The 54,960-nt window shown below is 73.8% G+C and carries 54 protein-coding genes and 2 pseudogenes (1 of these 56 only partly in view); 32 read left to right on the top strand and 24 right to left on the bottom strand.

The window, feature by feature from the left end; genetic code table 11:
• A protein-coding gene (locus ACWFQ8_RS26545) for a glutamate-cysteine ligase family protein (protein WP_453788793.1) crosses the window boundary here: on the top strand, positions 1-685 show its final stretch. 851 nt of this gene lie to the left of the window's left edge; 685 of the gene's 1,536 nt are visible here — the last part of the coding sequence; its start codon lies beyond the left edge, outside the window; it ends in the stop codon at positions 683-685.
• A 100-nt stretch (positions 686-785) separates the two neighbouring features.
• Positions 786-1,595: a CPBP family intramembrane glutamic endopeptidase gene (locus ACWFQ8_RS26540; RefSeq protein WP_453788792.1), complete on the top strand. Its 810-nt coding sequence runs from the start codon at positions 786-788 to the stop codon at positions 1,593-1,595.
• A gap of 18 nt (positions 1,596-1,613) precedes the next feature.
• Here ACWFQ8_RS26540 and ACWFQ8_RS26535 read toward each other — a convergent pair whose 3' ends face one another.
• A complete protein-coding gene (locus tag ACWFQ8_RS26535) occupies positions 1,614-2,450 on the bottom strand; it encodes a PhzF family phenazine biosynthesis protein (protein ID WP_453788791.1) in 837 nt (278 codons plus the stop codon).
• 110 nt (positions 2,451-2,560) lie between these two features.
• Between ACWFQ8_RS26535 and ACWFQ8_RS26530 the strand changes: the two are divergent.
• A pseudogene (locus tag ACWFQ8_RS26530) lies at positions 2,561-2,656 on the top strand (PadR family transcriptional regulator); the annotation flags it as partial.
• A gap of 85 nt (positions 2,657-2,741) precedes the next feature.
• Here ACWFQ8_RS26530 and ACWFQ8_RS26525 read toward each other — a convergent pair.
• A complete protein-coding gene (locus ACWFQ8_RS26525) occupies positions 2,742-3,170 on the bottom strand; it encodes a type II toxin-antitoxin system Rv0910 family toxin (RefSeq protein WP_453788790.1) in 429 nt (142 codons plus the stop codon).
• Positions 3,171-3,353: 183 nt separating this feature from the next.
• Between ACWFQ8_RS26525 and ACWFQ8_RS26520 the strand changes: the two genes are divergently transcribed.
• The gene (locus ACWFQ8_RS26520) at positions 3,354-4,364 is read left to right on the top strand and encodes an EamA family transporter (protein WP_453788789.1); all 1,011 of its coding nucleotides are present in this window, start codon (positions 3,354-3,356) and stop codon (positions 4,362-4,364) included.
• Positions 4,365-4,535: 171 nt separating this feature from the next.
• Complete coding sequence (locus ACWFQ8_RS26515) at positions 4,536-5,540, top strand: DMT family transporter (RefSeq protein WP_453788788.1); 1,005 nt, start codon at positions 4,536-4,538, stop codon at positions 5,538-5,540.
• On the opposite strand, the gene ACWFQ8_RS26510 is transcribed toward ACWFQ8_RS26515, so the two are convergent.
• Positions 5,522-6,256, bottom strand: coding sequence for a pyridoxamine 5'-phosphate oxidase family protein (locus ACWFQ8_RS26510; protein WP_453788787.1), 735 nt, complete (start codon positions 6,254-6,256; stop codon positions 5,522-5,524). The two genes, ACWFQ8_RS26515 and ACWFQ8_RS26510, sit on opposite strands and share 19 nt — an antisense overlap.
• 36 nt (positions 6,257-6,292) lie before the next feature.
• Between ACWFQ8_RS26510 and ACWFQ8_RS26505 the strand changes: the two genes are divergently transcribed.
• Complete coding sequence (locus ACWFQ8_RS26505; protein ID WP_453788786.1) at positions 6,293-7,627, top strand: aminotransferase class I/II-fold pyridoxal phosphate-dependent enzyme; 1,335 nt, start codon at positions 6,293-6,295, stop codon at positions 7,625-7,627.
• Here the strand turns inward: ACWFQ8_RS26505 and ACWFQ8_RS26500 are convergent.
• Entirely contained in the window at positions 7,593-8,606 is a 1,014-nt protein-coding gene (locus tag ACWFQ8_RS26500; protein ID WP_453788785.1) for a DMT family transporter, read from the bottom strand. The genes ACWFQ8_RS26505 and ACWFQ8_RS26500 overlap by 35 nt on opposite strands.
• Before the next feature lie 74 nt (positions 8,607-8,680).
• Here ACWFQ8_RS26500 and ACWFQ8_RS26495 point away from each other — a divergent pair, with 74 nt between their 5' ends.
• On the top strand, positions 8,681-9,601 hold the full coding sequence (locus tag ACWFQ8_RS26495) for a LysR family transcriptional regulator (RefSeq protein WP_453788784.1): 921 nt from the start codon (positions 8,681-8,683) through the stop codon (positions 9,599-9,601).
• Here the strand turns inward: ACWFQ8_RS26495 and ACWFQ8_RS26490 are convergent.
• Complete coding sequence (locus ACWFQ8_RS26490; RefSeq protein WP_453788783.1) at positions 9,598-10,056, bottom strand: pyridoxamine 5'-phosphate oxidase family protein; 459 nt, start codon at positions 10,054-10,056, stop codon at positions 9,598-9,600. The two genes, ACWFQ8_RS26495 and ACWFQ8_RS26490, sit on opposite strands and share 4 nt — an antisense overlap.
• Before the next feature lie 76 nt (positions 10,057-10,132).
• Between ACWFQ8_RS26490 and ACWFQ8_RS26485 the strand changes: the two genes are divergently transcribed.
• The 8 genes from ACWFQ8_RS26485 to ACWFQ8_RS26450 all read left to right on the top strand — a co-directional run bounded on the left by ACWFQ8_RS26485 (position 10,133) and on the right by ACWFQ8_RS26450 (position 17,069).
• Complete coding sequence (locus ACWFQ8_RS26485; protein WP_453788782.1) at positions 10,133-10,747, top strand: cysteine hydrolase; 615 nt, start codon at positions 10,133-10,135, stop codon at positions 10,745-10,747.
• 158 nt (positions 10,748-10,905) lie between these two features.
• A complete protein-coding gene (locus tag ACWFQ8_RS26480; protein ID WP_453788781.1) occupies positions 10,906-11,751 on the top strand; it encodes a HipA family kinase in 846 nt (281 codons plus the stop codon).
• On the top strand, positions 11,748-12,131 hold the full coding sequence (locus ACWFQ8_RS26475; RefSeq protein ID WP_453788780.1) for a DUF3037 domain-containing protein: 384 nt from the start codon (positions 11,748-11,750) through the stop codon (positions 12,129-12,131). Before ACWFQ8_RS26480 ends, ACWFQ8_RS26475 begins: the two co-directional genes overlap by 4 nt.
• A 141-nt stretch (positions 12,132-12,272) precedes the next feature.
• Entirely contained in the window at positions 12,273-13,034 is a 762-nt protein-coding gene (fabG, locus tag ACWFQ8_RS26470; RefSeq protein ID WP_453788779.1) for a 3-oxoacyl-ACP reductase FabG, read from the top strand.
• An 80-nt stretch (positions 13,035-13,114) separates the two neighbouring features.
• Positions 13,115-13,879, top strand: coding sequence for an SDR family oxidoreductase (locus tag ACWFQ8_RS26465; RefSeq protein ID WP_453788778.1), 765 nt, complete (start codon positions 13,115-13,117; stop codon positions 13,877-13,879).
• Positions 13,880-14,032: 153 nt separating this feature from the next.
• On the top strand, positions 14,033-15,616 hold the full coding sequence (locus tag ACWFQ8_RS26460; RefSeq protein ID WP_453788777.1) for an ABC transporter substrate-binding protein: 1,584 nt from the start codon (positions 14,033-14,035) through the stop codon (positions 15,614-15,616).
• Between the two features lie 101 nt (positions 15,617-15,717).
• A complete protein-coding gene (ung, locus tag ACWFQ8_RS26455) occupies positions 15,718-16,386 on the top strand; it encodes a uracil-DNA glycosylase (protein WP_453788808.1) in 669 nt (222 codons plus the stop codon).
• Between the two features lie 95 nt (positions 16,387-16,481).
• Positions 16,482-17,069 (top strand): hypothetical protein, encoded by a 588-nt coding sequence (locus tag ACWFQ8_RS26450; RefSeq protein WP_453788776.1) that lies wholly within the window; start codon positions 16,482-16,484, stop codon positions 17,067-17,069.
• A gap of 67 nt (positions 17,070-17,136) precedes the next feature.
• On the opposite strand, the gene ACWFQ8_RS26445 is transcribed toward ACWFQ8_RS26450, so the two are convergent.
• Together ACWFQ8_RS26445 and ACWFQ8_RS26440 are read right to left on the bottom strand one after the other, a co-directional pair.
• On the bottom strand, positions 17,137-17,664 hold the full coding sequence (locus tag ACWFQ8_RS26445; RefSeq protein WP_453788775.1) for a hypothetical protein: 528 nt from the start codon (positions 17,662-17,664) through the stop codon (positions 17,137-17,139).
• A gap of 97 nt (positions 17,665-17,761) precedes the next feature.
• The gene (locus ACWFQ8_RS26440; RefSeq protein WP_453788774.1) at positions 17,762-18,283 is read right to left on the bottom strand and encodes a DinB family protein; all 522 of its coding nucleotides are present in this window, start codon (positions 18,281-18,283) and stop codon (positions 17,762-17,764) included.
• 85 nt (positions 18,284-18,368) lie between these two features.
• Between ACWFQ8_RS26440 and ACWFQ8_RS26435 the strand changes: the two genes are divergently transcribed.
• Positions 18,369-19,274, top strand: a complete 906-nt coding sequence (locus ACWFQ8_RS26435; RefSeq protein WP_453788773.1) for a Gfo/Idh/MocA family protein — start codon at positions 18,369-18,371, stop codon at positions 19,272-19,274.
• Here ACWFQ8_RS26435 and lnt read toward each other — a convergent pair.
• From lnt to ACWFQ8_RS26410, 5 genes are all read right to left on the bottom strand, one after another.
• On the bottom strand, positions 19,219-20,826 hold the full coding sequence (lnt, locus tag ACWFQ8_RS26430; protein WP_453788772.1) for an apolipoprotein N-acyltransferase: 1,608 nt from the start codon (positions 20,824-20,826) through the stop codon (positions 19,219-19,221). The two genes, ACWFQ8_RS26435 and lnt, sit on opposite strands and share 56 nt — an antisense overlap.
• A 59-nt stretch (positions 20,827-20,885) precedes the next feature.
• Positions 20,886-21,353, bottom strand: a complete 468-nt coding sequence (locus tag ACWFQ8_RS26425; protein ID WP_453788771.1) for a nuclear transport factor 2 family protein — start codon at positions 21,351-21,353, stop codon at positions 20,886-20,888.
• A gap of 69 nt (positions 21,354-21,422) precedes the next feature.
• Complete coding sequence (locus ACWFQ8_RS26420; RefSeq protein WP_453788770.1) at positions 21,423-21,599, bottom strand: hypothetical protein; 177 nt, start codon at positions 21,597-21,599, stop codon at positions 21,423-21,425.
• Between the two features lie 164 nt (positions 21,600-21,763).
• Entirely contained in the window at positions 21,764-22,642 is an 879-nt protein-coding gene (locus tag ACWFQ8_RS26415) for an undecaprenyl-diphosphate phosphatase (RefSeq protein ID WP_453788769.1), read from the bottom strand.
• A 47-nt stretch (positions 22,643-22,689) separates the two neighbouring features.
• A complete protein-coding gene (locus tag ACWFQ8_RS26410; RefSeq protein WP_453788768.1) occupies positions 22,690-23,430 on the bottom strand; it encodes a TVP38/TMEM64 family protein in 741 nt (246 codons plus the stop codon).
• A 49-nt stretch (positions 23,431-23,479) separates the two neighbouring features.
• Here ACWFQ8_RS26410 and ACWFQ8_RS26405 point away from each other — a divergent pair, with 49 nt between their 5' ends.
• From ACWFQ8_RS26405 to ACWFQ8_RS26390, 4 genes are all read left to right on the top strand, one after another.
• Positions 23,480-24,205, top strand: coding sequence for a DNA alkylation repair protein (locus tag ACWFQ8_RS26405; protein ID WP_453788767.1), 726 nt, complete (start codon positions 23,480-23,482; stop codon positions 24,203-24,205).
• A 287-nt stretch (positions 24,206-24,492) separates the two neighbouring features.
• Positions 24,493-25,674: an elongation factor Tu gene (gene tuf, locus ACWFQ8_RS26400; RefSeq protein WP_453788766.1), complete on the top strand. Its 1,182-nt coding sequence runs from the start codon at positions 24,493-24,495 to the stop codon at positions 25,672-25,674.
• Positions 25,675-25,902: 228 nt separating this feature from the next.
• Positions 25,903-26,748 (top strand): patatin-like phospholipase family protein, encoded by an 846-nt coding sequence (locus tag ACWFQ8_RS26395; RefSeq protein WP_453788765.1) that lies wholly within the window; start codon positions 25,903-25,905, stop codon positions 26,746-26,748.
• 78 nt (positions 26,749-26,826) lie between these two features.
• Complete coding sequence (locus ACWFQ8_RS26390) at positions 26,827-27,618, top strand: spermidine synthase (protein WP_453788807.1); 792 nt, start codon at positions 26,827-26,829, stop codon at positions 27,616-27,618.
• Here ACWFQ8_RS26390 and ACWFQ8_RS26385 read toward each other — a convergent pair.
• The gene (locus ACWFQ8_RS26385; protein ID WP_453788764.1) at positions 27,605-29,014 is read right to left on the bottom strand and encodes an MFS transporter; all 1,410 of its coding nucleotides are present in this window, start codon (positions 29,012-29,014) and stop codon (positions 27,605-27,607) included. The two genes, ACWFQ8_RS26390 and ACWFQ8_RS26385, sit on opposite strands and share 14 nt — an antisense overlap.
• A 71-nt stretch (positions 29,015-29,085) precedes the next feature.
• A complete protein-coding gene (locus ACWFQ8_RS26380) occupies positions 29,086-30,114 on the bottom strand; it encodes a hypothetical protein (RefSeq protein ID WP_453788763.1) in 1,029 nt (342 codons plus the stop codon).
• A 96-nt stretch (positions 30,115-30,210) separates the two neighbouring features.
• Between ACWFQ8_RS26380 and ACWFQ8_RS26375 the strand changes: the two genes are divergently transcribed.
• The 5 genes from ACWFQ8_RS26375 to ACWFQ8_RS26355 all read left to right on the top strand — a co-directional run bounded on the left by ACWFQ8_RS26375 (position 30,211) and on the right by ACWFQ8_RS26355 (position 34,970).
• Positions 30,211-30,669, top strand: coding sequence for a DUF4442 domain-containing protein (locus ACWFQ8_RS26375; protein ID WP_453788762.1), 459 nt, complete (start codon positions 30,211-30,213; stop codon positions 30,667-30,669).
• Positions 30,670-30,720: 51 nt separating this feature from the next.
• Positions 30,721-30,921 carry a type II toxin-antitoxin system VapB family antitoxin gene (locus ACWFQ8_RS26370; RefSeq protein WP_031157306.1) on the top strand — a complete coding sequence of 67 codons (201 nt, stop codon included), beginning with the start codon at positions 30,721-30,723 and terminating at the stop codon, positions 30,919-30,921.
• A gap of 115 nt (positions 30,922-31,036) precedes the next feature.
• A complete protein-coding gene (locus ACWFQ8_RS26365; RefSeq protein WP_453788761.1) occupies positions 31,037-33,541 on the top strand; it encodes a beta-glucosidase in 2,505 nt (834 codons plus the stop codon).
• 56 nt (positions 33,542-33,597) lie between these two features.
• On the top strand, positions 33,598-34,359 hold the full coding sequence (locus tag ACWFQ8_RS26360) for a DedA family protein (RefSeq protein WP_453788760.1): 762 nt from the start codon (positions 33,598-33,600) through the stop codon (positions 34,357-34,359).
• The gene (locus tag ACWFQ8_RS26355) at positions 34,356-34,970 is read left to right on the top strand and encodes an ankyrin repeat domain-containing protein (protein ID WP_453788759.1); all 615 of its coding nucleotides are present in this window, start codon (positions 34,356-34,358) and stop codon (positions 34,968-34,970) included. The genes ACWFQ8_RS26360 and ACWFQ8_RS26355 overlap by 4 nt, the downstream gene beginning before the upstream one ends.
• Here ACWFQ8_RS26355 and ACWFQ8_RS26350 read toward each other — a convergent pair.
• A complete protein-coding gene (locus ACWFQ8_RS26350) occupies positions 34,954-35,511 on the bottom strand; it encodes a gamma carbonic anhydrase family protein (RefSeq protein WP_453788758.1) in 558 nt (185 codons plus the stop codon). The two genes, ACWFQ8_RS26355 and ACWFQ8_RS26350, sit on opposite strands and share 17 nt — an antisense overlap.
• 166 nt (positions 35,512-35,677) lie before the next feature.
• Between ACWFQ8_RS26350 and ACWFQ8_RS26345 the strand changes: the two genes are divergently transcribed.
• Positions 35,678-36,463, top strand: a complete 786-nt coding sequence (locus tag ACWFQ8_RS26345) for an acyltransferase (RefSeq protein WP_453788757.1) — start codon at positions 35,678-35,680, stop codon at positions 36,461-36,463.
• Here the strand turns inward: ACWFQ8_RS26345 and ACWFQ8_RS26340 are convergent.
• A complete protein-coding gene (locus ACWFQ8_RS26340; protein WP_453788756.1) occupies positions 36,460-36,864 on the bottom strand; it encodes a CoA-binding protein in 405 nt (134 codons plus the stop codon). The genes ACWFQ8_RS26345 and ACWFQ8_RS26340 overlap by 4 nt on opposite strands.
• Positions 36,865-36,976: 112 nt before the next feature.
• Between ACWFQ8_RS26340 and ACWFQ8_RS26335 the strand changes: the two genes are divergently transcribed.
• The 3 genes from ACWFQ8_RS26335 (at position 36,977) to ACWFQ8_RS26325 (ending at position 41,911) form a co-directional block, all read left to right on the top strand.
• Complete coding sequence (locus ACWFQ8_RS26335; protein ID WP_453788755.1) at positions 36,977-37,603, top strand: YigZ family protein; 627 nt, start codon at positions 36,977-36,979, stop codon at positions 37,601-37,603.
• Positions 37,604-37,736: 133 nt separating this feature from the next.
• The gene (locus ACWFQ8_RS26330; RefSeq protein WP_453788754.1) at positions 37,737-38,903 is read left to right on the top strand and encodes an exonuclease SbcCD subunit D; all 1,167 of its coding nucleotides are present in this window, start codon (positions 37,737-37,739) and stop codon (positions 38,901-38,903) included.
• Positions 38,900-41,911: an AAA family ATPase gene (locus ACWFQ8_RS26325; protein WP_453788753.1), complete on the top strand. Its 3,012-nt coding sequence runs from the start codon at positions 38,900-38,902 to the stop codon at positions 41,909-41,911. The genes ACWFQ8_RS26330 and ACWFQ8_RS26325 overlap by 4 nt, the downstream gene beginning before the upstream one ends.
• Here ACWFQ8_RS26325 and ACWFQ8_RS26320 read toward each other — a convergent pair.
• A complete protein-coding gene (locus tag ACWFQ8_RS26320; protein WP_453788752.1) occupies positions 41,901-42,347 on the bottom strand; it encodes an Lrp/AsnC family transcriptional regulator in 447 nt (148 codons plus the stop codon). The genes ACWFQ8_RS26325 and ACWFQ8_RS26320 overlap by 11 nt on opposite strands.
• Positions 42,348-42,441: 94 nt before the next feature.
• On the opposite strand from ACWFQ8_RS26320, the gene ACWFQ8_RS26315 reads away from it, so the two are divergent.
• Positions 42,442-42,957 carry a rhodanese-like domain-containing protein gene (locus tag ACWFQ8_RS26315; RefSeq protein WP_453788751.1) on the top strand — a complete coding sequence of 172 codons (516 nt, stop codon included), beginning with the start codon at positions 42,442-42,444 and terminating at the stop codon, positions 42,955-42,957.
• Positions 42,958-43,044: 87 nt separating this feature from the next.
• Here ACWFQ8_RS26315 and ACWFQ8_RS26310 read toward each other — a convergent pair whose 3' ends face one another.
• From ACWFQ8_RS26310 to ACWFQ8_RS26295, 4 genes are all read right to left on the bottom strand, one after another.
• The gene (locus ACWFQ8_RS26310) at positions 43,045-44,754 is read right to left on the bottom strand and encodes a DUF885 domain-containing protein (protein WP_453788750.1); all 1,710 of its coding nucleotides are present in this window, start codon (positions 44,752-44,754) and stop codon (positions 43,045-43,047) included.
• A gap of 224 nt (positions 44,755-44,978) precedes the next feature.
• On the bottom strand, positions 44,979-46,388 hold the full coding sequence (locus ACWFQ8_RS26305) for a GNAT family N-acetyltransferase (RefSeq protein ID WP_453788749.1): 1,410 nt from the start codon (positions 46,386-46,388) through the stop codon (positions 44,979-44,981).
• 157 nt (positions 46,389-46,545) lie between these two features.
• Complete coding sequence (locus ACWFQ8_RS26300) at positions 46,546-48,114, bottom strand: alkaline phosphatase D family protein (protein WP_453788748.1); 1,569 nt, start codon at positions 48,112-48,114, stop codon at positions 46,546-46,548.
• 1,318 nt (positions 48,115-49,432) lie between these two features.
• Entirely contained in the window at positions 49,433-50,284 is an 852-nt protein-coding gene (locus ACWFQ8_RS26295; protein ID WP_453788747.1) for an alpha/beta fold hydrolase, read from the bottom strand.
• Between the two features lie 286 nt (positions 50,285-50,570).
• On the opposite strand from ACWFQ8_RS26295, the gene ACWFQ8_RS26290 reads away from it, so the two are divergent.
• Positions 50,571-51,344: a GntR family transcriptional regulator gene (locus ACWFQ8_RS26290; protein WP_453788746.1), complete on the top strand. Its 774-nt coding sequence runs from the start codon at positions 50,571-50,573 to the stop codon at positions 51,342-51,344.
• A gap of 76 nt (positions 51,345-51,420) precedes the next feature.
• Here ACWFQ8_RS26290 and ACWFQ8_RS26285 read toward each other — a convergent pair whose 3' ends face one another.
• The 3 genes from ACWFQ8_RS26285 to ACWFQ8_RS26275 form a co-directional block, all read right to left on the bottom strand.
• On the bottom strand, positions 51,421-52,578 hold the full coding sequence (locus ACWFQ8_RS26285; RefSeq protein WP_453788745.1) for an ROK family transcriptional regulator: 1,158 nt from the start codon (positions 52,576-52,578) through the stop codon (positions 51,421-51,423).
• A gap of 104 nt (positions 52,579-52,682) precedes the next feature.
• On the bottom strand, positions 52,683-53,333 hold the full coding sequence (locus tag ACWFQ8_RS26280; RefSeq protein ID WP_453788744.1) for a response regulator: 651 nt from the start codon (positions 53,331-53,333) through the stop codon (positions 52,683-52,685).
• A 4-nt stretch (positions 53,334-53,337) separates the two neighbouring features.
• Positions 53,338-54,513, bottom strand: a complete 1,176-nt coding sequence (locus tag ACWFQ8_RS26275; RefSeq protein WP_453788743.1) for a sensor histidine kinase — start codon at positions 54,511-54,513, stop codon at positions 53,338-53,340.
• Between the two features lie 108 nt (positions 54,514-54,621).
• Here ACWFQ8_RS26275 and ACWFQ8_RS26270 point away from each other — a divergent pair.
• A pseudogene (locus tag ACWFQ8_RS26270) lies at positions 54,622-54,870 on the top strand (ATP-binding cassette domain-containing protein); the annotation flags it as partial.
• Positions 54,871-54,960: the final 90 nt, after the last annotated feature.

Genomic DNA, 54,960 nt, shown 5'->3' with positions numbered 1-54,960 from the left:
GCCGATCTGCGACGAGGAGGAGCCGCTGCGGGTGCTCGCCGAGGGCGGCGTGCCGACCCTGCACGAGCTGGCCCTGCACAACGGCACCGTCTACCGCTGGAACCGCCCGGTGTACGGGCTGGCCGACGGAGTGCCGCACCTGCGCGTGGAGAACCGGGTGCTGCCGGCCGGCCCCACCGTCGCCGACGTCGTCGCCAACGCCGCCTTCTACTACGGGCTCGTACGGACCCTCGCCGACGAGCCGCGCCCGGTGTGGACCCGGCTGCCCTTCGCGGAGGCGGAGGCAAACTTCGACGCGGCCTGCCGGTACGGGATCGACGCGCGGCTGCGCTGGCCGCGCCGGGGCCGTGCCGGGGGCCTGGCCGGCGTGCCGGCGGTGCGGTTGGTACTGGACGAGCTGCTGCCGATGGCGGCGGCCGGGCTGGACGCCTGGGGCATAGAGCCGGCCGACCGGGACCACTACCTCGGCATCATCGAGGAGCGCTGCCGGCGGCGGGTGAACGGGGCCACCTGGCAGGTCGACACCTACCACCAGGCGGTCGCGGGCGGCCTGGACCGGGACGAGGCGCTGGCCGCGACGACCCGTCGCTACAGCGAGCTGATGCACCGGGGCGACCCCGTGCACACCTGGCCGGTGGGGCTCGCGGAGCGGGAGGTGCGGGCACCCGTGCCGGTCCGTCGCTGAGCCGGTGATCCCGGCCGTCGTCGTCCCCCGCGCGCGCCGACGAGCAGGACGAGGAGGCACTATGGGGCTGTCGTATCAGTAGGGCGGAACGGGAGCGGGCGTGCGGGCGGAGCCGGAACCGGTGGTCTTGGAGCTGGGCGCGGACGGGCGGCGTCCCGGGCGGGCGGTCCTGCGGACCGAGACGCTCCTCGTCCTCGCGCTGTCGCTGGGCGCCAGCGGCGTCTCGGCGCTGATCAGCTTCATCGGCTCGCTCACCAAGCCGGGCGGGCTGAAGGACCAGGCCGCCACGCTGAACGGCTCCTACGCCCCCGGCCGGCCGTGGCTGGACCTGGCCTGGCAGCTCTTCGGCATCGCGTCCGCACTGGTGCCCGTCCTGCTGGTGGCGCACCTGCTGACCCGCGAGGGCGCGCCGGGACTGCGGGTGCTCGGCTTCGACCGCACCCGGCCACTGGGGGACCTGGGACGGGGCGCGGTGGTCGCCGCCGGTATCGGGAGCGCCGGGCTGGCCTTCTACCTCGGCGCGCGGGCCGCCGGCTTCAACCTCACCGTGGTGCCGGAGGCCCTGCCCGACGTGTGGTGGAAGTTCCCCGTGCTGATCCTCTCCGCGGTGCAGAACTCCCTGGTGGAGGAGGTCATCGTGCTGGCCTACCTGCTGCGCAGGCTCGACCAGCTGGGCTGGTCGCCGTTGGCCGCGCTGCTGGCCAGCTCGCTGCTGCGCGGCTCGTACCACCTCTACCAGGGCATCGGCGGCTTCATCGGCAACGTGGTGATGGGCGTCGTCTTCGTACTGGCCTACCGGCGCTGGGGACGGGTCGGTCCGCTCGTCGTCGCGCACGCCCTCCTGGACATCGTGGCCTTCGGCGGGTACGCGCTGCTCGCGGGCGAGGTGGGCTGGCTGCCGACGCCGTGACGCCTCGTACGCGGCGGTTCAGGGGGCGGTGAGGAGCTCCCCGTCGAGCACCGTGACCGCGCGGCCGGTCAGCAGGGTGCGCTCGCCCGCCAGGGTGACGCGTACCAGGCCCCGGCGGGCCCCGCCCTGCAGGCCGGTCAGCTCCTCGCGGCCCAGGCGCCGCGCCCAGAACGGGGCGAGCGCGGTGTGCGCGCTGCCGGTGACCGGGTCCTCGTCGATTCCGAAGGCCGGGAAGAAGCCGCGCGAGACGAAGTCGTACCCGAGCGAGGGATCCTCGGCAGGCGCGGTGACGATCACCCCCCGCTTGGCGAACGAGCGCAGTGCGGCGTGGTCCGGCACCAGTTCGCGGACGGTCCGCTCGTCGGCCAGCTCGACCAGGAGGTCGCCGATGTGGGCCGAGGTGTCGTGCACGGAGAGGATCGGGGCGCCGCCCAGGGCGTGGGCCACGGCGCCCGGCGCCTGCGCCGGGGTCAGCGAGGACGTGGGGAAGTCCATGGTGATCGTGGCGTCGGTGCCCGCCTCGGTCGTCAGGACGCCGCAGCGCGCGGCGAAGCGGACCCGGCCGGCGGGCCGGCCGTGCTCCGCCAGGCTGCGCTCGTTCAGAACGTGGGCGGTGGCGAGCGTGGCGTGCCCGCACATGTCGACCTCGGCCACCGGAGTGAACCAGCGCAGCGCCCAGTCGGCTTCGCCGCCGGGCGGCAGCGGGCGGGCGAAGGCCGTCTCCGAGAGGTTGACCTCGGCCGCGACCTGCTGGAGCCAGGTGTCCGAGGGGAACTCTCCGTCGAGGAGCAGGACTCCGGCGGGGTTTCCGTGGAAGGGGCGGTCGGTGAAGGCGTCGACGATTCGGATGCGCATGCCCCGACGGTAGGGCGGTCCCCGATCGCCGACAAAGGCCAATCCCGGCTCACTGGACTTGTCGGCTACGAGATGATCCAGGAGATCAGCGAGCGCAGCGGCGGGGCCGGTGGAAGACCGGCTCGCCCGAGCAGCGGCAGAAGGCGGTCGCGGTCATCGACGACGCCCGCGGGAAGCTCTGCTTGATCCTGGCGGGCGGGCACTGAGCCGCCGGTGCGCTCATCGGGCGGTGCGCCCGGCGGATGCTTTCACCGGGCGCGCCGCCGTACCCGTCGAAGGGGCCGGGGGCGGTCAGGTGACCAGCCCGGCGAGCTTGCGCAGCGACTCGTTCAGCGCGGCGGTGGCCGAGTCCTTGAGCTTGCCCGCCATCAGCGAGACGGCGGCGCCGGTGAACTCGCCGTCGATGCGGACCGTGGTGGCCCCGCCGTCCGGAACGAGCGTGTAGCGGGTCAGCACGGCCACGCCCATCGGTCCCTTGCCCGTGATCGCGAAGAGGCGCTCGTCCTCCAGCTCCGAGACGGTCCACAGGACCTCGGCCGGGAAGCCCATCATCTTCATGTTCTCCGCGAAGGTGGATCCGACCGCGAGGGTCTCGGGGCCGCCCTTGGGGAAGTCGGTGTGGGTCGTGCTCCACCGGCCGTACGCGTCCCAGTCCGTCAGCTGGGACCAGAGCTTCGCGGCGGACGCCTCAATGCGTGATTCCGCGGTGACTTCGGCCACGCGACCACCCCTTCTCGTCGGGTACGTGCGGCGGAACGTAGCCCCGGGGGGCGGAACATTCAATACTGACGACCTGTCAGATATCGAGGGTCCCGATCTCACCCGCCGGAGTGCGTGTCACGTCCCCGTCTCAACAGGCGTCTCCCCCGTGACGGTGCTGACGGCCCCTGTCATGATGGCCGGATGCAAGCGTCAGGGAGAAATGCCGGACTGGGCCTCGCCCTCGTCTCGGCATTCGCGTTCGGTGGTTCCGGAGTGGCGGCGAAGCCGCTGATCGAGGCGGGTCTGGACCCCCTCCACGTGGTCTGGCTGCGGGTGGCCGGGGCGGCCCTCGTGCTGTCCCCGCTGGCCTGGCGCCACCGTGACCTGCTGCGCCGCAGGCCGGCGCTGCTCGCCGGATTCGGCCTCGTGGCCGTCGCCGGTGTGCAGGCCTTCTACTTCGCCTCCCTGTCCCGGATCCCGGTGGGCGTGGCCCTGCTCCTGGAGTACCTGGGCCCCGCGCTGCTGCTCGGCTGGATCCGCTTCGTGCAGCGCAAGCCGGTCACCCGGGCGGCCGCCACCGGCGCGGCCGTCGCCGTGGTGGGTCTTGCCTGCGTGGTCGAGATCTGGGCCGGACTGAGCCTGGACCTCGTCGGGGTGCTGCTCGGCCTCGCCGCGGCCTGCTGCCAGGCCTTCTACTTCGTCTTCGCCGACCAGGGCTCGGACGGGGACGACGTGCCCGACCCGCTCGGGGTGATCGCGTACGGCATGCTCATCGGCGCCCTGGTGATGACCGTGATCGCCCGGCCCTGGGGGATGGACTGGCAGGTGCTGGGCGGCCAGGCCGCCCTGGGCGAGGCGATGGTGCCCGCTGCGGTGCTGCTCGGCTGGGTGGTGCTGATCGCCACGGTCTTCGCGTACCTCACCGGCGTGGTCTCGGTGCGCAGGCTGTCGCCGCAGGTCGCCGGTGTGGTGGCCTGCCTGGAGGCGGTCATCGCCACCGTGCTGGCCTGGGTACTGCTCGGCGAGCACCTCTCGACGTGGCAGATCGCCGGCGGGGCGCTGGTGCTGGGCGGAGCCTTCATCGCGCAGACCTCGCGGGCGGCCGCGTCCACCGCCCCGGACCCGCTGCCCGCGCTCGCTCCGGCCGGTGCGGCGGGAGCGGCGAATCCGGCGGATCCGGGCCCACTGGACCGTGAGACGACGAAAGCCTAGGGTGACGCCCATGCCTTCGACCGTGCTTCCGCCTCCCGCCGCCTAGCGCGGGCGGCGCCCCCCACTCCTTCGGACCGTCCCGGTCGCCCCTCGGCGCACCCGGGCGGTCGTGCGCTGCCCGCGAAGCGATGACCCGTATCCTTCATCCTTCACGCACGCGCGGAGAACCACGTGTCGAACCATTCGCCCGCCACCGGGCGCAGTCTGCTGTACCTCGTCGTCGCCGGAGCCGCCTGGGGCACCGCCGGGGCGGCCGCTTCCCTCCTCTTCCTGGCCAGTGACCTCGGCCCGCTCTCCCTGTCGTTCTGGCGGTGCGCGGGCGGGCTCGCCGTGCTGCTCGCGGTACTGGCCGTGCGCCGGCCCGGCCGACGGGCGGAGCGGGTGCGGCCGTCGGCCGGCTCGCTGATCGTGACCGGCCTGCTGTTCACGCTGTTCCAGGCGGCGTACTTCGCCGCCGTGCGGGAGACCGGCCTCGCGGTCGGCACCGTGGTCACCCTCGGCGCCGGACCCGTGCTGATCGCGCTCGGTGCGCGGCGCTGGATGGGGGAGCGGCTGGGCCGGGGCGGGGCCGTCGCCGTCCTCGGGGCGCTGGCGGGTCTCGCCGTCCTGGTCCTGGGCAGCGGGGACGGCGAGGTACGGCCCGCGGGCGTCGGTTGGGCGCTGCTGTCGGCCGCCGGCTACGCGGCGATGACCCTGCGGGCGCGCCGGCTCGGGCAGCGCGGCGCCGGCGGCGACCCCTTGGTGACCACGGCCTGGTCGGTCGCGGTGGGCACGGTGTGCCTGCTGCCGGCCGCGCTGGTGGAGGGGCTGCTGCCGCACGCCGCCGACCTCGGCCGGGTGCTGTGGCTGCTGGTGTACCTCGCCACCGTGCCCACGGCGCTGGCGTACGCGCTGTACTTCACGGGAGCCGCGGCCGTCCGGGCCGCCACCGTGTCGGTGGTCATGCTGATCGAGCCGGTGAGCGCGGCCGTGATCGCGGTGCTGGTGCTCGGGGAGCGGCTGACCGGCGCCGTGGTGCTGGGCACCGTAGCGCTGCTCATGGCGGTGGGTGCGCTGATCAGGGCCGAGTCCCGGCGGCCGGCGGAGGGGCCGGCCGAGGGGTCGGCGGACGGGCCGGCCGGTGATCCGGCGCCGCGGCCCGCCGCCGTGCCGCTGCCTCAGAGCGCGGCGAGGTAGCCCGGGACGGCGATGCCGGGGGCCAGGTCCGCCGCGGGCACCGGGGTCCCGTACGCCGGGGCGACCGGGACCACGCCCGACCAGTAGGGCAGGCCCAGGTCCTCGGCGTCGTCGTTCGGTCCGCCGGTACGGAGCTTCGCGGAGACCTCGGTCAGGTCCAGCCGGATCACGGCCGTGGCCGCGAGCTCCTTGGCGTTGGCCGGCCGGGAGTCGGCGGAGCGGCCCGGGACCACGTGGTCGACGAGGGCGTCCAGGGCCGTGCGGCACTCCGCCTCGTCGGTGACCTGGTAGGCCGTTCCCTGGACGACCACCGAGCGGTAGTTGAGGGAGTGGTGGAAGGCCGAGCGGGCCAGCACCAGGCCGTCGACGTGGGTCACCGTGACGCAGACGGGCAGGCCCGGGTCGGCCTTGCCGGCGGCGAGCAGCGGGCGGGAGCCGGTGGAGCCGTGGATGTAGAGCGCCTCGCCGACCCGGCCGAAGAGGGTGGGCAGGACCACCGGCGCGCCGTCGCGGACGAAGCCGAGGTGGCAGATGTAGGCCTGGTCCAGTATCGAGTGCACCGTCTCGCGGTCGTACCGGGCCCGGTCCCGGGACCGGGTGGGGACCGTGCGGTCGGTGGGCTCGTAGGAGCCGGTGGATCCCGGGAGAACGGCCGGGTCGGCGGTCGCCGCGGCGGTCTTGGGGTCGAGGGTCTCCGTAGCGGGCGTGCCGGTCATGGCGCGTCTCCATTGCTCTAGTGCATAATGTGTTTTGTGCTAGAAGACTATCGAATCACAGGGCGTCGTGCATCGGACATCGCGGCCAGTGTCGAAGCGGGCGTGGGCACGGGCGCGCTCGCGCCCGGAGCGCTGCTGCCCCCGATGCGGGAGTTGGCCGGTGAGCTGGGCGTGAATCCCAATACCGTGGCCGCCGCCTACCGGACGCTGCGCGAGCGCGGGGTCATCGAGACCGACGGCCGGCGCGGCAGCCGGGTGCGGGCCCGGCCGTCGAGCGCGCCCCGGGACGCGCTGCGGACGGCACTTCCGCCGGGCGTGCGGGACATCGCCGCGGGCAATCCGGACGTGTCCCTGCTGCCCGACCTCGACGGGCCGCTCGCGGCCGCCGCCCGGCGCTACGCGCAGGCTCCGACGCTCTACGGGGACGACCCGGTCGCCCCGGAGCTGGCCCGCCTGGCCCGGGCGGACTTCGCGGCGGACGGGGTGCCGCCCGGGCCGGTGGCGGTGACCTCCGGCGCCCTGGACGGCATCGAACGGGTGCTGGCCGCGCACCTGAGGCCGGGCGACGCGGTGGCGGTCGAGGATCCGGGGTGGGGCAGCGTGCTTGACCTGGTCCCGGCGCTGGGGCTGCGGGTGCTGCCGGTGCCGGTCGACGACGAGGGACCGGAGCCGGGCGCCGTCGCGCGGGCCCTGGCGGCCGGGGCGCGGGCCCTGGTGGTCACCTCGCGGGCGCAGAATCCGACCGGGGCCGCGGTCGGGGCGGCGCGGGCGCGAGAGCTGCGGGCGGTGCTGGCCGGCCACCCCGAGGTGCTGGTGCTGGACGACGACCACGGGCACGGAATCGTGGAGCTGCCCCTGCACACGCTGGGCGGGGTCACCCGCCACTGGGCGCTGATCCGCTCCACGGCCAAGGCCTACGGACCCGACCTGCGGCTGGCGGTGCTCACCGGGGACGAGGTGACCCTGGACCGGGTCCGCGGGCGGCAGCGACTGGGGCCGGGGTGGGTGAGCCGGCTGCTCCAGTACGCGGTGGTGGAGCTGTGGAGCACGGACGCGGTGGACCGGGCCGCGGTGGCCTGCTCGTACGGGGAGCGGCGGGGCGCGCTGCTCGCGGCGCTGCGCGAGCGGGGGGTGCGGGGGCACGGGCGGAGCGGGATGAACGTATGGGTGCCGGTCGCCGACGAGACCTCGGTGGTGACGAGCCTGCTGACCGTCGGGTGGGGGGTCGCCGCCGGGGCCCGGTTCCGGGTCGAGGCGGCGCCGGGGATCCGCCTGACGGTGTCGCAGTTGGCGCCGGGGGACGTGGCGGTGCTCGCGGACGCCGTGGCCGCGGCGGTCAGGCCCGGGGCGTCGCGGGCCCGGTACGCCTGACGCTCCTGCGGGCGCCGGGGCGGGTCTGGGTGAGCGCGGCCCCCGCCAGGACGATCGCGGCGCCGACCGGGGTGTTCCAGTGCAGTTGCTCGCCCAGGACCAGCACGCCCGCCGTGGTCGCGATGATCGGGATGAAGTAGGTGACCATCTGGGCCGTGGTCGGGCCGACCTCCGTGACCAGTCCGTACTGCATCTGCAGGGCCAGGCCCGTGCCGAGGGCGCCCAGGGCGATCACCGACAGGGTGGGCCACAGCGGGAAGGAGCCCGGTGCGGAGGTGAACAGGGCGCTGACCAGGATGAGCTGGAGGGTGGAGACCAGCAGCTGGCCGCCGGTCAGGGCCACCGGGGAGCCCGGGGTGCCGGCCAGGGTCCGGCGGACGTAGATCCAGCCGACCGGGTAGCAGAGCGACGCCAGCAGGGCCAGCGCGGTGCCCTTGCCGTCGACGCCCGCGAAGCCCTGCCAGGCGCCCAGGACGGTCAGCACCCCGAGGAATCCCAGGCCCAGACCCGCGAAGCGGCGGCGGGTCGGCCGGTCCTCGGACAGGGCGACGATCGACAGCGCCATGCCCCACAGCGGGGAGGTCGCGTTGCAGATGCCGGCCAGGCTGGAGGGGATGGTCAGCTCCGCGTAGGCGAACAGCGAGAACGGGAGGGTGTTGAGCAGCAGCGCGGCCACGACGAGGTGGCCCCAGGTGCGCAGACCGCGGGGCAGCGGTTCGCGGCGCACCAGCAGGACGCAGAGCAGGGCGAGGGCGCCGAACAGGACCCGGCCCAGCGCCACCTGGAAGGGGGCGTACGCCTCGGTTCCCACTTTGATCAACAGGAAGCTGAAACCCCAGACCACCGACAGGATCGCGAAGCGTACGCGCCAGTCCGGACGGGGGGCCCGGGCCGGTGTGCCGGAGGATGCGGCGCCCGCGCGGCCGGTGGCCGAAGGGGAGGGGGGAAGGGTCGGCCGGGGTGCCGCGGGTGCGCTCATGGCCTTTACTGTGATCGCATCGACTTCGTAGGACAAGCGAGACTTCCTGTGCAGGAAGTCGTAGCATCACTTACATGTTGAACCTGGAGCGCCTGCGCACCCTCGACGCCCTCGCCCGGCACGGCTCGGTCAGCGGCGCGGCCGACGGCCTCCACGTCACCACCTCGGCCGTCTCCCAGCAGATGGCCAAGCTGGAGCGCGAGGTCGGCCAGCCGCTGCTGGCCCGGAACGGGCGCGGGGTCCGGCTCACCGACGCCGGGCGGCTGCTCGCCGAGCACGCGGCCCGGATCATCTCCCAGGTGGAGCTCGCCCAGGCCGACGTCGAGGCCCAGCGGGGCTGCGCCGTGGGGGAGTTGCGGATCGGCGCCTTCCCCACTGCCATGCGGGGGCTGCTGCCGCAGGCGCTGTCGGCCCTGCGGGCGGACCACCCCGAGCTGCGGGCCCGGGTCCGGGAGCAGGAACCCGAGGAGAGCATGGCGGCCGTCGTCCGGGGCGACCTCGACATGGCGTTGGCCATCGACTGGCACAACAAGCGGATGCCGGTCCCCGCCGAACTCACCCGCACGCACCTGCTGGACGACTCCGTGGACATCGCGGTACCGGTCGGCCACCGGCTGGCCGACCGTACCCGGATCTCCCTCGCCGAGTTCGCCGACGACGACTGGATCTCCTGGAACGAGGGCCAGTTCTGCCACGAGTGGCTGGTCTTCACCCTGCGCGGCACGGGCATCGAGCCGCGCATCACCCACATCGCGGAGGAGCACCACACCCAGCTGGCCTTCGTGGAAGCCGGGCTCGGCGTGTGCGTGGCGCCGAGGCTCGGCCGGGGACCGGTGCCCGACGGCGTCCGGCTCCTGCCGGTGTGCGACTCCGTACGCCGGCACGTGTACGCGGTCTGGCGCGCGGACGCCGACCGGCGGCCCTCCATCCGCGCCGCGGTCCAGGCGCTGCGGCAGTCGGCCGCCGGCCGGGCCCGACCCGCCGGGGTCGCCTAGATCTTGCGGAAGTCCCAGGAGACGACGGAGTCAGGGGTCAGGCGGATCCAGGCGTGCCGACCGTCGTGCGGCATCTCCTCGATGCCGAAGTTCTTGACGGGGAAGATCCGTTCGGCCTCGGCCAGTTCGGCGCACGGCTCGCCCGTGCGCGGGGCCTCGCCCACGAAGACGGCACTGCCCGACAGCTCCACCCCGCGCAGTTCGTCGTAGGCCTCGCCCGCGTCGACGACCACCGAGATCCGGGGGTCCTTGCTCAGGTCGGACCAGCGCCGACTGCGCGTGATCGAGTACAGCCACAGCGAGCTGCCGTCCCAGGCGAACCACAGGGCGCCCACGTGCGGACGCCCGTCGGGGGAGACCGTCGCCACCCGGCAGGTGCGCTGCTCGCGCAGGAACGCGTCCACTTCCGCGTCGGTCATCATGATGCGGCGGCCCCGCCGCTGAGTCTCGTCCATCCGATCCGCGCCCCTTCACATCTGACTGTGTGTCAGGAATCATGGAGGCTCTTCCGTCGCCGCGCCAGGGGGAGCCATGCCCGATCTCGATCCCGCGACCACCGCGCTGCTCACCGTCGAGTGCCAGAACGGTGTCGTCGGCGAGGAGAGCGCGCTGCCCGAACTCGCCCGAGCGGCACGGGACTCGGGGATGCTCGGGCGGGTGGCCGCGCTGGCCGACGCGGCGCGCGGGGCCGGCGTACAGGTGGTGCACGCGGTCGCCGAGCGGCGGCCGGACGGACTCGGGGCCAACACCAACGCGCGGCTGTTCCGGGCCGCCGGGAAACTGCCGGTGCGCCAGCTGTCCGGCAGCCCCGCGGTGCAGGTGGCGGCCCCTCTGGTGGTGGCCGAGCAGGACCTGGTGGTGCGCCGGCTGCACGGGCTCTCCCCGATGGCCGGCACCGACCTCGACGCCCTGCTGCGCAACCTCGGCGTCCGCACCCTCGTCGTGACCGGGGTCTCCTCCAACATCGCCATCCCGAACACCGTCTTCGACGCCGTGAACCGCGGCTACCGGGTGGTGGTCCCGGCGGACGCCATCGCCGGCGTGCCGGCCTCCTGCACCGCCGAGGTGATCCGCAACTCCCTCGCCCTGGTCGCGACCATCACGACGACCGAGGCCCTCCTCGCACGGTGGACCCCGGCGTCCTGACACCGGCACCGACACACCGGCACCGACACACCGGCATCGGCATCGGTACCGGCACACCGGCATCGGTCGGTCCCGCGCCGCGGGGGCCGCCGAGCCCGCCGCCATGGCCACGGACCGGCACTTCCGCGTCGCGGCGCGGCGCCGGATAGCCTGGGCGGATGCTGTCCGAAGTGATCGCGACCCGTTACGTCACGCCCCTGCGTGAGGGCGGCTCGCTCCCGGGAATCGTCGAGGCCGACGATCTCGGGACCTATGTCATGAAGTTCACCGGAGCCGGCCAGGGACGCAAGACCCTCGTCGCCGAAGTCATCTGCGGGCGCCTGGCCCAGCGGTTGGGCCTGCGGGTCCCCAGGCTGGTGCAGATGCAGCTCGATCCCGTCATCGGGCTCGGCGAGCCCGACCAGGAGGTCCAGGAGCTGCTGAAGGCCAGCGGCGGACTCAACCTCGGCATGGACTTCCTGCCGGGCTCCCTGGGCTTCGACCCGCTCGCCTACCGCGCGGACCCGGTCGAGGCGGGGCGCGTGGTCTGGTTCGACGCGCTGATCAACAACGTCGACCGGTCCTGGCGCAACCCGAACATGCTCATCTGGCACGGGGACCTGTGGCTCATCGACCACGGAGCCACCATGATCTGGCACCACAACTGGCCCACCGCCGGGGCGACCGCCGCCAAGCCCTACAACGCCTCCGACCACGTACTGGCCCCCGTGGGCCCGGACATCGGGGCCGCGGCCGCGGCGCTCGCGCCCCTCGTCACGGAGGAGCTGCTCACCGAGGTCGCGGCCGACGTGCCCGACGAGTGGCTGGTGGACGAGCCGGGCTTCGAGTCCACCGACGCGGTGCGCCGCGCCTACGTGGACGTGCTGCTGCCGCGCGCCGCCACCATCCACGAGCGGATCTCGATGGAGACCGGGGTGCGGACCCCGGCCGGGCCGCCCGGCTGGCTCACGGACCACTTGGGCGAATGGCCTCACCCGACCAAGAAGAAGAGCGACGGCAAGTGACCCAGCGGAACGTGTTCGAGTACGCGCTGGTGCGCGTGGTGCCCCGGATGGAGCGCGGCGAGTGCTTCAACGCCGGCGTGATCGTCTACTGCCGGGCGCTCTCCTACGTCTCGGCGCGCACCCACCTCGACGAGCGCAAGCTCCTCGTGCTGGACCCGGGGGCCGACGTGGCCGGGGTGCGGGCCGCGCTGCGCGGCGTCGAGGGCGTGTGCGGCGGCGGCGAGCCGGCGGGGCAGGCCGCGGGCGACGACGCGGGCCGCCGGTTCCGCTGGCTGATCGCCCCGCGCAGCACGGTCGTCCAGCCGGGACCGGTGCACACCGGCCTGACGGCGGACCCGGAGGCCGAGGTGGAACGGCTCCTCGAACTCCTGGTGCGCTGAAGCCGGCGGCGGACGAACCCGGCCCCGGTGAATTGCGTACGTTGACACCGGGTGCCAGGGCTCCTAGCGTCTCCTCAGCTGAAGCTACTAAGCGGTTGCTCACCCAAGGGCGGCCGTCTCTCAAGGGCGAGGAGATCCAGCATGTCCACCATCGAGCAGCGCGTCGCGATCGTGACCGGGGCGGCCCGGGGCATCGGCGCGGCCACCGCCGTACGCCTGGCCGCCGAAGGCCGGGCGGTCGCCGTACTCGACCTCGACGAGGCGGCCTGCAAGGACACCGTCGAGGCCATCACGGCGGCCGGCGGCAAGGCCCTGGCGGTCGGTTGCGACGTCTCCGACAGTGCCCAGGTGGAGGCGGCCGTGGAACGCGTGGCCGCCACCCTCGGCGCGCCGACGATCCTGGTCAACAACGCGGGCGTGCTGCGCGACAACCTGCTCTTCAAGATGAGCGACAACGACTGGGACACGGTCATGAACGTGCACCTGCGCGGCGCGTTCCTGATGGCGAAGGCCTGTCAGAAGTACATGGTCGAGGCCAAGTTCGGCCGCATCGTGAACCTTTCCAGCAGCTCCGCGCTCGGCAACCGGGGCCAGGCCAACTACTCCACGGCCAAGGCCGGACTGCAGGGCTTCACCAAGACGCTGGCCATCGAGCTCGGCAAGTTCGGCGTCACCGCCAACGCCGTCGCCCCCGGCTTCATCGTCACCGAGATGACCGCCCAGACGGCGGCCCGCGTCGGCATGGGGTTCGAGGACTTCCAGGCGGCCGCCGCCACGCAGATCCCCGTCCAGCGCGTCGGTCGCCCGGACGACATCGCCCACGCGATCGCCTTCTTCACGGGCGAGGCCGCGGGCTTCGTCTCCGGCCAGGTCATGTACGTCGCCGGCGGTCCGCTCGCCTGACGGGCGGCGGCCGGCCGGCCGGTCGGTCGACCGGGACGAGCAGACGAGCAGATCAGCGGACGAGAGGCAGGACCCACGTCATGACGGACAACAACGGACCCGACAGCGGCAAGGTCGCGCTGATCACGGGAGCGAGCCGGGGCATCGGCTACGGCATCGCCGAGGCGCTGGTCGCGCGCGGCGACCGGCTCTGCATCACGGGGCGCAACGAGGAGGCCCTCAAGGAGGCGGTCGAGCGGCTCGGCGCCGACCGGGTGATCGGCGTCGCGGGCAAGGCGCACGACGAGGCCCACCAGGCGGTCGCCGTCGAGCGCACGATGGAGGCCTTCGGCCGTGTCGACTTCCTTGTGAACAACGCGGGCACCAACCCGGTCTTCGGGCCCATCGCGGACCTGGACCTGGGCGTCGCGCGGAAGGTCTTCGAGACCAATGTGATCTCGGCGCTGGGCTTCGCCCAGCGGACCTGGCACGCCTGGCAGAAGGACAACGGCGGTGCGATCGTGAACATCGCGTCGATCGCCGGCGTCTCCGCCTCGCCCTTCATCGGCGCGTACGGGATGAGCAAGGCCGCCATGGTCAACCTCACCCTCCAGCTCGCCCACGAGATGGCGCCCGGGGTCCGGGTCAACGCCATCGCCCCCGCCGTGGTCAAGACGAAGTTCGCGCAGGCGCTCTACGAGAACCGTGAGGCGGAGGCCGCGGCGGCCTACCCGCTCGGCCGGCTCGGGGTGCCGGAGGACATCGGGGGAGCCGCGGCTTTTCTTACTTCCGCACAAGCGGAATGGATCACTGGGCAAACTCTGGTCGTTGACGGCGGAATGTTCCTCAATGCCGGAGTCCATTGACCGATAACCGGACACATTCGCCTCTAAAAGAGAGGCAAATGCATACCGAATAGGCACGGAACCGGTCAAGTGCCCCACGAAACCTCCCCCATTGGATTCGTGGGGCACTGCGGTAGGGTCTGCCGCACCCCTGGCTGATCGAGGAGCGTGCACGTGTTCAACCGGACCAGATGCCTGCAGATCACTGCGGCCCTTGCGTCCATATCCCTGCTCGCCGGATGCGGAGTGCTCTCGGACGACAGCAGTGACGATGCCAAACAGATCGTCGTCGGCACGACGAGCGCACCGAGCACCCTCGATCCCGCAGCGGCGTGGGACGGTTCCTGGGAGCTGTACCGCAACGTCTACCAGACCCTGCTGGCCTTCCCGACGGGCTCCCTCAAGCCGCAGCCGGACGCCGCCCAGAACTGCGAGTTCACCGACTCCAAGAACGAGTCGTACCGGTGCACCCTGCGCAAGGGCCTGAAGTTCTCCAACGGCGAGGCCCTGGATTCCAAGGCCGTCAAGCACTCCCTGGACCGCATCCGGACCATCGGGTCCAAGGTCGGCCCCAAGGACCTCTTCGGAACCCTCGACAAGATCGAGACCCCGGACGCGCTGACGGTCGTCTTCCACCTGAACACCCCCGACGCGACCTTCCCGTACGTCCTCGGCTCGCCCGCCGCCTCGCTGGTCGCGCCGAAGGACTACCCGGCCGACAAGGTGCGCGAGGACAGCAAGGTGACCGGCTCCGGCCCGTACGTGCTCAACGCGTACAAGGAGGGCGGCGAGGCCGTCCTCGGCCGCAACGAGAGCTACGCGGGCTTCGCCAACCGGAAGAACAACGGCGTGACCATCCGCTACTTCACGGACTCCGTGAAGATGGTCGCCGCCCTCAAGGCCAAGGAGATCGACGCCACCTACCGCGGCCTGTCGGCCCCGGAGATCAAGGACCTCCAGACCCCCGCCTCCCACGAGCTGGGCGTCCAGGTCGTCGAGAACGTCGGCGCCGAGATCCGCTACCTGGTCTTCAACCCGAAGGACCCGCAGGTCAACAAGCTCGCGGTGCGCCAGGCCATCGCCCAGATCGTCGACCGCGGCGTGCTCGTCTCCAAGGTCTACCAGGGCACGGCCGAGCCCCTGTACTCGATGGTTCCCAAGGGTGTCGTCGGCCACAAGACGCCCTTCTTCGACAAGTACGGCCACGCCGACGTCAAGAAGGCGCAGAAGATCCTCAAGGACGCCGGGATCACCCAGCCGGTCGACCTGACCTTCTGGTACACCACCGACCGGTACGGCTCCTCGACCGCGGAGGAGTTCACCGAGCTCAAGCGCCAGCTGGACGAGAGCAACCTCTTCCGGGTCACCCTGCGCGGCCAGCCCTGGAAGGACTTCCAGGTGGGCTACAAGAACCAGGAGTACGCGGTCTTCGGCCGCGGCTGGTTCCCCGACTTCCCGGACCCGGACAACTTCATCGCGCCGTTCGTCGGCAAGGAGAACGCGGTCGGTACCCCGTACGAGCCCGCCCAGATCATCAACGAACTGCTCCCCAAGACCCGCCGCGAGGGCGACCGCGCGGCCGGCATCCTGCAGTTCGAGCAGGCCCAGCAGATCTTCGCCGAGGACGTCCGGCTGCTGCCGCTGTGGCAGGGCAAGCTGTACGTCGCCGCGCGCGAGGACATCGCGGGCGGCGAGCGGGCCCTCGACCCGCAGACCGCCATGCAGATGTGGGAGCTGTACCGCAAGACCAGCTGGTAACAGCAGTGGCCGACGCGGCCGGTCGAGGCGTTGTCAGTGGCCCCCGGTAGGTTCTGGAGCAGTCGCACGAACTTGTACCGGAGGTTGTCGCCGTGACCCAGATGCTGCCCGAGTCCTGGCTCCCCGTCCTCGGCGGGGAGCTGGACCAGCCCTACTTCAAAGAACTCACCGAGTTCGTCGAGAAGGAGCGGGCGAACGGGCCGGTCTACCCGCCCCGCGAGGAGGTCTTCGCGGCTCTGGAGGCCACGCCCTTCGACCAGGTGAAGGTCCTGGTCCTCGGCCAGGACCCCTACCACGGCGCCGGCCAGGGCCACGGCCTGTGCTTCTCCGTGCGGCCCGGGGTCAAGACCCCGCCGTCGCTGCGCAACATCTACAAGGAGATGAAGGAGGAGCTCGGCCTGCCGGTTCCGGACAACGGGTACCTGATGCCGTGGGCGCGCCAGGGCGTCCTGCTGCTGAACGCGGTGCTCACCGTCCGGGAGGCCGAGCCCAACTCGCACAAGGGCAAGGGCTGGGAGAAGTTCACCGACGCGGTGATCCGCGCGGTGTCCGAGCGCCCCGACCCCGCCGTCTTCGTGCTGTGGGGCGCCTACGCCCAGAAGAAGCTCCCGCTGATCGACGAGGACCGCCACGTGGTCGTCAAGGGGGCGCACCCCTCCCCGCTGTCGGCCAAGAAGTTCTTCGGGTCCCGGCCCTTCACGCAGATCGACGAGGCCGTCGCCGCCCAGGGCCATGAGCCGATCGACTGGAGGATCCCGGACCTCGGCTGACGCCCCCCCGCGCCTCGGCGTCAATGCGGGAACCTCCGGCTAGCTTCTTGATGATCGGACCGGAGCAGGTCCGGCGGAGCGAGCCGGAGGCGGCCTTGACGGAGCAGCAGGAGGCGTCGGAGGACGCCGTCATGACCCGGATCGGCCAGGCGGTCATCCTGCTGCACGCGGGGGACCGCGAGGAGGCCCGCAACCGGCTCGGCGAGATCTGGTCCCAGCTCGGCGAGGAGGGCGACTGCCTGCACCGGTGCACGCTCGCCCACTACATGGCCGACGCCCAGGACGATCCGGCGGACGAGCTGACCTGGGACCTGCGGGCCCTGACCGCCGCCGAGGCCCTCCGCGCCGGGCCGGCGCCCGATGGCGGCACCCTCCCCGGCCCGGGGCCCGCCGCGCCCGGTGGCGGCCCCGGGGACGGCCGCTCCGCCGGGGTGGCGCCGCACCTGGCGATGCGGGTGTTCTATCCGTCCCTGCACCTCAGCCTCGCCGCCGACTACGTGAAGCTGCGCCGGCCGGACGCGGCCCGGAACCATCTGGCCCGGGCCCGCGCGGCCGCCGCCGCGCTCTCCGACGACGGGTACGGCAACGGCGTACGGGCCGCCATCGCCCGGCTGGAGCGCCGCCTGGCCGCGGAGCCGGACCCCGGGCCGGGCGCGCGGCCCTTCCCGGAGCAGTCCCCGTAGCGGAGAGCCCCCGCAGCCCTCGCAGCCCTCGCCAACCCCCGCAGTCCTTCGCGTTCCCGGCGGTCGCTCAGCCGCCCCGGACGCCCGCGCAGATGCGGGCCTCCGGGCTGTCGGGCCGCCAGTGCCCGTGCCGGCGGCCCAGCGCGCACACGTCGGCCGGCCGTACCGGAAGCTTGCGCAGCACCTCCCGCTCCACCCCCGCGTCCTGACCCGAACGCCCCTCGCCGCCCCCGGAGCGTCCGGAGGAGCCTTCGGAGCGCCTCGGCGGCTCGGGGATGTACGGGACCTCCGGCGCGGCCTCCAGGGGCCCTCCGGGGGCGTCCCGCGCCGCGTGCTGCGGGGAGGCGGAGGCCGCGGGCCGCGCGGGCCGCTCCGGAGCCGCCTCCAACGCCTCCAACGCCTCCAGCGCCGGTGCCCGGACGACCACCGGCTCGGCCGCGGGCCCGCCGCGCGGCTGGTGCCGCGGCGGTACCCCCGCGGCGGAGGTGGCCGCCGGCTGCACGGCGGCGGGGCTCACGTTCACGCAACCGGAGACGGCCGACACCGCACAGGCGACTCCGAGCAGCAGGCTTGTCGTGGTTCGGGTGGGATGCACGCCCGCAACTCTGCTGTGCGAGGACCCCGTTGCGAAAACCCGGAGCCGATATTGACCCCGCACGGGTGACGGGGAGGCGGTGTCCGGAGGACAGCCGCTACTCGCCGGTGCTGCCGTCGATGTGCTCCCGCAACAGGTCCGCGTGGCCGTTGTGGCGCGCGTACTCCTCGATCATGTGGGTGTACACCCAGCGCAAGCTGAACACCTCGCCCCGGTGATGGCCGGCCGGGTCCGACGCGAGGTCCAGCGGACGGCCCGCCGCGGCCTGCCGCGCCAGCTCGACCTCGGTCTGCCACACCTGCTCCGCCGCGGCCCAGGTGGCCGCGTCCGTGAAGTGGAAGTCGCCGTCGGGCTCCTCCCGGGTGCAGTACAGCTCGGGCAGGTCCTCGCCCAGCATGATCTCGCGGAACCAGTACCGTTCCACCTCGGCCATGTGCCGTACGAGGCCGAGCAGGCTCAACTCGGAGGGTTTGAGCGGGGTCCGGCGCAACTGGGCGTCGCCGAGACCCGCGCACTTCCAGGCGAGGGTGGCGCGGTGGTAGTCGAGCCAGCCGTCGAGCATCTCGCGCTCGCCGGCCGTGGTGGAGGGTTCGGGGCGGTGGGTTCCGTCGTTCGTCATGCGCTCCATCCTGGTCGACCGCGCCCCCGCCCACCAGGGATTAAGCTGCCGGAGTCCCCCAAGGAATCGAACCAGGAGGCCCCCGGTGAAGGTCGGCTGCATCGGACTCGGCGACATCGCGCAGAAGGCGTACCTGCCCGTCCTCACCACCCGCCCGGGAATCGAGCTGCACTTGCAGACCCGTACTCCCGCCACCCTGGAGCGGATCGGCGCGATCCACCACGTCCCGGCCGCGCGCCGGCACGCCGATCTGGAGGCGCTGCTGGCCGAGGGCCTCGACGCCGCCTTCGTGCACGCCTCCACCGCCGCCCACCCCGAGATCGTCACGCGGCTGCTGGAGGCCGGCGTGCCGACGTACGTGGACAAGCCGCTCGCCTACGCGATCGAGGACTCGCGCCGGCTCGTGCGACTGGCCGAGGAGCGCGGTGTCTCGCTCGCCGTCGGCTTCAACCGCCGCCACGCGCCCGGCTACTCGCAGTGCGCCGACCACCCGCGCGAGCTGATCATCATGCAGAAGAACCGGGTCGGACTGCCCGAGGACCCGCGCACGCTCGTGCTGGACGATTTCATCCACGTCGTCGACACGCTCCGCTTCCTGCTGCCCGGCGAGACCGACCGCGTCGACGTCCGTGCCGTGGTGCGCGACGGACTGATGAGCCAGGTGGTGCTTCAGCTGGCCGGTGCGGGCTTCACCGCGCTCGGCATCATGAACCGGCTGTCCGGATCCACCGAGGAGATCCTGGAGGTGTCCGGACAGGACACCAAGCGGCAGGTCGTCAACCTCGCGGAAGTCATCGACCACAAGGGCCAGCCGACCGTGCGCCGCCGCGGGGACTGGGTGTCCGTCGCCCGCCAGCGCGGCATCGAGCAGGTCGTGGACCACTTCCTGCGGGCCGTGGCCGCGGGCAGGACGCTGAGCGCCCGGGACGCCCTGCTCACCCACGAGCTCTGCGAGCGGGTGGTGAGCTCGGCGCTGGAGCAGGCCTCCTGACCACGCCGCCGCCCCCGCGGACACCGCGCACGCCCAGGGCCGCGCAGTAGGCGGCCAGGGCGGCGAGGGACGCGGCCACCGCCCAGTCTCCGTGGCGGGCGTAGAAGGTCGTGCCCCCGGCGAGCGGGACCTCGTACACCCGCGCGGTGCTCGCGGTCGTGGGCAGGACCGGGCCGACCCGCTCGCCGGAGGGGCCGTGCACCGCACTGACCCCGGTCAGGGTGGCGTGCACCACCGGGCGGCCGTTCTCGGCCGCCCGCAGCGCGGCCAGTGAGGCGTGCTGGGCCGGCGCCCAGCTCTCCTGGAACGTGGAGGTCGCCGACTGGGCGACGATCAGGGCCGCCCCGTCCCGGACGAGGCGTCGGCTCATGTCGGGGAAGGCCGACTCGAAGCAGACCAGCGGACCGATCCGGACGCCGGACCGCGCGCCCGCCGGGCCCTCGGCCGCCGCGTCCGACCGGGCGGGCAGGTCCATGACCACCGGAGCCCCGCCCGCGATCCTGTCCTCGCCGGCCGCCTTGCCGACGGAGGTGGCCCAGCCCAGCAGCGAGCGCGCCGGGACGTACTCGCCGAAGGGGACCAGCCGCATCTTGTCGTACCGGTCGCCGGTGGGGCCCCGGGGGCCGACGAGCACCGCGCTCTTGTAGATCCCGGGCCGGTCCGAGCGTCGTGCGTCCACGTTCACCAGCAGCGGCGCGCCGACCTCCGCGGACAGCGCGGCCAGCCGCCGGGCCAGGTCCGGGCGGGTCGCCAGATCCTCGCCTACGCTGCTCTCGCCCCACACCACCAGGTCCGCGGACTGCCCCACCAGCTCCCGGGTCAGGCGCTCCCCGACGTCGAACCGCCGTTCCGCACTGTCCGGGCCCGCCACCGGGCCCGGCTGCACGACCCCCACGCGCAGCCCGCCCGCCCCGGCGGGCGCCGGCGCCCACAGCCACACGGCGCCCGTCAGTACCGCACACCCCGTCACTCCGGCCGCCGTCGGCACGCGCGCCCCCGGCGCAGCGATCAGCACCACCAGGGCGCAGTTCACCGCGACCACCACCAGGCTCACCAGCCACACGCCACCCAGCGAGGCCAGCCGCAGCGCGGGCTCCACCTGCCACTGGCTGGCTCCGAGCAGCCCCCACGGCCCGCCCAGGCCCTGCCAGGACCGCACCAGCTCCGAGAGGAGCCACGCCGCCGGTACGAGGACCAGCGCGGCACCCGCCCGCCCGGCCGACGGGACCCCGCCGAGCAGCCGCCGCACCAGCAGCGCCCACGGGATCCATAGCGCGCCCAGCAGCGCGGCCACGGGCAGCAGGAACACGTGCAGGCTGGGCAGCAGCCAGTGGTGGACGGCCAGGATGAATCCGGCGCCGCCGAGCCACCCCTCCAGGGCCGCCCGCCTCCCGGTGGCCGCGGACCGCAGGAGCAGCATCCAGGGCACGAGGGCGACGTAGGCGAACCACCACAGGGCGGGGGCGGGGAAGGCGAGGGCCGGCAGCGCGCCGGCGGGGACCGCCGCCGCCGCGCACCACCGCGAGAACCGCCCGCTCCGGATCGATGCCATTGGCGCGCCTCCGCTTCCAGTGTGGCAGCGCCCTCCGATCGTGCCGGACGGGCGCCGGTTCAGGCGGAGAGGTGCCGCCACTTCTCGTGCACGGTGACGCCGGTGAGCCGCCAGCCGTCGCGGGTCCGGGCCAGTGTGAACGTGTAGCGCCCGGCCGCGACGAAATTGGGCGCGGTCACGGAACCGTCGAAATCCTCCCCGGCGAGCCGCATCGGATTGAGGAAGTCCGCCCGTACCTCGGCACTGTCACCGGGAGAACCGCCCTGGTCCTCCAGCCGGACCAGCCGGTTGACGATGAGGTGCTGGCGCACGGGGAACAGCTCCATCGTCCGCGCGAGCCAGTCCGCTACCTCCCCGGCCGGGCCCTCGACGCCGCCCGCCGAGCTGTAGTCGGCCCGCCCGGAGGGCGTGAACAGGGCGCGGTACGCCGCCCAGTCGCCGTCGTCGACGGCCACCGCGTACCCCGAGACCACCTCGTCGATCGCCAGCCGGTCCATTACCGTCGCCAGGTCCACACGCTGCGTCATCGGGTCAGTCTGCGGCTGCCGGCCCGCGAGGCCAAGTGCCGTGCGCGGACCGGATCTTCGCACGGGCGGTCAGTGACCGGAACACGCCTCCCGCTGTCGCACCACCACGAGGAACGCGTCGGTGTCCAGGTCCATCACCACCTCCGCCGCCACACCCTCGCTCAACCGCTGCGCGGCGTACTCCTCGGCGGGCCAACTTCCCCGCGGACTTCCGGCCGGAAAACGCTCCAGTACCACGCGACCCATGGGACACCCCCGGTTGCTCGCCTTCACGTCTCTGCAGGCACAACGACGCGGGGGCCGGACGGGAACGTTCCCTTCCGGCCCCCACGTCTTCGGCTCGTCTACCCGCCGATCCCGGCCTCCAGTACCGGCAGCGCCGGAATCACCCGGGCGCGCCGACGGGAGGTTCAGTCGCCCGACTCGCCGGCGTGCGGGCTCAGCACGTCCGTGCCGACCAGCACGAACAGGGCGATGCCCAGCAGGATGCGGTAGATCACGAACGGCATGAAGCTCTTGGTGGAGATGAACTTCATGAACCACGCGATGACCGCGTACCCGACGATGAAGGCGATGACGGTCGCGAAGACCGTCGGCCCCCAGGAGATGTGGCCCGGGTCCTCGACCACGTCCAGCAACTCGAACGCCCCCGAGGCCAGTACGGCCGGGATGGCGAGCAGGAAGGAGTAGCGGGCGGCCGCTTCGCGGGTGAAGCCCAGCAGCAGACCGCCGGAGATCGTCGCGCCGGAGCGGGAGACGCCCGGGATCAGGGCCATGGCCTGGCAGAGGCCGAAGATCAGGCCGTCCTTGACGGTCAGGTCGCGCAGCGTCTTGCGCTCGCGGATGGCGCGGTGGCGGCCTCCCTCCTCGTCGCGGGCGGCCAGCCGGTCCGCGATGCCGAGCACGATGCCCATCACGATGAGCGTGGTGGCGATCAGCCGCAGGTCCCGGAACGGTCCCTCGATCTGGTCCTTGAAGGCGAGGCCCAGGACGCCGATCGGGATCGAGCCGACGATGACCAGCCAGCCCATCTTCGCGTCCTGCTCCGAGCGCAGCGCCTTGGTGTAGAGCGAGCGGAACCAGGTGGAGACGATCCGCGCGATGTCCTTGCGGAAGTAGATCAGCACCGCGGCCTCGGTACCGATCTGCGTGATGGCCGTGAAGGCCGCACCGGGGTCGTGCCAGCCGGCGAACGCGGCGGTCAGCCGCAGGTGGGCGCTGGAGGAGATCGGGAGGAACTCCGTAAGCCCCTGGACGAGACCGAGGATTAGGGATTCGAACCAGCTCATGTCGGGGTGCGCTCGTCCTTGTGATCGTCGGGCAGTTCGCTCCGATGCTAGGGCCCGTGCGAGGCGCCGCTGACCACAGGGGGGTGCTGGGGCGTCAGTTCGTACGCCACCGCGTGCGCGGCGTCGTGCGCGCGAGGGGGCGCCAGGCGGTGCCGCTTGCGCCAGGCGACGGCTGCGGCGACCACCAGGGAGACGGCGATGAAACCGAACGAGGCGAGGAAGGCGGGGGATCCGGGGGAGGAAGCGCTGGCGCCCGCGATCACGTACGCGGCGGTGTTCGGGACGACGCCGACCGTCGTGGCGAGCAGGAAGGGCAGCCAACCGCAGCGGGAGACCGCCGCGCAGTAGTTCGCCACCACGAAGGGCACGCCGGGGAAGAGCCGTACGGCGAGCATCGAGCGGAAGCCGTGCCGGCTGAGTTGGCCGTCGGCGGCCCGGAGCCAGCGGCCGCGCAGGTACGGACGCAAAGCCTCCTGCCCCATGACACGGCCGAGCCCGAAGGCGATCGCCGCGCCCAGCACGGTGCCCCCGACGGCCGCCACCAGGCCGAACTGGGTGCCGAAGACGGCTCCGGCGGCCAGGTTGAGCAGGGGGCGCGGGACGAACGCGGAGGCGCACACCCCGTACACGGCCGCGAACAGCACGACCGCCGCTCCCACCGGGAGCCCGGCGGGCCGGCCCTCCGAGAGGACGCGCTGGGGCTCGAACAGCAGGACGCACGCGCCGGCCGCCAGGAGCAGCACGACGAGCAGCGACAGCCGAGTCCGCGGCGCGAGGAGAAGGGACATCCCGGGAGAGTAGCCGACGTATGCGGCGCGGCGCCGTAATCTGGGCCTCATGCGGTCGAACGACGGGCACCCCCCGGGGGTTCCCCGCAGCGCCCTCGCGGACACCCTGCTGGAACGGCTGACGGCGGCCTACGGAGCCGCCGCCGACCCCGTGCGGGCGGCTGCCATGGCGGCGTACATGAAGGACGTGGCGCCCTTCCTCGGAATCCCGACCCCGCGGCGGCGCGAGCTGTCCGGGACGGTGGTGCGGGACACCCCGGAGCCGACGGAGGAGGACTGCGCGGCCCTCGCACTGGGCTGTGGGCGGCTCCCGGAGCGCGAGTACCGGTACTTCGCGGTGGACTACCTGCGCCGCCACGTCGCGCGGTGCTCCTCCGGCTTCCTGCCGGTGGTCCGGCATCTGATCGTCACCGTTCCGTGGTGGGACACCGTCGACCTGCTCGCCGCCCACACCGTGGGCCCGCTGGTGGCGGCCGATCCCGCGCTCGGAGCCGTGATGGACGAGTGGATCGAGGACGAGGACCGCTGGCTCGTCCGCGCGGCCCTCCTCCACCAGCTCCGCTCCAAGGACGCCACGGACGCCGACCGCCTCTTCGCCCACTGCCGCCGCCGGGCCGGCCACCCCGACTTCTTCGTCCGCAAGGCCATCGGCTGGTCCCTGCGGGAGTACGCGCGGACGGACCCCGGCGCGGTGCGCGCCTTCGTCGCGGCCGAGGGCGACCGGCTGTCCGCGCTGTCCGCGCGCGAGGCCCTCAGGAACCTCGCCGCCGGGTGAGCGCCGGGCCGCCCGGCCCTCTGCACGGCGCCGGACGGCGGGAAATCCGTTCGACGGCGCGGGCCCGCTCCGGCAGGATCGGGGACATGTCCCGGTACGCCTTCCCCGCAGCGCCGTCCGCAGTCGCGGACGCGCCGAAGGCTGCCGCGTTCCCGGACGCACCCGCCCTCGCCGCATTCGGCGGCGCACGAAGCTGACCCTTCCCGGATCGTCCGGCGGACCCCGCAGGGGGAGGGTCGGCTCGCTCCAGGGGTCCCGTTCCAGCTTCGAGCCACGGGAAGAAGATCATGGCCAAGACGGCCTTCGTGCGGACCAAGCCGCACCTCAACATCGGCACCATGGGTCACGTCGACCACGGCAAGACCACCCTCACCGCCGCCATCACCAAGGTCCTCGCCGAGCGCGGGGGCGCCTCCTTCGTGCCGTTCGACCGGATCGACCGGGCCCCCGAGGAGGCCCGGCGCGGCATCACCATCAACCTCACGCACGTCGAGTACGAGACCGACACGCGGCACTACGCCCACGTCGACATGCCCGGGCACGCCGACTACATCAAGAACATGGTCACCGGCGCCGCCCAGCTCGACGGGGCGATCCTCGTCGTGTCCGCGCTCGACGGGGTCATGCCCCAGACCGCCGAGCACGTCCTGCTCGCCCGGCAGGTCGGTGTCGACCACATCGTGGTGGCGCTCAACAAGGCCGACGCCGGGGACCCCGAGCTGACGGACCTGGTCGAGCTGGAGGTCCGCGAGCTGCTCACCGCGCACGGCTACGGCGGTGACACCGCCCCGGTCGTACGGGTCTCCGGGCTCGGGGCGCTGGAGGGCGACCCGCGCTGGACCGGGGCCGTCCAGGCCCTGCTCGACGCGGTGGACACCTACGTGCCGACGCCGGTGCGGTACACGGACGCGCCGTTCCTGCTGCCGGTGGAGAACGTGCTGACGATCACCGGCAGGGGCACGGTCGTGACCGGCGCCGTCGAGCGCGGCACCGTACGCCCGGGCGACCGCGTGGCCGTCCTGGGCGAGGGCGGCGAGCCGGCCGAGACGGTGGTCACCGGGCTGGAGACCTTCGGCAGGCCCATGGAGTCCGCCGAGGCCGGCGACAACGTCGCGCTGCTGCTGCGCGGGGTCCACCGCGGCCAGGTGCGGCGGGGGGACGTGGTGGCCGCGCCCGGCAGCGTCACGCCCAAGCGGCGCTTCACCGCGCGGGTGTACGTGCTCTCGGCGCGCGAGGGCGGCCGCCGGACGCCGGTCGCCACCGGGTACCGGCCGCAGTTCTACGTCCGGACCGCCGACGTGGTCGGGGACGTGGACCTGGGGGAGACGGGCACGGCCGCGCCGGGCGACACGGTCACGATGACCGTGGAGCTGGGGCGGGACGTCCCGCTGGAGTCGGGGCTCGGCTTCGCGATCCGCGAGGGCGGGCGGACCGTCGGCGCGGGGACGGTGACGGCCGTCCTCGACTGACCCGCTCGCTCTTCGGGACCGCCCGGGCGGCCGGACGCGTGCGCGCCGGATGCCGCCCGGGCCGCTCGGCTCCGCCCCGGCCGGGACCGCCCGGGCGGCAGCGCGCACGACGGCCGGGACCGCCCGGGCGCCAGCGCGCACGATCCGGATCCGGGCCCCGCCGTGGTACCGGGCGGCGGTCGTGCGTCAGACTGCCGTCACCAAGGCATGCGCGGAGGGGCGGCGGCGATGGGCGGCGACACGGCACTGGTGCTGGGCGGCGGAGGGCTGACCGGCATCGGCTGGGAGTGCGGAATCCTGTACGGGCTCGCCCGCGCCGGGGTGGACCTCACCACCGCCGACCTCGTCGTCGGCACCTCGGCCGGTTCGGTGGTCGGCGCCCAGCTCACCTCCGGGCTGCTCACCGCGCGGGAGCTGTACGAGCGCCAGCTCGGCGACGCCGGCGCCGAGCGGACGGCCAGGCTGGGCGCGGGCCTCCTCGCGCGCTACGCGGTGGCGATGGCCCGCTCGCGCAGTGCCACGGCCTACCGGCAGCGGGTCGGAGCCATGGCGCTGGCCGCCGACACCGGCGCGGAGGAGGCCCGGCGCGAGGTGCTGGCGGCCCGGCTGGTCTCGCACGACTGGCCCGAGCGGCGCCTCGTCGTCACCGCCGTGGACGCGCACACCGGTGAGGCGGCAGACTTCGACCGGGACAGCGGGGCCGGGCTGCTCGACGCGGTCTCGGCGAGCTGCGCCGTACCGGGCGTATGGCCGCCGGTGACGGTCGGCGGCCGCCGGTTCATCGACGGGGGCGTGCGCTCCGCGACCAACGCGGACCTGGCCGCCGGGTACGACCGGGTCGTGGTGCTCGCCCCGATGTCGCTCGGCTCCGGGCACGTCCCCTCGCCGACCGCCCAAACCGCCCGGCTTCGCGCGGCGGGCGCGCGGGTGCTGCTGATCACCCCGTCCGCGGCGGCCCGCAAGGCCTTCGGGCGCAACGTCCTGGACCCGGCCCGCCGGGACCCGGCGGCCCGGGCCGGCCTGGCCCAGGCCGCCGAGCACGCCGAGGCGGCCGCCGAGGTCTGGTCGGTCTGAGCCCGGCCCGACAATGGAGGGGTGAGCGACGAACAGATCCCGGTGATCCGGGAAGTGGGCCAGGGCACCGCCAAGCTGATGCCGGACGTGGACCGCGAGCGGGCCCGGCTGCTGACCGTCGACGGTGCGCCCCAGTCCTACGTCGACCCGGACGATCCGCTGCACCTGGAGTTCGAGTACGTGCGCCGGCTCGGCCACGTCCTGGACTGCGCGGCGGAGCCGGGGCGCGCGCTGGACCTCCTGCACCTGGGCGGCGGCGCGCTCACCCTGCCGCGCTACGCCGCGGCGACCCGGCCGGGGTCCCGGCAGACCGTCGTCGAGTTCGACGCAGCCCTGGTGGACCTGGTGGCCGAGCACCTGCCCCTGCCGGCCGGAGCCGGGGTCACCGTGCACGCCGCCGACGCCCGGGCGTGGCTGGAGGCGGCGCCGGCGGCGAGCGCGGACGTGCTGGTCGCCGACGTCTTCGGCGGCTCGCGGGTGCCCGCGCCGCTGACGTCGGCGGAGTACGCCCGGCAGGCGGCGCGGGTGCTGCGTCCCGGCGGGCTGTACGCGGCGAACCTGGCCGACGGGGCGCCCTTCGGCTTCCTGCGGTCGCAGCTGGCCAACTTCGGGGCGGTGTTCGGGGAGCTCGCGCTGATCGCGGAGCCCTCGGTGCTGCGGGGGCGGCGGTTCGGCAACGCCGTACTGCTGGCCTCGGACGCCGGGCTCCCGCTGGCCGCCCTGTCCCGCCGGTGCGCGGGCGACGCCTTCCCGGCCCGGGTGGAGCAGGGCCCGGCACTGGCCCGGTTCCAGCGGGGGGCGCGGCCGGTCGAGGACGCGGACGCGGTGCCGTCCCCGCAGCCGCCCGACGGTGCGTTCAGCGTGGGGTGACGCCGTTCCCGGAAGGATCGGCCGGGGACACCGCCGGCTCGGCGGCGGCCGGGTGCGGACCGGCGGCGGCCTGGGTCGGCAGGGTCGGCAGGTCCGCCGGCGCCGGCGCCGCAGGGGCGCCGACGGGACCGGTGGCGGCCACCGGCGCGTGCGGTGCGCGGGTGATCCGTCGTACGTCCGGCACCAGCAGGACCGCCGCCGTGGGCAGCACGACGAGGGCCGCGCAGCCCCACAGCGCCTCGGACCGGCCGAAAGCGGACTCGGCCGGCCCGGCCAGGGCGGTGGCCAGCGGGGTCATCGAGAGCGAGCCGAACCAGTCGTAGGAGGACACCCGGGAGAACTTCTCCTCCGGGATCTCCTGGTGCATGGTCGACATCCAATTGACGCCGAAGACCTCGATGGCCACACCGCTGACGAGCATCACCACGCACAGCCCCCACGCGGGCAGCGGAATCGCGAGCCCTGCCGAGGGAAGCGCCATCGGGAACACGCACAGCGTGCCCGCGAGCAGCAGCCGGCGCGGCTTCCACGTCATCATCAGCAGGGCGCCGCCGATGGTGCCGAGCCCGAAGAAGGCCAGCGCCAGGCCCCAGGGGGCCGCTCCGCCCAAGTGGTCCCGGGCGACCAGGGGACCGTAGACCGCTTCGGCCGCGCTGAGCACGCCGACGACCACGGAGAACTGGAGCACGATGCTCCACAGCCACGGACGGCTCCGGACCTCCACCCAGCCGTCCCGCAGGTCGGCCAGCAGTCCCCCGCCGGGCTCGCGCTCCGGCACGTGGCTGACGTCGAGGAAGGCCCGCATCGCGCCCGCGACGGCGAAGGCGGCCGCGTCGATCGCCAGCACCCAGCCCGCCCCGAACGCGGCGATCATGGCTCCGCCGAGCGCGGCGCCGCCGATCCCGGCGCCGTTCACGGCCATCCGGAAGAGGGCGAACGCGCGGTTGGAGTGCTCCCCGGAGACGGTGGACATGAGCATGCCCTCGGCGGCCGGATTGAAGAAGGCGGTGCCCGTGCCGCACAGGGCGGTCAGCACCATCATCTGCCACAGCTGCGGGTCCCCGGTCAGGACGAGCAGCGCGAAGGCCGCCTGGGAGGCGCAGTTGAGGGCGTTGGCGGCGACCATCACCCGATGGCGCGGAAGCCGGTCGGCGAGTGCTCCGCCGACGAGCAGGAAGAGTACGAGGGGGAGCGTGCGGGCCGCTGTGACCAGGCCGATGTCCCAGCCGTCGCCCCCGGACTCCATGACCGCGAACGCGCTCGCGATCAGCGATCCGTGGCTGCCGAGGTTCGTGACGACCGCGGCGCCCGTCAGGAGGGAGTAGTTGCGGCCGGCCCATTCGGGGCGGCGGCGCGCGGGCTTGCGGGGCGGGGCGGCGGCGGTGGGTGAGCTCACTACCGGACTATCCCTGCCCCGGGCCGAGAATCCAAGCGGATTGTCGGCCCGGACCGGCGGGCGAGAGGAGGTCAGCCGGCGTGGAGGCGGACGGAGCTGAGGATCTTCTCGTAGGTCTCCTGGCTCACCTCACCCTGGACGCCCGCGGCGCCGTACAGGATCCAGCTGGAGAAGTCGCCGTTCGCGGTCTTGAAGCTGAAGGCGATGGACTTGCCGTCGGAGGAGCACTTGTTCTCCTTGGGCAGGCCCGACGCCGTCGCGGTCGCCATGTGGCCCTTGAGGCCCGAGGAGGTCGTGTACTCCTTGGGGTCGGAGACCTTGACGGTGCCCGGGGGCGCCTTCTGCGCGTACGCGGCGAACACCCAGTTGTTGGCCTCGTTGCGCACGGCCTCGGCGGTGTCCTTGGCGCCCTGGCCGCCCTTGGTGCCGGTGCCCGCCAGCGAGTACGTCTCCTCGCTGCCGTTCTTGTCGGAGTCCACCTTGCACCAGTCCTCCTTGAGGAAGGCGGGGGCGGTCATCATGATGAGCGCGGATCCGTCGTTCTTGACGTCGTCCTCGAAGCCGCTGGAGAGGCCGGCGCTCTTGACGTTCCACTCCGGCGGGACGTCGAAGGCGGTGCCGTACTTCGGGTTGATGACGACCTTCCAGCCCGGAATCACGGGCTTGACCTCGCCGCCGGCCCGGGGGTTCCCGCTGCTGCCCGCGGGGGCGGGCGCGGAGGAGGCCGGGGCGGAGGCGGAGGTGTCGGGCTTTCCGTCGGCGACGTCGGTCGTCTTGTCGTCCCGGGTCAGGACGAACGCGCCGGTGCCGGCCGCCGCGACCACGACCGCGGCGGCGGCCACGACGGCCACCGTCCTGGTCGAGAACGGGCTGCCGCCGCGCGGCGGCTGCGGCGTGATCTGCGTGGTCCCGCCCCACGGCTGCACGGGCGGGGGCGTCTGGTAGCCCTGCTGGGGGTACCCGTAACCGGGCTGCTGCTCTCCGTACCCCGACTGCTGCTGGTACGGGTTCGGCTGTCCCGGCTGCTGCTGATAAGGGTTCTGGTGCGCGTCCTGGGGGTTCTGTTCGCCCCCGGGCGGCTGCTGCTGTCCTGGCCACATGGCCGGTAACGATAGTGGGAGCACTCCCCGGGAGCCACGGCCGCCCCCGGGCGGACTCTGGCCAAGGCTGTCTACTCGTGGGTAACATCGCGTTCCATGAGCGCAGAACAGATGAACGTGGGCGAACTGCTCGCCGCGACCGTGCCGATGGCCCGCACCCTGAACCTCCAGTTCCTGGAGACCACCCCCGAGCGCGCGGTCGTCCGCCTGCCGGACCAGCCCGACTACCACAACCACGTCGGCGGACCGCACGCCGGCGCCATGTTCACCCTCGCGGAATCCGCGAGCGGCGCCATCGTCCTGGCCGCCTTCGGCGACCAGCTCTCGCGCGCCGTGCCCCTCGCGGTGAAGGCCGAGATCGGCTACAAGAAGCTCGCCAAGGGCGTCGTCACCGCCACCGCCACCCTCGGTCGCCCCGCGGCCGAGGTGATCGCCGAACTCGACGCGGGCGGCCGCCCCGAGTTCCCGGTCACCATCGCCATCCAGCGCGAGGACGAGGCCGTGACCGGCGAGATGACCGTGGTGTGGACCCTGCGTCCCAACGCGACGGCGTAACCGCCCTCCCTGCGGCTAGAGTCCCTCGCACGACGATGTGAGGGGATGCCCGTGGCCAAGGTCAACATCAGTCTCGACGCCGAGCTCGTGGTGGAAGTGATGGTCCTCGCGGGCGTCGGCTCGCCGCAGGACGCGGTGGAGGCCGTCGTGCGCGACTACATCGCGCGCGGACACCGCACCGAGGCACGGGTCCAGCGGCAGGACGAGGTCCGCCGCGACGCCGACAGCGTGCCACCGCCGCCGCAGGGCTGAACCCGGGCCGTCGGCCGGCGCGTCCGGGCGGACCGCGCGGGCGCGCGGGGCACAGTGGGCGGGGGAGCGGTCCGGCGCGGGCCGCTCCCGCCGACCCACGCCGCAGGGAGCGCCGATGAGCGAGGTCGTGTCCAGACGTTCCGCGATGTCGCTGTTCGGAGCGGTGGGCGCGGCCCTCGGGACGGGCGGCTGCGTCGCGAGCGTGCCCCCCGGCGCGCTGCCGCGCCACGGCCCGCCGGGCGCCCCGGCCACCCCGGCCGAGCCCTCCGGCGCGGCCCGCGTGGACCGGCTGCTGGCACGCCTCAGCCTGGAGGAGAAGACCGCCCTGCTCCACGGCGGCCAGGACCCCGCCCCCCTCGGCCAAGCCGGCTACCTCCCGGGAGTGCCGCGCCTGGGCATCCCCGCGCTGCGGCTCGCCGACGGACCCGCCGGCGTACGGGTCGCCCGGCCGGCCACGGCCCTGCCCGCCCCCGTGCTGCTCGCCTCCGCCTTCGACCCCGCGCTCGCCCGCGAGTACGGCCAGGTCCTCGGCCGCGAGGGCCGCGCGCTCGGCCAGGACGTCCTGCTGGCGCCCATGGCCAACCTCATTCGCACCCCGTACGCCGGCCGGAACTTCGAGACCTTCGCCGAGGACCCGCGACTGACCGCCGACCTGGTCGCCGAGGTGGTCCGGGGCATCCAGGACGAGGGGCTCGTCGCCACCGTCAAGCACTTCGCCCTCAACAACCAGGAACAGGGCCGCGACACCGTCGACGTCATCGTCTCCGAGCAGACCCTGCACGAGACCGAACTGCGCGGCTTCGAGGCCGCCGTGACCGCCGGCGCGGGCGCCGTGATGGGCGCGTACAACAAGGTCAACGGCGTCCGTGCCGGCGAGAGCAAGCCCCTGCTCGACGCACTGCTGCGCGGCGCCTGGGGGTTCGACGGCTGGACGATGTCCGGCCGGGACGCCACTCACAGCACCGTCGCCGCCATCGGCGCCGGCCTCGACATGGAAATGCCCGACGGCATCCACTTCGGCGATCCGCTGCGCGAGGCCGTGCGCGGCGGATCCGTACCCGAAGCCTCCGTCGACCGCGCCGTACGGCGGGTCCTGACCACCATGGACCGCTTCGGCCTGCTGGCGGAGCGCCCGGCGGCCCGGCCCGCGTACGGGGCCGCCGCCGGAGCCCGGACCGCCCGCAAGGTGGCCACCGCAGGGGCGGTGCTGCTGCGCAACGAACGCGGCACCCTGCCGCTGTCCGGCGCCGCCGCACGCTCGATCGCCGTCATCGGCCCCACCGGCCAGGTGCCCTTCGTCGGCGGGGGCGGCAGCGCGCACGTGGTCCCCGACGGGGCGACCGCCCCGCTCACCGCCGTCCGGCAGCGCGCCGGGAACGGATCCACCGTCCGCCACGCCCTGGGCGAGGACCTCTACGGCCGGCCGCTCCCGGCCGGGCTGCTCACCCCGGCCGCCGCATTGGACGACCGGGAGGTGGGCCCCGGCCGCGGCTGGAGCCACCGGGGCGAGTTCCGGCTGCCGGTCGAGGACGAGTGGACGCTGATCGTCCACTACACCGGGCAGCGGCCGTCCGTACGCCTGGACGGTGAGGAGCTGTTCCCCCTCCGGCAGGGCGTGGCCGAGCAGTTCACGGGCGGACTGCTCGGCGCCGCGCCCGACGGCATGACCGTACGGCGCCGCACCCTCACCCTCAAGGCGGGCGTCCACCGGCTCTCCGTGAACGCCCAGGGCGGGGAGAAGGGCCAGCGCTTCCGGCTGCGGCACACCACCCGGGCGAGCCGGGCCGAGGACCTCGCCGAGGCCGTGCGCACCGCCAGGGACGCCCGCAGCGTGGTGCTGTTCGCGTACGAGGACGCCACCGAGGGCCGGGACCGGACCTCCCTGGGGCTGCCGGGCGGGCAGGCGGGGCTGATCGAGGCCGTCACCGCCGTCAACTCCCGCACCACGGTCGTCCTCAACACCTCCTCCAGTACGACCATGCCGTGGCTCTCCCGCACCGGGGCGGTCCTCCAGATGTACTACCCGGGCCAGGAGGGCGCGGGTGCCACGGCCGACATCCTCTTCGGCGACGTGGACCCGGGCGGGCGGCTGACCCAGACCTTCCCGGCCGAGGAGCGGGCCACCCCGGTCGGCGGCGACCCGCTGCGCTATCCGGGGGTGGGCGGCAGGCAGGAGTACACCGAGGGGATCCACGTCGGCCACCGCTGGTACGACGCCGAGCGGGTGACCCCGCTGTTCCCCTTCGGGCACGGGCTCTCGTACACGACCTGGCAGTACGAGAAGCTCGCCGTCCGGGCGGAACGCGACGGGCTGCGCGTGGAGTTCACCGTCCGCAACACCGGCCGCCGCAAGGGCACCGAGGTGGCGCAGGTCTACCTCGGCCCGTCCCCGGAACTCACCCTGGACCAGCCGGTGCGCGCCCTGGCCGGCTACCGGCGGCTCACGCTCGCACCGGGCGCCGCGCAGCGGGTCACCGTCGACGTCGACGCCCGGGCCCTGTCGTCCTGGGACCCGGAACTGCACCGCTGGGTCAGGGGATCCGGGCGCCGGGAGGTGTTCGTGGGCCGGTCCTCGCGTGAGCTGCCGCTGAGGTCAAAGGTGGTGGTGGGGAGCCGATAGGCTGCCCGTCCGGCGGGTCGCAGGGGACGCGCGGAACCGATCGGGAGGACGTAGCGGTGCACATCCAGGCATGGCTGGAGACGATTCCGGCGGTCGCGGTCTACCTCCTGGTGGGGCTGGTCATCGGGCTGGAGAGCCTCGGCATCCCGCTGCCGGGGGAGATCGTCCTGGTGAGCTCGGCCCTGCTCGCCTCGCAGCACGGCGAGATCGACCCCGTGGTGCTGGCGCTGTGCGCGATCACCGGCGCCATCGTGGGCGACTCCATCGGCTACGCGATCGGACGCCGGGGCGGCAAACCGCTGCTGGAGCGGCTGGGCCGGCGCTTCCCCAAGCACTTCGGGCCGGAGCACGTCGCGCTGGCGGAACGCTCCTTCGAGAAGTGGGGCATGTGGGCGGTCTTCTTCGGCCGGTTCGTGGCGCTGCTGCGGATCTTCGCCGGGCCGCTGGCGGGCGTGCTCCACATGCCGTACTGGCGGTTCCTGGTCGCGAACGTCTTCGGCGGCATCCTGTGGGCGGGCGGCACCACGGCCGTCATCTACTCGGTCGGGATCGTCGCGGAACCGTGGTTGAAGCGGTTCTCCTGGCTGGCGCTCGGGCTGGCCGTCGTCTTCGGGCTCGCGGTGACGCTGGTCGTGCGCAGCCGGATGAAGAAGGCGGCGGAGGCCGTCCGTACGGAGACGGCGGGCACGGCGAAGTCGGCAACGGCGGGCACGGCGGGCTCGGCGAACACGGGAGACGCCGCCGAGGCGGCGGATACGGGTCCGGACGCCCCGGCGGCGCTCCCGGAGCCCGCCGAGCCGGCCCGCTCCCGCGCGTGACGGGGCTCATACCTGCCGCGGAGGCCGGGGACGCCGTGCGCGTGGCCGAGCTGCTGGCCGCCGGCGCGGCGCTGGACGAGCGGAGCTCGGCCGCGCGCACCGCCTTGGACCTGGCGGTGGACGCCGGGCACGCCGAGGTCGTCCGGCTGCTCCTGGAGGCCGGCGCCGACCCGACGGCGGACGCCGGCCCGTACCACGAGCTGGACGCGCTGGCCCTGGCGGCCATGCGCGGTCGCACCGCCGTGGTCGCGGTGCTCCTCGACGCGGGGGTCGACCCGAACCGGAAGTGCGGCAGGCCGGAGTACCCGGCGCTCCTCCTCGCGGCCACCGGCGGCCACGGACACCCGGAGACGGTGGACTTCCTGCTGGCCCGCGGCGCGGACCTGGAGGCGACCTTCAGGGGCCACACCGCCCTCGGCTGGGCGGCCTGGTTCGCGCAGCTGGACATGGTGGAACACCTCCTCGGCCGGGGCGCCGCAGTCAGCCCCCCGATCGTGCGCTTCGTCCGACAGGCGCACGCGGACGCGCCGGACGGGACACGGCACGAGGCGGTCATCGAGGCCCTCCGGCTCGCCGCCTGGCGGCAGGCGGGGGCTACGCCTCCGCAGTGATCGCCGCGCCGTGCTGCTCGGCCAGCTCCAGGTACATCGCGGCGTTGAGCTTGATGCCCTCCCGCTCCTCCTCGGTCAGCTCCCGCCGGACCTTGGCCGGGACCCCCGCCACGAGCGAGCCGGGCGGGACGACCATCCCCTGCGGTACCAGGGCCTGCGCGGCCACCAGCGAACCGGCGCCGATCACCGCGCCGTTCAGGACGGTGGCGCCCATGCCGATCAGGCAGTCGTCCTCGACCGTGCATCCGTGCACGACCGCGTTGTGCCCGATGGAGACGCGCGCACCGATGGAGACCGGGAACCCGGGGTCCACGTGCACCGTGCAGTTGTCCTGCACATTGCTGTCGGCGCCGAGGGTGATCGGGCCGCAGTCCGCCCGGAGCACCGCCGAATACCAGACGCTCGCACCGGCGGCCAGGGTGACGTCGCCGACCACGACGGACGTGGGTGCGGTGAAGGCCGTGGGATGCAGGGCCGGGCTCTTCCCGCCCACGCCCGCCACGAATGCCCGGTTCCGGTCCTGGGCCGCCTGATGCGTCATGTGCTCTTCCTCTGTCCTTCTTCTTCCGGGTGGTGCTTACGCGTGCCGTTTTCGTCCTGTCGCGCTACCGGCACCGTAGGACACGGGGCCGGGCCGCCCCGCGATGGGGTGAAGATCACAGGACGGGGGTCCGGACGCCCGGCACCGGGCGCACTACCGTGGCCGGGTGCCGAAGAAGAACACGTTCTCCTCCCTGGCGGAGCTGCGCCGCAGACTGGCGAACCGCGCCGTCCACGCCGGCTGGAGCTGGATGCAGCGGGCCGGCGCCGTCACCGCGCAGACGCCCGGAGCGCTGCGCTTCGGCGCCATCGGGGACGGCACCCGGCTCGCCTTCCCGCAGGGCACCGTCTTCGGGGAGCGGTGGATCCGGCTCGGCGACCACTGCATCATCGGCGAGCGGGTCACCCTGACGGCCGGGATGATGCCGGACCTCGACCTCGGCGCGGAGCCGGTGCTGGTCCTCGGCAACGGGGTGGTGATCGGCCGGGACAGCCACGTCATCGCCGACACCCGGATCACCATCGGGAACGACACCTTCTGCGGCCCGGGGGTGTACATCACCTCCACCAACCACAGCTACGACGACCCGCACCAGCCCGTCGGCCGGCAGTGGCCCCGTAGCGAGCCCGTCGAGATCGGCCCCGGCTGCTGGCTGGGCACGGGCGCGGTGATCCTGCCCGGAGCGAAGCTGGGCCGCAACGTCGTGGTCGCGGCCGGGGCCGTCGTACGCGGCGAGGTGCCGGACCACGCGGTGGTGGCGGGAGCGCCGGCGCGGGTCGTGCGCAGGTGGGAACCGGAGACGGGCTGGCAGCCGCCGCTGCGCACTCCGGCGCCGGTCCCCATTCCCGAGGGGATGACGCCGGAGCAGTTGCGGGGACTGGCAGAGCTCGCCGAGATCACCGACCTCGCCGGCCTCTCCGAGTCGGAGCCGCAGCGGCCGGCGGAACGCTAGAGCGTGGGGATCTCGATCGCCGGGCAGCGGTCCATCACCATGGCCCGCCCGGCCGCGCGCGTGCGGTCGTAGGCCGCCTCGTCGACCACCCCGAGCTGGAACCACACCGCCTTGGCGCCGATGGCCACGGCCTGGTCGGCGACCGCGCCCGCCAGCTCGCTGTTCACGAAGACGTCCACCACGTCCACCGGGAAGGGGATCGCCTCCAGCGAGGCGAACCCGGGCTCGCCGTGCACCGTCTCGGCCTTGGGGTGCACGGGGATCACGCGCTTGCCGTACCGCTGCAGGACGCGGGCGACCCCGTAGGCCGCCCGGTCCTGGTTGTTGGACAGGCCCACCACGGCCCAGGTGTCGCCGAGTTCCGTGAGGATCTCGCGGATGGTTGCCGGATCGCCGTACACGTGCGCCGCCTCCTGCTGGTCTGGTTCGGCTCGGTCTGTCCCGGTCGTCGGGGGTGCCGTACTGCCGGATCAACCGAAAAGACACAGGTCCGATTCCCCGTAGGGTGGAGCGGTGAAGGCAGACCAGTACGCGACGGTGGCCCGTGAGGGCGTGCACGAGTCCGAGATCAACCGTTCGCGTTTCCTCTGCGCGCTCGCCCCCGCCGCGACCGAGGCGCAGGCGCAGGAGTTCGTGGCACGCGTCCGCAAGGAGCACCCCACCGCCACGCACAACTGCTTCGCCTACGTCATCGGCGCCGACGCCTCCGTCCAGAAGGCCAGCGACGACGGCGAGCCCGGCGGTACCGCCGGGGTCCCGATGCTGCAGATGCTGATGCGGCGCGACATCCGCTACGCGGTCGCCGTGGTCACCCGCTACTACGGCGGTGTGAAGCTCGGCGCCGGCGGCCTGATCAGGGCGTACGGGGGAGTGGTCGGCGAGGCCCTGGACGAGCTGGGCACCGTCACCCGGCGCCGCTACCGGCTGGCCACCGTCACCGTCGACCACCAGCGGGCCGGCAAGACCCAGAACGACCTGCGCGCCACCGGCCGGACCGTGGTCGACCTGCGGTACGGGGCCGCCGTGGAGATCGAGGTCGCCCTCCCGGAGGCGGACCTGCCCGCCTTCGAGGCCTGGCTCGCCGACAGCACGGCCGGCAGCGCCACCCTCACCCTCGGCGGAGAGACGTACGCGCCCTGAGCCTGCGACGGCCCCCCGTACCGGCTCGGCCGGGCGGACGGGCCCCGGGGACGGGTTAGCGTAGAGGGGTTCAGCGAGCGGGAGACCAGTAGGGGGAGACGGGCGTGACGGGCATGCGCGGCGGAGCCGGCGAGTGAAGTTCCTGCACACCTCGGACTGGCACCTCGGCCGGGCCTTCCACCGCGTGAACCTGCTCGGTGCCCAGGCCGCCTTCATAGACCACCTCGTCGAGACCGTCCGCACGCACGGCGTCGACGCCGTCCTCGTCGCCGGTGACGTCTACGACCGGGCCGTGCCCCCGCTCGCGGCCGTCGAACTCTACGACCGCGCCCTGCACCGGCTCGCCGCGCTCGGCGTGCCCACGGTCATGATCTCCGGCAACCACGACTCCGCCCGCCGCCTCGGCGTCGGCGCGGGCCTGATCGACCGCGCCGGCATCCACCTCAGGACCGACCCGGCGGGCTGCGCCGACCCCGTGCTGCTGTCCGACGTACACGGCGACGTGGCGCTGTACGGCCTGCCCTACCTGGAACCGGCCCTGGTCAAGGAGGAGTTCGGCGCCGAGGCGGTCGGCCACGAGGCGGTCCTGGGCGCGGCCATGGACCGGATCCGGGCCGACCTGGCCGCGCGGGCCCCCGGCACCCGGTCCGTCGTCCTGGCGCACGCCTTCGTCACCGGCGGCCGGGCGAGCGACAGCGAGCGGGACATCACCGTCGGCGGGGTCGAGGCCGTGCCCGCCTCCGTCTTCGACGGGGTGGACTACGCCGCCCTCGGCCACCTCCACGGCTGCCAGACGATCAACGAACAGGTCCGGTACTCCGGTTCCCCCCTCGCCTACTCCTTCTCCGAGGCCGACCACCGCAAGACCATGTGGCTCGTCGAGCTCGGCGCGGGCGGAGACATCATCGGGGCCGAGCGGATCGACACCCCCGTGCCGAGGGCCCTCGCCCGGCTGCGCGGCCGCTTGGACGAGCTGCTGTCCGACGGGCGCCTGCGCGTGCACGAGGACGCTTGGGTCGAGGCCACCCTCACCGACCCGGTGCGCCCCGACGACCCGATGGCCCGCCTCGCCGCCCGTTTCCCGCACACCCTCAGCCTCGCCTTCGACCCCGAGGGACGCGAGGAGGAGGCCGGCGCCTCCTACGCCCAGCGGCTCAAGGGCCGCAGCGACCAGGAGATCGCCGAGGACTTCGTCGCGCACGTACGCGGCGGCCGCGCCGACGAGGCCGAACGGGCCGTGCTCCGGGGAGCCTTCGACGACGTACGCGTCCAGGACAGCCGCCAGGAGATCCACCGATGAGGCTGCACCGGCTCAAGGTCACCGCCTTCGGGCCGTTCGCCGAGCCCCAGGAGATCGACTTCGACGCCCTGTCCGGCGCGGGCATCTTCCTGCTGCACGGGCCCACGGGGGCGGGGAAGACCTCCGTCCTGGACGCCGTCTGCTACGCGCTCTACGGATCGGTGCCCGGCCCCCGCCAGGCTCCCGGAACCAGTCTGCGCAGCGACCACGCCTCCGCCGGGACCCCGACCGAGGTCACCCTCGAACTGACCGCCGGCGGGCGGCGCCTGGAGATCACCCGGCGCCCCGAACAGGACCGGCCCAAGAAGCGCGGCACCGGAACCACCAAGGACAAGGCGCAGAGCGCGCTGCGCGAGCGCACCGGCGACGGCTGGCAGGCGCTCAGCCGATCCCACCAGGAGATCGGCGAGGAGGTCGAGCAGCTCCTCGGCATGAGCCGCGAGCAGTTCTGCCAAGTGGTGCTGCTGCCCCAGGGGGAGTTCGCGCGCTTCCTGCGCGCCGACGAGGCGGCCCGCGGCCGGCTCCTCGGCCGGCTCTTCGACACCCGCCGCTTCGCCGCCGTCGAAACCCTGCTCGGCGAGCGGCGCCGGGCCGCCGAGGCCAAGGTCCGCGCGGGCGACGAGAAGGTGCTCGCCACCGTCCAGCGGCTGGCCCAGGCCGCCGGGGACAACGCCGACCTGCGCGCCTGGCCCGTGCCCGGGCACCAGCCGGGCGACCCCGGGCTGGCCGAGGCCGTCCGGGCCTGGGCGGCCGTGGCCCGGTGCGCCGCCCGGGAGCAGTACGCCGTAGCCGAGTACGTGCTGGCCGCCGTCGAGGGACGCCGCGCCGCCGCCCGGCGCGCCGCCGAGGACGCCCGGGAGCTCGACCGCCTCCAGCGCCGGCACGCCGAGACCGAGCTCCGGCGCGCCGCGCTCGCCGACGCCGCCCCCGAACGGGAACGGGTGCGCGCGCTGCTCGACCGGGCCCGGCGGGGCGCCCTGGTGGCTCCCGCCCTGGAGCTGCGCGGAGCCGCCTCCGCGGCCCACCTGACCGCCGCACACGCCGAAACGGCCGCCCGGGCCGCGCTCCCCTCCTCCTTCGCGGAGTCGGGCGCCGAGGAACTGGCCGCCGAGGAGCAGCGGCTGCGGGAGGACCTCGGCGCGCTCGGCGCCGCCCGGCGGGCCGAGCAGCGCAGCGCCGCGATCGGGCGCGAACGGGCCGACCTGGAACGGGAGGCGCGCGCCGCCGAGGAGCAGCACCAGGAGTCCGCCGAGTGGCTGGAGCGCTGGGAAGCCACCCGGACCGCGCTCCAGGAGCGGCTCGACGCCGCGCAGCAGGCCGCGACCCTGGCCGAGCAGCTCGCGGGCGGGCTCGCGGCCGCACGGACGCGGCTGGGCGCGGCCCGGCGGCGCGACGGGTTCGCCGCCGACGCGGAGCGCGCCGCCGCCGAACTGCTCGGCGCGCGCGAGGAGTCGAGCGCCCTGCGGGAGCACTGGCTGGAGCTGAAGGAGACCCGGCTACGGGGGATCGCCGCCGAGCTCGCCGAGTCCCTGGTGGCCGGGGAGGCCTGCACCGTCTGCGGTTCCGCCGAGCACCCGGCCCCGGCCCGCCCGGCCCCCGGCCACGTGGACCGGGCCGCGGAGGACGCCGCCCACGCCGACTTCGAGCGCGCCGAGGCGGCCCGGGCGGCCGTGGAGCGCCGGCTCGCCGCCGTCGAAGAGGCCATGGCCGAGGCCGCGGCCGCCGCCGGGGAGGACACCACCGAGGAACTCCTCGCCCGCACCTCGGACCTGAGCTCCCGGCACGCCGCCGCCCACGCCACCGCTGCGGGCCTGCACGCCGCGCGCGAGGGCCTCGACCGCGCCGAGCGGGAGCACGCCACGCGCAGCGCCGACCGGCTCGACGCCGAACGCCGGATCGCCGCCCGCGCCTCCCGGCGCGAGGCCCTGGACCGGGAGCAGGCCGCGCTGGAGGCGGAGCTCGCCCTGGTCCGCGCAGACGCGCCCACCGTCGCGGCCCGCGCGCGGACCCTGGAGGAACGGGTCCGGATGGTCGCGGACGCAGCCGTCGCGCTGCGCCGGGCGGAAACCACCGCCGCACACCTGAAGGAGGCCGACGGGCAGTTGGCCGACGCCGCCTTCAAGGCGGGCTTCGACACCGTGGACGCGGCGGCCGACGCGGTGCTCCCCGAGTACCAGCGCACCGCCCTGCAGCACCGGATGGACGCCTGGCAGGCGGAGGAGGCCATGCTGGCCGACCGCCTCGCCGAGACCGGCGCCGCCGAGGCGGCGGCCCTGCCCCCGGCCGAACCGGAGGCCGCCGAGGCCTACGCGGCCCGGGCCGACGCGAAGCTCCGTACGGCCGGATCCGCCCATGACGCCGCCCGGGTGCGCTGCGCGGAGCTGGATCGGCTCTCCCGGCAGGCCGAACGGGAGCTGAGCGCGCTCGGCCCGCTGCGGGAGGAGTACGACCGGGTCGCCCGGCTGGCCGGGCTCACCGCCGGCACCTCCGCGGACAACGAGCGCCGGATGCGGCTGGAGGCGTACGTACTGGCCGCGCGTCTGGAGCAGGTGGCGGCCGCCGCCACCGTACGGCTGCTGCGCATGTCGGGCGGGCGCTACACCCTCGTGCACTCCGACGCGCGGGCGAGCGGGCGCGGGCGTTCCGGACTGGGCCTGCACGTGGTCGACTCCTGGACCGGCAGCGAGCGGGACACCGCCACCCTGTCGGGCGGCGAGACCTTCTTCGCCTCGCTCGCCCTCGCGCTCGGACTGGCCGACGTGGTCACCGACGAGGCGGGCGGCATGCGGCTCGACACCCTCTTCATCGACGAGGGGTTCGGCAGCCTCGACGACCAGGCGCTGGACGAGGTCCTCGACGTCCTCGACTCGCTGCGCGAGCGCGACCGCAGCGTCGGCATCGTCAGCCACGTCGCGGACCTGCGGGTCCGGGTCCAGGCCCAGCTGGAGATCGTCAAGCAGCGCGGGGGCTCGGTGGTCCGTCACCGCACGGCGGCGCTCAAAGACTGAGCGGACGGTGGGGCAGCGGTGAGGAGTAGACGATGCTCGTCGTCACCGGGCCGAGGCCCGCGATCCGGCCGGTGACCTCCTCCAGGTGGGACATGGAGCGGGCCGCGACCTTGAGGACGAAGCAGTCGTCGCCCGTGACGTGGTGGGCCTCCAGGATCTCGGGCGTGGCCTCCAGGAAGTCGTGGAACGGCTTGTAGTTCCCGTGCGGGTAGCGCAGCCGGACCAGCGCCAGGATCGACTTGCCGAGCTTCTCCGGGTCGACCACCGCCGTGTAGCCGGTGATGATGCCGACCTCCTCCAGGCGGCGGACGCGCTCGGTGACGGCGCTCGCGGACATGGAGACGGAGCGGGCGAGCTCGGTGAAACTGGCGCGTCCGTCCCGCTGGAGGACTTCGAGGATCCGCCAGTCGGTGGCGTCAGGGGAATAGTCGGTCATGGCTCAGGTTTAGCAGGGAAATCCCCGGCGGTACAAGCAAAGGGCCGGGGAAAACCACTTCCGTGAATGATCAAGGCGTCGTAGATTTTGAGTCATGACGACGACACCGCACACCAGCAGCGCGCCCGCCACCGTGAACCCCGTGCTCCGGGTACCGCCGGCCGCCCCCGCGGCCGCGGCCGCCTACTTCGGCGCGAGCCTCGCCTTCCACGCGGACGTGTCCGATGTCGCCACCGCCTTCCGGGCCCACCGGGAGCAGGGCGCCGAGCTCGGCTTCCAGCTGATCGACTCGCGCTCCACCCCCGCCTGGGACCAGGCCCACGTACCCGGCGCGATCCACCTGCCCACCGCCCTCATCCCCGAGCAGGCGGAGAAGCTCCTCGACAAGAACGTCCCCGTGGTGACGTACTGCTGGGGCCCGGGCTGCAACGGCGCCACCCGCTCGGCGCACGCCCTGGCCCAACTGGGCTTCCAGGTCAAGGAGATGCTCGGCGGCATCGAGTACTGGATCCGTGAGGGCTTCGAGGTCGAGACCTGGCAGGGCAACGAGCAGCGCCCCGAGGCCGACCCGCTGACCGCGCCCACCGACTCGGACGACTGCGGCTGCTGAACCGGCCGCACCGCTGACCGGCACGAGACGGGCCGCTCGCCCCCGAAGGGGCGCGCGGCCCGTCGCCGTACCCGCGAGAACCGCCGGTCAGAGCTTCGACAGCTCGTCCACCAGGTCGTCCAGCCCCAGCGAACCCTGCGACAGCGCCGCCATGTGCCAGGCCTTCAGGTCGAAGGAATCGCCGTGCGCCGCCCGCGCGTTGTCCCGGCCCAGCAGCCAGGCGCGCTCGCCCAGCTTGTAGCCGATCGCCTGCCCCGGCATCGACAGGTACCGGGTCAGCTCGCTCTCGACGAAGTCCCCCGGCCGCCCGCTGTGCCGCCCGAAGAACTCCTGCGCCAGGTCCACCGTCCACGTCTCGCCCGGGTGGAACGGTGAGTCCGCCGGGATCTCCAACTCCAGGTGCATGCCGATGTCCACGATGACCCGGGCCGCGCGCATCATCTGGCAGTCCAGGTACCCCAGGCGCTGCTCCGCGTCCTTGAGGTAGCCCAGCTCGTCCATCAGGCGCTCCGCGTACAGCGCCCAGCCCTCGGCGTTGGCGCTGACCAGACCGACGCCGGCCTGGTAGCGGGAGAGCTGGTCGGCGACGTGCGCCCATTGGGCCAGCTGGAGGTGGTGGCCCGGGACGCCCTCGTGGTACCAGGTGGACACCAGGTCGTACACGGGGAAGCGGGTCTGGCCCATCGTGGGCAGCCACGTGCGCCCCGGGCGGGAGAAGTCCTCCGAGGGGTTCGTGTAGTACGGAGCCGCCGGACCGCCCGGCGGGGCGATCATGGACTCCACCCTCTTCACCCGCTCGGCGAGCTCGAAGTGCGTGCCGTCCAGGTTCTCGATGGCCTCGTCCATGAGCCCCTGCAGCCAGGCCTGGACCTCGTCGACGCCCTCGATGTGCGTGCCGTGCTCGTCCAGGTGGCGCAGCGCCTCCCACGGGTCCGCGCCGGGCAGGATCTTCGCGGCTTCGGCCTTCATCTCGGCGAGCAGCCGGTGGTACTCGGACCAGCCGTACGCGTAGGCCTCGTCCAGGTCCAGGTCGGTGCCGTTGAAGTAGCGCGACCACCGGGCGTAGCGCTCGCGGCCCACCGTGTCCGGCGCGTCCGCGACGGCCGGGGCGTACACGTCCCGCATCCAGTCGCGGAGCTCCACGACGGCCCCGGTCGCCAGGGCGGCGGCCTCGTCGAGCTCGGCGCGCAGCCGCTGAGGGCCGGCCGAGGCGAACTCGCCGAAGAAGTCCCGGGCGCCGTCCGGGTCCTGGCCGGCCCAGGTGGTGAGCTGCTCGACGAAGGTGGCGGTCGGGCGCGGGGCGCCGAGCAGTCCGCGGTCCAGGCCGAGCCGGAGGCTCTCGCGGTAGCCGGCGAAGGCGGCCGGGACGGCGCGCAGCCGCTGGGCGACGGCCGCCCAGTCCTCCTCGGTCTCGGCGGGAGTGAGGGGGAAGACCTCGCGGACGCTGTGCGCGGGAGCGTGGATGTTGCTGACCGCGCGCAGGTCCTCATCGGCCTCGTGGATCGCGAGCGCGGCGGTGAGGCGTTCGCGCAGCAGGCGGGCGCAGCGGCGCTCGGCGTCGGAGTCGGCGCCCGGCAGGCGTTCGGCGGCGTCGAGGCGGGCGAGGGTGGTGCGGGACAGCTCGGCGGCGGCCGCGGAGCCGGCCGGGGAGAAGTCCGGGAGCTTGCCGGAGCTGGCGGCGACACCGAGGTAGGTGCCGGTGATCGGGTCGAGGGCGATCAGGTCGTCCACGTAGGCGTCGGCCACCTGGCGAGGCAGACGGTCGCCTTCGCCGGTGCTGCTGAGGGTATCGGGCATGCGGACATCTTCGTACGCACAGCAGCCCCCGTCATCACCGTTTGTCGCCAGCCTGCTGACGCGGCGCCGAGCGGAAGCGGATCTACCGCTTCGAGGGCGGCCGGTCGGGCCCGGCGCAACGGCCTGCGGGGGCGGCCGCGCGCGGTGGCCGGGAAGCACGAAAGCCGGCCCGCGGTCGGCGCGCGCGAGCGCATCGACCGCAGGCCGGCGGGCCGTTGGGACGGTCAGTGCAGGGGGCGGTGGGCCCGGTCCCCGAGCGGGAGCTCGTGGGGGAGCCGGGAGCCGACCGGGGCCGCGTCGAGCCGGGCGGTGATCACCAGGGTGCCCTCTTCGATCTGGTAGTCGAGGGGGAGTCCGACCCCGCGCATGGCGGCCACCATCCCGGTGTTGGACGCCTGGGTCACGGCGTACACGCTGTCGCACCCGGCCTCGACGGCCATGGCGAGGAGCCTGCGCAGCAGCTCGGAGCCGATGCCGCGGCGCTGCCAGTCGTCCTCGATGAGCAGGGCGACCTCGGTCTCGTCGCCGTCCCACAGCAGGTGGCCGAGGGCGACGAGCTTGCCCGAGGCGGTGGTGGCCGCGAGGGTGCGGCCGAAGCGCGGGCTCAGCAGGTGTCCGAGGTAGCGGTCGGCGTCGGCCACCGGGCCGTGGTAGCGCAGGGACAGGGTGCGCTCGGAGCAGCGGTCGTGCATCGCGCGGGCCGCCGCCCGATCGGAGCCGTCGGCGCGGCGCACGGTGATCTCGTTGCCCTCGGGCAGCGTCAGCACGTCCTGGCTGCGCGGGACGCGGGGACCGAGCCGGGTGTCGAGCTCGACCAGGGCCCGGGCGCGGGCGAATTCGGTGGGAGTGAAGGGCAGGTGGGGCCGCTCCACGGTGATGGCGCCCCCCGAGGGGTCGCGCAGTCGCATGACCGTGGCCTCCAGCACTCCCTCGACCGGGGCGTCGGCTCCGGCGTTGGGGCGGCCGGAGAGGGTGGTCGCCGGGATGGAGTGGATCGTGCAGCGGCCGAGCAACTGGCGCAGGGCGAGGGGAAGCTCGGCGGCGTCGAGCGCGGTGCGGGTGGCCAGGCCCAGGACGCGGGTCGGGGTGTCGACCAGGTCGTGGGCGTCGGCGCGCTCGATCCAGGTGCTGTGGCCGCCCGCGCGGGCGATGGCGCGGGTCAGGTCGGCGGTGGGCAGCTGCTGCGGGGCGCGCAGGAGGAACTCGTCGACGGTGGCGCCTTCCGGGAGCGGGTGGGTCTGGAGGGTCAGGATGTCGACGCCGTTGCGGGCGAGGGCGGTGCAGAGCGCCGCCAGTGAACCGGGCTCGTCCCGTACGGTCGTCCGCATCCGCCACAGGGTGGTGCTGGTGCCCGTGCTGCTCGCGCCGCCCGGATCCGAGGGTGCGGTGTCGTCCGGCGGCGGCGCATGGCTGTGGCGCCGTGCCCACCAGGTGTGGAAGGCCGCCGTGACCAGGAGTGCCACGGCCGAGACGACCAGCAGGATCGGGCCCCTCGGGCCGTGCACGACGAGATTGGCGATGGCGTCGGCGACCGCGACGGCGCAGAACAGTGCGGCGAGTTCGACGACGTCGCGGCGCCAGTGGTGGTGGCGGTGGTGGGGACGCTGGGCGGGGGCAAGGTCACGGTCAGTCATGCACACCACTGTGACGCAAGGGTGTTGCGTGATCACAAACGCTCTGTGACCGATGGGTTAAGTATCCATCTGGCCGATTTCACCCGGTTTTCCGGGCGATTTCCGGAATCCGACCTTCAGGTCCGGCCCCGCGCTCTCGGACTCTTCGCACCCGCCCCTACTGGCCCACCCGGCCGGGCTGGAGCGTCGTGCTGAACAGTACTCCGCCTCCCTGGCGGCGCAGCCGTACGGTCAGTTCCCCGCTGCCGCCGTCGATGTCCACCTCGCCGTAGTACGGGGGGTTCTCCGACGGCGACATGTTGGCGAACGGCGCCGACTGGACGTACGCCGTCCGGGGGCCGAACGTCGCGTCGAGTCGCCCGGCGGGGAAGCCGCCCGCGCCGACGGGGCCGGATACGAACTCCCAGAACGGCGCGAAGTCGTCGAAGGCCGCCCGCTCGGGCGCGTAGTGGTTCGCGGCGGTGTAGTGGACGTCGGCGGTGAGCCAGACGGTGCCGGTGATGCGCTGGTGCTTGATGTGCCGCAGGAGCTCGGCGATCTGGAGCTCGCGGCCCAGTGGTGCGCCGGGATCGCCCTGGGCGACGGCCTCGAAGGCGGTGGCCCCGTCGGGGACGACGATGCCCAGCGGCATGTCCGCCGCGATGACCTTCCAGGTGGCGCGTGAACGGGAGAGCTCGCGCCGCAGCCAGGCCAGCTGCTCGGGGCCCAGGATGCCGACCGGGTCCTCGGTCTGCGTGCCGGGGGAGTTGGCGTTGCGGTACGTGCGCATGTCGAGCACGAAGACGTCGAGCAGCGGGCCGTAGCGCATCACGCGGTACATCCGGCCCTCTGCGCGGCCGCCGCGCAGGTCGGTGACGGGGAAGTACTCCTCGAAGGCCCGGCGGGCGCGGCCGGCCAGGGTGTCGACGTCCCTGACGGTGTAGCGGGGGTCGTCGATCAGCTGGCCCGGGTACCAGTTGTTGCGCACCTCGTGGTCGTCCCACTGGGCCAGGACCGGGACCTGGGCGTTGAACTCGCGCAGGTTGCGGTCGAGCAGGTTGTAGCGGAAGTTCCCGCGGAACTCGTCGAGCGTCTCGGCGACCTTGGCCTTCTCCTCGGTGGTGACGTTGCGCCAGACGCTGCCGTCCCGCAGGGGCACGGACGGCAGGATCGGCCCGTCGGCGTAGACGGTGTCACCGCTGAACAGGAAGAAGTCGGGATCGCGCAGCCGCATCTCGTCGAAGACGCGGTAGCCGCCGAGGTCCGGATTGATGCCCCAGCCCTGGCCGGCCAGGTCCCCGGACCACAGGAAGCGCACGCCCCGGCGGCGGGAGACGGGCGTGGTGCGGAAGCTGCCGCGCACCGGCTGGGAGGTGCGGCGGGGGTCGTCGGGGTCGGCGAGGACGACGCGGTAGTGGATCTGCTGCCCGGGCGGGAGGTCGCGCAGGACGGTGGTGCCGGTGAAGTCGGTGGCCGGGCCGAGGAGCGGGCCCCGGTGGCGGCGCACGGCGTAGCGGAACGATTCGCTCGGGGAGGTCTCGACGTGCATGTGCGCGGGGCGGTCGGAACGGGTCCAGACGGTGGCCGAGTGCGCGGTGATCTCCCCGGACTGGACGCCCCAGAGGGCGCTGGGGCGGCCGGACCGGGCGAAGGCCGGGGCGGTGAGGCCGGGTGCGGCGAGCAGGGCGGAGGAGAGGGCGAGGGAACGGCCGATGAGGGTCCGTCGGGTGTGCGGGGTCGGTGCCATCGGTGCGTCTCCAGGGGCGGGCGGGGGTGGTTCGCACCAGCGTGCCGTCAGCCTCCGGCCCGACCGCGTCGGCCACGCGAACCCCGGATGAACAACCGCCTGCCGCCGGCCGCTCGCCGGGGGCGTCCGCCGGTCCCTGCCGCCGGGCGGTTCGCGCGGTTGGCGCGGTTCGCGCGGGGCGGGGCGGTTCGCGCGGGGCGGGGCGGGGCGGTCGTCGCCTCCGGCGGCCGAAGCCGGCCGCGGGGGCGGGGCGGGGGCTGGGGCCGGCCGCGGCGGCCGGGGCGGTGGCGGTGGCGGTGGGCGTGACCGCGGAGGTGGCGGTGGCCGCGGTGTTGCCGGGGGCGGGGGCAGGGCGGGGTCGTGGCCGTGGCCGGAGGGGTGGGCGTGGGGCTACGGGGGTGGGGGCGCGGGGCCGGTGGGGGGTGTCTCCTCGGCTTGCGAACCCGAGCGGTACCGGAATAGGGACCCGGGGGTGAGTTCGCGTCGCCTGCGGGGACACCCCCCACCGTCCCCACGCCCCCACCCTGGGGACAGTTCCGAACGGCCCCCGGACCTGGCCCTCCCGTGTGGAAGGTGCTGACCCACCCCCCACACCGCCTCGGCGCCCCGTCCGGAGCCCTCCACCCCCGCTCGGCGCACCCCTGGCGCTGCCCGTATGTCCTCCTCCGGCGGCGCACTGCCTGTCCCGTCCGTCCGGGTGGCTTGCTGCTGGGTGGGTGTACCTGTCGGCTCTGCCCGGAGGTCTTCCGGCGGGGTGCGGCGCGGCGCCTGTCCCGTCCGGGTGGCTCCTGCTGGGTGGGTGTACCTGTCGGCTCTGCCCGGAGGTCTTCCGGCGGGGCGCGGCGCGGCGCCTGTCCCGTCCGGGTGGCTCCTGCTGGGTGGGCGTACCCGTCGGCTCTGCCCGGAGGTCCTCCCCTCGGGCGCGGAGGACCGCCTGTCCCGTTCGGGCGCCTCGCTGCCCGTTGCGCGTATCCGTCGGGACTGGCGGGATGTACTCCTCCGGCTGGGCGTACCCGTCGGTCCCGTTCCGGGCACCCGCTCGGCTGCGGTCGAGGTGGCAACGCGGTGCGCTCCTGTGCGGAGTTCCCGTCCGGCCGCCCCCAGGCCAGGCGGCGATGGCGGCGACCGGCCAGCCCGCTCCAGCCCCGCGGGAGTTGTGGCGTGGGTGCCCTCGGCGCCCCGGGGCGGCGGGCGCGTTCCGGGGGCCGTCCAGCCTTGGCGCAGGCGCAGGCGCAGGCGCAGGCGCAGGCGCAGGCGCAGGCGTAGGCGCAGGTGCGGCGGGCGGTTGTGGCGGCGGGGTGCCGGGAGGGCTCGGCGGTCAGGCGGTGGCGCGGGTCGCGCTGCGGGCCGTGTCGAGGATCACCCGAGCCACCAGCGCCGGGTCGTCGTTCATAGGCACGTGGCCGCAACCCGGCAGCCGGACCAGCCGCGCACCCGGGACCGTGTGCTTGGCCCGTACGCCCTGGCGCCGCAGCAGCAGCCGGTCGCGCGAGCCCCAGGCGATGGTGACCGGCAGGCCCGGTACGTCGGCGGTGAACCGTACGGAACCACCCGCGGCCAGCGTCTGCTCGAAGCCGGTCGCCCCGCGCAGGGCGAGGGTCTCGGCCACGACGGCCTGCGGCGAACGGCGGCCCGGGCGGGCGTAGATGGTGCCGGTGAGCGCCGCGCGGCCGGCGGCGCTGCGCGAGAGCCGCTCCAGCGCGGGGCCGGGCAGCGCCCTCGCGCCGGCGCGCATCGCGAGGAGCGCGGCGAAGGCGTAGCGGCGCTCGCCCGGGGTCCAGAACCCGGCGGGGGAGAGGGCGGTGATCGACCGGACCAGGCCGCTGCGGCCCATTTCGAGCGCGAGCAGTCCGCCGAGGGAGTTGCCGGCGACGTGCGGACGTTCGACGCCGAGCGCCGCGCACACGGCCCCGAGCGCGGGGGCGACGGTCCCCAAGTCGTACGGGACCCCGTCCGGCAGCGGTTCGGAGAGTCCGAAGCCCGGCAGGTCGACGGCTATCACGTCGTACTCGGCAGCGAGGATGTCCGTCACCGGGTGCCAAGCCTGCAGGTGGTGGCCGATGCCGTGCAACAGGAGGAGCGGCTCGCCGGCGCCCTTGCGCTCGTAGGCGACGGTCGCGGTGCGGGGGCCCAGCGGCGAATCGATCGTGAAGGAGACCGTGGCGGTCATGCTGCTCCTCGTCGGGGGGACGCATATGAGACGGGCTGTCAGTAGTGCTTCCCACATGATTACCGTCCGGTAGCCCTTGACTACAAGCCTTCGGAGCGTACGAGAACATCCCGTGAACGGCTTGATACCTATGCCCGATCTGCCCCGCAAGGGATGAGCATTGGTCTTGACCAAGGGGGTGTGCCGTCTTATCGTCGCAGGGATAGTGCAGGAACCTTTAATAAACAAAGGCGCGGAACTGCCGCTGGATCACACGGCGAGTGCAGCGATGGCAGGAGGACTCAGGGTGGGGACCATGCAGCTCGAAACGGTGCCGGAGCCGAAGTACTGGCACCTGAAGACCGTCCTCAGCGAAGCGCTCGACCAGGACTTCGCCGTCGGCGAGGTCCTGCCGAACGAGCGCGAGCTCGCCGCCCGTTTCGGCGTCGCCCGCGCGACCCTGCGTCAGGCCCTGGAGCAGCTGGAGCTCGAAGGCCGGCTGCAGCGCCGCCGGGGCGTCGGCACCACGGTCGCGCCGCCACGCGTCGGCGTCGACGTCGGCAGCGCGCAGCACGGCTGGCCCGGCGACAGCGTCGACGGCTGGGAAGCGGTGGACGCCGCCGAGGCGGTCGCGCCGAACGCGGTGCTCAGACTCCTCGGCGCCGGGACTGCCGCCGTCGCTGCCGACGAGCCGGTGCACACCGTGCGCCGCACCCGGGTCACCCAGGGGCAGGCCGTCGCCGCCGAACTGCTCTACGTTCCGGCCGCGTCGGTGCCCGGACTCTCCGCGATCGGGGCCCCGGCCGGTGCCGCGCGGGCCCGTGCCGTGCTGCGCGAGCTCCAGCGGCTCGTCCTCGACGGGCAGGACCGCTCGGTGGAGCTCGGCTCCGCCCGCGCCGACGACGCCAAGGAGCTGGACCGGCTGCCCGGCGCCCCGGTGCTCCTGGTCACCACCCGGTACTTCACCGCAGCTGGCACGGCGGCCGTCTCGGTGGCCACGTACCGCGCCGACACCTGCCGCCTCACCTTCGGGGACTCGGGCGACGTCCAGATCACCCACGAGCCCCGCGTCGCCTCCTGACGCACGGAGCTGTGTACACCGCCGCCCCCGGCCGCCCTGCGGCCGGGGGCGGCGTCCGTGAGTGCGGGGGCGCGGGTCAGCGGCGGCGGGCCGTGACCGTCTTCTCCACGGCGAAGAGCTCCTCCTCGACGTGGTCCAGCGCGAGCCGCAGCGCACCCGTGGCCACCGCTGCCTCGCCGAGCAGGGACAGGGCCACCCGGGGCGGCCGCAGGCAGTAGCGCTCCAGCTCCTGGCGGAGGGGGCCCAGTACGCCGTCCAGGCCGGCTGCCCAGCCGCCGACGACCACCAGCTCCGGATCCATCGCCAGGACCAGGGCCGCCACGTCGTGCACGAGCCGTTGCAGGAAGCGGTCCACGGCCGCCACGGCCCGTGCGTCGCCCCGCTTCGCCATGGCGAAGACCTCGGCCACCGCGGGTTCGTCGAGCGGGTGCAGGGGCTCGTCGGTGGTCGACAGCAGCCGCTCCGGCGTGACCTCGCGGCCCAGCAGGTGCAGGGCGCCGATCTCGCCGGCCGCCCCGCCGAAACCCCGGTGCAGCCGGCCGCCGATCAGCGACCCGGCGCCGGGGCTGAGGCCCGCCATCACGAACACGATGTCGTCGGTCTCCCGCGCGGCGCCCTTCCAATGCTCGGCGACCGCCGCCGCGTTGGCGTCGTTCTCCACCTGCACCGGGCAGCGGAACGAGCGTCGGAGCCGCTCGCCGAGCGGCAGCCCCGTCCAGCCGGGCAGCGCGGTGCCGAGGCGGACCGTGCCGTCGGCCTCGACGATCCCGGGACTGCCGACCCCGACGGCCCGCAACGAGTCGCGCGGGATCCCGGCCCGGCGGAGCAGTTCGGCGACCGCCGTCCGCACCCGCTCCAGCCGTTCGTCGGCCGAGGCCGTCTCGGCGACCTCCTTGGTTCCGGCGCCGATGACCCGCCCGTCCAGACCGGACAGCAGTACCGCGACACGGTGCGCGCCGATCTCGATGCCGAGCAGGTGGCCGGCCTCCGCCCGGAAGCGGAAGCGCCTGGCCGGCCGGCCCTGGCGTCGCGCGCCCTCCTCGGCATCGGCCTCGACGACCAGCCCGGTCGCGATCAGCCCCTCCACCACGCCCTCGACGGTCGGCCGGGAGAGACCGGTCACCCGTGTCAGGTCGGTGAGGGTCGGCGATCCCGCCGCCCGCAGTGCGCGCAGCACCACGGCCGAATTGATGCGTCGGAGCAGAGAGGGGTCCCCGCCGGTCAGCTGCCCCAACGTGTGTCCTCCCAGCTAGCGAGCGTGTCAGCCGGATCGTACTGCCCGGTCGGTGCGGCGGCGAGAACCAGCCCCCCACCGGCCGGAATACGGCAGTCCTGCCCTCAGGCCGGGGCCACGAACCCCGACTCGTAGGCCGTGATCACGGCCTGCGTCCGATCCCGCGCCCCCAGCTTGGCCAGAATCGCGCTGACGTGCGACTTTACCGTCTCCGTGCCGACGATCAGGTCGGCGGCGATCTCCACATTGCTCAGACCCCGCGCCATCAGCCGCAGTACCGCCTCCTCCCGCTCGGTCAGCGAGGCCCGTTCCAGCACCGCACGCGCCCGCTGGTTGCCGTACTCGGCCGCGAGGGCGCGTACGGCCGCGGGGAACAGCAGGGTCTCCCCCTCCGCCACCAGCCGCACCGCGTGGACGATCTCCGCCGGCCGGGCGCGCTTGAGCAGGAAGCCGTCGGCCCCGGCCCGCAGCGCCTGGTACACGTACTCGTCGTTCTCGAAGGTGGTCACCACGAGGATCTTGGGCGGGGAGTCGATCGTCCGCAGGATCGCCCGGGTCGCTTCGATCCCGTCGAGCAGCGGCATCCGCACGTCCATCGCCACCACGTCCGGGCGCAGTTGCCGGACGAGGGGGATCACGGAGGCGCCGTCGGCCGCCTCGCCCACCACTTCGATGTCGGACTGGGCGTCCAGGACGGCACGCAGCCCCGCGCGCACCAGGGGCTCGTCGTCGACGAGCAGTACGGTAACCGGCATCCGGTCAGCCTATTCGCTCCAGCGGAAGGCGTGCGCGCACCCTCCAGCTTCCCTCGTACGGTCCCGTCTCCACCTCTCCGCCGAGCAGCGCGGCCCGTTCCCGCATGCCTCTCAGCCCGCTTCCGCTCCCCCTCATCAGCGTGGGGCCGGACGGAAGTGGATTGACGACCTCCAAATCAAGTCGCCCGACGGCCACTTCGATGCGGACCCGGACCGGCACCGGACCGCAGTGACGGAGCACGTTCGTCAGTGCCTCCTGGAGGATCCGATAGCCCTCGCGGGTGACCGACCCGGGCAATTGGTCGAGCGGACCGGACAGTTGCACGTCGACCTCCGATCCGGAGGCGCGTGCCGAGTCCAGCAGCCGGTCGGCCTCGGTGAGCGTGGGCCTCTGCGAGGGGCCCTGCGCGGATTCCCGCAGAACCATGAGCACGCGTTCCAGATCCTCCAGCGCCGCCCGGCCGGTCTCTTCGATGGCCTTCAACGCCCGGTCCGTGAAAGCGGGATCGCCCGCCGTGCGCGCCGCTCCCGCCTGCACGACCGCCACCGTCAGCGCGTGCCCGATCGAGTCGTGCAGCTCCCGCGCGATCCGGGTCCGCTCCAGCAGCTGCTCGGTGCGCGCCTCCAGGGCGCTCAGCCGCTCCGCGGCCGACGGCCCCAAGAGCTTGCGGGCGATGGACGTGACGGCTTCTCCCAGCAGCACCACCGTGACCACCAGGACGGCCAGCGAGAGGGGCGCGAGGAGGCCGGCCGCCCAGCGGGGCGGGGCGAAGGGGAGCAGCATGCTGCTGTCGAACGGGCGCCCCGCGGCGATGAGGCCGAACTCGATCGAGAGGATCGGCAGCCACACCGTCGCCGGGGTCGCCACCGTGGCGAGGACAAGGCGTATCTCCAGCCAGAGCACGGTCCGCCAGCGGTCCCCCCACTTCGCGGACGCCGTGGTGCTGATGGAACCGTCGTGCTTGCCGCTCTCGTGCGGCGTCAACAGGAACTGGGCCTGGAGCCCTTCGGCGAGCCGCACCCAGGGCAGCAGCCCGAAGGGCGCGACGATCAGCGCCGGCACCCAGGGCCAACCGGGTTCTATGAAGAGCCAGACGGCCACGATCAACATGGGCACGAGCAGATGCAGCCAGCGTGTGTACGTGATCCCCCGGATCGGCGCACGAAGCAGTCGGTACATGTCTTCATCCTGGCAGTCGGCCGATCACCGGCGTCTCCCCCACGTGGGGGAGACGGTCCCCCCGCACGGGGGAGGAGCGGGGGTGGGGCCCCCGGCGAACCTTGAGGCATGAACCGCATCGAGATCCGAGCACTGACCAAGGAGTACGGCGCGACCCGCGCCGTGGACAGCCTCACCTTCGACGTCCTGCCCGGCCGCGTCACCGGGTTCCTGGGACCCAACGGCGCCGGCAAGTCCACCACCCTGCGCCTGCTGCTGGGGCTCGACCGCATCACGTCGGGGACCGCCACCATCGGAGGGCGGGAATTCCGTGCCTTCACCGACCCCTTGCACCGGGTCGGCGCGCTCCTCGACGCCTAGGCAGTGTCTGATGGCTCTTGCCCGGATGGTGGATCTGTTGCCGTTCCGGGCAGGAGGCCGTCATGGTGCGTCGGCATGAACTGACGA

Source organism: Streptomyces sp. NPDC055254, assembly GCF_053606025.1.
The sequence above is the reverse complement of the archived record's forward strand: the minus strand, read 5'-3'. Positions and strand labels throughout refer to the sequence as shown.

What these genes read in the sequence shown, in the direction of transcription:
- ACWFQ8_RS26395 (WP_453788765.1), top strand. Translation starts at nt 25,903, where the DNA reads ATGGGCGGCGACACGGCACTGGTGCTGGGCGGCGGAGGGCTGACCGGC.
- ACWFQ8_RS26415 (WP_453788769.1), bottom strand. Translation starts at nt 22,642, where the DNA reads ATGAGCTGGTTCGAATCCCTAATCCTCGGTCTCGTCCAGGGGCTTACG.
- fabG (WP_453788779.1), top strand. Translation starts at nt 12,273, where the DNA reads ATGTCCACCATCGAGCAGCGCGTCGCGATCGTGACCGGGGCGGCCCGG.
- ACWFQ8_RS26425 (WP_453788771.1), bottom strand. Translation starts at nt 21,353, where the DNA reads ATGACGCAGCGTGTGGACCTGGCGACGGTAATGGACCGGCTGGCGATC.
- ACWFQ8_RS26480 (WP_453788781.1), top strand. Translation starts at nt 10,906, where the DNA reads ATGCTGTCCGAAGTGATCGCGACCCGTTACGTCACGCCCCTGCGTGAG.
- ACWFQ8_RS26465 (WP_453788778.1), top strand. Translation starts at nt 13,115, where the DNA reads ATGACGGACAACAACGGACCCGACAGCGGCAAGGTCGCGCTGATCACG.
- tuf (WP_453788766.1), top strand. Translation starts at nt 24,493, where the DNA reads ATGGCCAAGACGGCCTTCGTGCGGACCAAGCCGCACCTCAACATCGGC.
- ACWFQ8_RS26365 (WP_453788761.1), top strand. Translation starts at nt 31,037, where the DNA reads ATGAGCGAGGTCGTGTCCAGACGTTCCGCGATGTCGCTGTTCGGAGCG.
- ACWFQ8_RS26295 (WP_453788747.1), bottom strand. Translation starts at nt 50,284, where the DNA reads ATGACCGCCACGGTCTCCTTCACGATCGATTCGCCGCTGGGCCCCCGC.
- ACWFQ8_RS26280 (WP_453788744.1), bottom strand. Translation starts at nt 53,333, where the DNA reads ATGCCGGTTACCGTACTGCTCGTCGACGACGAGCCCCTGGTGCGCGCG.
- lnt (WP_453788772.1), bottom strand. Translation starts at nt 20,826, where the DNA reads ATGGCATCGATCCGGAGCGGGCGGTTCTCGCGGTGGTGCGCGGCGGCG.
- ACWFQ8_RS26375 (WP_453788762.1), top strand. Translation starts at nt 30,211, where the DNA reads ATGAGCGCAGAACAGATGAACGTGGGCGAACTGCTCGCCGCGACCGTG.
- ACWFQ8_RS26485 (WP_453788782.1), top strand. Translation starts at nt 10,133, where the DNA reads ATGCCCGATCTCGATCCCGCGACCACCGCGCTGCTCACCGTCGAGTGC.
- ACWFQ8_RS26500 (WP_453788785.1), bottom strand. Translation starts at nt 8,606, where the DNA reads ATGAGCGCACCCGCGGCACCCCGGCCGACCCTTCCCCCCTCCCCTTCG.
- ACWFQ8_RS26390 (WP_453788807.1), top strand. Translation starts at nt 26,827, where the DNA reads ATGCCGGACGTGGACCGCGAGCGGGCCCGGCTGCTGACCGTCGACGGT.
- ACWFQ8_RS26315 (WP_453788751.1), top strand. Translation starts at nt 42,442, where the DNA reads ATGACGACGACACCGCACACCAGCAGCGCGCCCGCCACCGTGAACCCC.
- ACWFQ8_RS26320 (WP_453788752.1), bottom strand. Translation starts at nt 42,347, where the DNA reads ATGACCGACTATTCCCCTGACGCCACCGACTGGCGGATCCTCGAAGTC.
- ACWFQ8_RS26490 (WP_453788783.1), bottom strand. Translation starts at nt 10,056, where the DNA reads ATGGACGAGACTCAGCGGCGGGGCCGCCGCATCATGATGACCGACGCG.
- ACWFQ8_RS26380 (WP_453788763.1), bottom strand. Translation starts at nt 30,114, where the DNA reads ATGTGGCCAGGACAGCAGCAGCCGCCCGGGGGCGAACAGAACCCCCAG.
- ung (WP_453788808.1), top strand. Translation starts at nt 15,718, where the DNA reads ATGCTGCCCGAGTCCTGGCTCCCCGTCCTCGGCGGGGAGCTGGACCAG.
- ACWFQ8_RS26410 (WP_453788768.1), bottom strand. Translation starts at nt 23,430, where the DNA reads ATGTCCCTTCTCCTCGCGCCGCGGACTCGGCTGTCGCTGCTCGTCGTG.
- ACWFQ8_RS26440 (WP_453788774.1), bottom strand. Translation starts at nt 18,283, where the DNA reads ATGACGAACGACGGAACCCACCGCCCCGAACCCTCCACCACGGCCGGC.
- ACWFQ8_RS26510 (WP_453788787.1), bottom strand. Translation starts at nt 6,256, where the DNA reads ATGACCGGCACGCCCGCTACGGAGACCCTCGACCCCAAGACCGCCGCG.
- ACWFQ8_RS26405 (WP_453788767.1), top strand. Translation starts at nt 23,480, where the DNA reads ATGCGGTCGAACGACGGGCACCCCCCGGGGGTTCCCCGCAGCGCCCTC.
- ACWFQ8_RS26325 (WP_453788753.1), top strand. Translation starts at nt 38,900, where the DNA reads ATGAGGCTGCACCGGCTCAAGGTCACCGCCTTCGGGCCGTTCGCCGAG.
- ACWFQ8_RS26305 (WP_453788749.1), bottom strand. Translation starts at nt 46,388, where the DNA reads ATGACTGACCGTGACCTTGCCCCCGCCCAGCGTCCCCACCACCGCCAC.
- ACWFQ8_RS26310 (WP_453788750.1), bottom strand. Translation starts at nt 44,754, where the DNA reads ATGCCCGATACCCTCAGCAGCACCGGCGAAGGCGACCGTCTGCCTCGC.
- ACWFQ8_RS26535 (WP_453788791.1), bottom strand. Translation starts at nt 2,450, where the DNA reads ATGCGCATCCGAATCGTCGACGCCTTCACCGACCGCCCCTTCCACGGA.
- ACWFQ8_RS26300 (WP_453788748.1), bottom strand. Translation starts at nt 48,114, where the DNA reads ATGGCACCGACCCCGCACACCCGACGGACCCTCATCGGCCGTTCCCTC.
- ACWFQ8_RS26495 (WP_453788784.1), top strand. Translation starts at nt 8,681, where the DNA reads ATGTTGAACCTGGAGCGCCTGCGCACCCTCGACGCCCTCGCCCGGCAC.
- ACWFQ8_RS26275 (WP_453788743.1), bottom strand. Translation starts at nt 54,513, where the DNA reads ATGTACCGACTGCTTCGTGCGCCGATCCGGGGGATCACGTACACACGC.
- ACWFQ8_RS26520 (WP_453788789.1), top strand. Translation starts at nt 3,354, where the DNA reads ATGCAAGCGTCAGGGAGAAATGCCGGACTGGGCCTCGCCCTCGTCTCG.
- ACWFQ8_RS26350 (WP_453788758.1), bottom strand. Translation starts at nt 35,511, where the DNA reads ATGACGCATCAGGCGGCCCAGGACCGGAACCGGGCATTCGTGGCGGGC.
- ACWFQ8_RS26420 (WP_453788770.1), bottom strand. Translation starts at nt 21,599, where the DNA reads ATGGGTCGCGTGGTACTGGAGCGTTTTCCGGCCGGAAGTCCGCGGGGA.